This is a genomic window from Nocardiopsis deserti (assembly GCF_008638355.1).
In the GTDB taxonomy this organism is placed as follows: Bacteria; Actinomycetota; Actinomycetes; order Streptosporangiales; family Streptosporangiaceae; genus Nocardiopsis; species Nocardiopsis alborubida.
Genome location: NZ_ML703350.1, coordinates 148,586 through 206,098 on the forward strand (window position 1 = coordinate 148,586; position 57,513 = coordinate 206,098).

General features: G+C 72.9%; 46 protein-coding genes and 1 pseudogene (2 of these 47 only partly in view). 21 read left to right on the forward strand and 26 right to left on the reverse strand.

Features of this window, described 5'->3' with window-relative positions:
• A protein-coding gene (locus tag FYW99_RS07985; RefSeq protein ID WP_150251683.1) for an aminotransferase-like domain-containing protein crosses the window boundary here: on the forward strand, positions 1-1,202 show its 3' portion. Its footprint begins 31 nt before the window's first position; the window shows 1,202 of its 1,233 coding nt (coding positions 32-1,233); its start codon lies off the left edge, out of view; its stop codon occupies positions 1,200-1,202.
• A 52-nt stretch (positions 1,203-1,254) separates the two neighbouring features.
• Positions 1,255-2,205: a D-alanine--D-alanine ligase family protein gene (locus tag FYW99_RS07990; protein ID WP_150251333.1), complete on the forward strand. Its 951-nt coding sequence runs from the start codon at positions 1,255-1,257 to the stop codon at positions 2,203-2,205.
• A gap of 96 nt (positions 2,206-2,301) precedes the next feature.
• On the opposite strand, the gene FYW99_RS07995 is transcribed toward FYW99_RS07990, so the two are convergent.
• The 7 genes from FYW99_RS07995 to FYW99_RS08025 form a co-directional block, all read right to left on the reverse strand.
• Positions 2,302-3,291, reverse strand: a complete 990-nt coding sequence (locus tag FYW99_RS07995) for an FAD binding domain-containing protein (protein WP_150251334.1) — start codon at positions 3,289-3,291, stop codon at positions 2,302-2,304.
• Complete coding sequence (locus tag FYW99_RS08000) at positions 3,288-5,936, reverse strand: molybdopterin-dependent oxidoreductase (RefSeq protein ID WP_150251335.1); 2,649 nt, start codon at positions 5,934-5,936, stop codon at positions 3,288-3,290. Before FYW99_RS08000 ends, FYW99_RS07995 begins: the two co-directional genes overlap by 4 nt.
• Before the next feature lie 210 nt (positions 5,937-6,146).
• A complete protein-coding gene (locus tag FYW99_RS08005) occupies positions 6,147-7,589 on the reverse strand; it encodes an NCS2 family permease (RefSeq protein WP_150251336.1) in 1,443 nt (480 codons plus the stop codon).
• Between the two features lie 202 nt (positions 7,590-7,791).
• On the reverse strand, positions 7,792-10,224 hold the full coding sequence (locus FYW99_RS08010) for a molybdopterin cofactor-binding domain-containing protein (protein WP_150251337.1): 2,433 nt from the start codon (positions 10,222-10,224) through the stop codon (positions 7,792-7,794).
• Entirely contained in the window at positions 10,224-11,591 is a 1,368-nt protein-coding gene (locus FYW99_RS08015) for an 8-oxoguanine deaminase (RefSeq protein WP_150251338.1), read from the reverse strand. Before FYW99_RS08015 ends, FYW99_RS08010 begins: the two co-directional genes overlap by 1 nt.
• Positions 11,588-12,097 (reverse strand): (2Fe-2S)-binding protein, encoded by a 510-nt coding sequence (locus tag FYW99_RS08020; protein ID WP_150251339.1) that lies wholly within the window; start codon positions 12,095-12,097, stop codon positions 11,588-11,590. The genes FYW99_RS08015 and FYW99_RS08020 overlap by 4 nt, the downstream gene beginning before the upstream one ends.
• Positions 12,088-12,957, reverse strand: coding sequence for an FAD binding domain-containing protein (locus FYW99_RS08025; protein ID WP_061080865.1), 870 nt, complete (start codon positions 12,955-12,957; stop codon positions 12,088-12,090). Before FYW99_RS08025 ends, FYW99_RS08020 begins: the two co-directional genes overlap by 10 nt.
• A 266-nt stretch (positions 12,958-13,223) precedes the next feature.
• On the opposite strand from FYW99_RS08025, the gene FYW99_RS08030 reads away from it, so the two are divergent.
• Both FYW99_RS08030 and FYW99_RS08035 read left to right on the forward strand, forming a co-directional pair.
• Entirely contained in the window at positions 13,224-14,786 is a 1,563-nt protein-coding gene (locus FYW99_RS08030) for a PucR family transcriptional regulator (protein WP_150251340.1), read from the forward strand.
• Positions 14,787-14,888: 102 nt separating this feature from the next.
• Positions 14,889-15,590 carry a pentapeptide repeat-containing protein gene (locus FYW99_RS08035; RefSeq protein ID WP_150251341.1) on the forward strand — a complete coding sequence of 234 codons (702 nt, stop codon included), beginning with the start codon at positions 14,889-14,891 and terminating at the stop codon, positions 15,588-15,590.
• 133 nt (positions 15,591-15,723) lie between these two features.
• Here FYW99_RS08035 and FYW99_RS08040 read toward each other — a convergent pair whose 3' ends face one another.
• The 5 genes from FYW99_RS08040 to FYW99_RS08060 all read right to left on the reverse strand — a co-directional run bounded on the left by FYW99_RS08040 (position 15,724) and on the right by FYW99_RS08060 (position 21,397).
• Positions 15,724-16,692, reverse strand: coding sequence for a helix-turn-helix domain-containing protein (locus FYW99_RS08040; protein ID WP_150251342.1), 969 nt, complete (start codon positions 16,690-16,692; stop codon positions 15,724-15,726).
• Between the two features lie 19 nt (positions 16,693-16,711).
• A complete protein-coding gene (locus tag FYW99_RS08045; RefSeq protein WP_150251343.1) occupies positions 16,712-17,677 on the reverse strand; it encodes an alpha/beta hydrolase fold domain-containing protein in 966 nt (321 codons plus the stop codon).
• A gap of 186 nt (positions 17,678-17,863) precedes the next feature.
• Positions 17,864-18,787 (reverse strand): aminoglycoside phosphotransferase family protein, encoded by a 924-nt coding sequence (locus FYW99_RS08050; RefSeq protein ID WP_150251344.1) that lies wholly within the window; start codon positions 18,785-18,787, stop codon positions 17,864-17,866.
• A gap of 216 nt (positions 18,788-19,003) precedes the next feature.
• Complete coding sequence (locus FYW99_RS08055; protein ID WP_150251345.1) at positions 19,004-20,125, reverse strand: endo-1,4-beta-xylanase; 1,122 nt, start codon at positions 20,123-20,125, stop codon at positions 19,004-19,006.
• An 18-nt stretch (positions 20,126-20,143) separates the two neighbouring features.
• Positions 20,144-21,397 (reverse strand): cytochrome P450, encoded by a 1,254-nt coding sequence (locus FYW99_RS08060; protein WP_150251346.1) that lies wholly within the window; start codon positions 21,395-21,397, stop codon positions 20,144-20,146.
• A 344-nt stretch (positions 21,398-21,741) separates the two neighbouring features.
• Here FYW99_RS08060 and FYW99_RS08065 point away from each other — a divergent pair, with 344 nt between their 5' ends.
• On the forward strand, positions 21,742-23,604 hold the full coding sequence (locus FYW99_RS08065) for a serine/threonine protein kinase (protein ID WP_150251347.1): 1,863 nt from the start codon (positions 21,742-21,744) through the stop codon (positions 23,602-23,604).
• A 25-nt stretch (positions 23,605-23,629) separates the two neighbouring features.
• On the opposite strand, the gene FYW99_RS08070 is transcribed toward FYW99_RS08065, so the two are convergent.
• From FYW99_RS08070 to FYW99_RS08080, 3 genes are all read right to left on the reverse strand, one after another.
• The gene (locus tag FYW99_RS08070) at positions 23,630-24,565 is read right to left on the reverse strand and encodes a sucrase ferredoxin (protein ID WP_150251348.1); all 936 of its coding nucleotides are present in this window, start codon (positions 24,563-24,565) and stop codon (positions 23,630-23,632) included.
• 412 nt (positions 24,566-24,977) lie between these two features.
• Positions 24,978-25,757, reverse strand: coding sequence for an SDR family oxidoreductase (locus tag FYW99_RS08075; RefSeq protein ID WP_150251349.1), 780 nt, complete (start codon positions 25,755-25,757; stop codon positions 24,978-24,980).
• 74 nt (positions 25,758-25,831) lie between these two features.
• On the reverse strand, positions 25,832-26,902 hold the full coding sequence (locus FYW99_RS08080) for a LysR family transcriptional regulator (RefSeq protein ID WP_150251350.1): 1,071 nt from the start codon (positions 26,900-26,902) through the stop codon (positions 25,832-25,834).
• Between the two features lie 70 nt (positions 26,903-26,972).
• Here FYW99_RS08080 and FYW99_RS08085 point away from each other — a divergent pair, with 70 nt between their 5' ends.
• From FYW99_RS08085 to FYW99_RS08110, 6 genes are all read left to right on the forward strand, one after another.
• Complete coding sequence (locus FYW99_RS08085) at positions 26,973-28,238, forward strand: MFS transporter (RefSeq protein ID WP_150251351.1); 1,266 nt, start codon at positions 26,973-26,975, stop codon at positions 28,236-28,238.
• A gap of 191 nt (positions 28,239-28,429) precedes the next feature.
• Positions 28,430-29,380: a ring-cleaving dioxygenase gene (locus FYW99_RS08090; RefSeq protein WP_150251352.1), complete on the forward strand. Its 951-nt coding sequence runs from the start codon at positions 28,430-28,432 to the stop codon at positions 29,378-29,380.
• Entirely contained in the window at positions 29,377-30,009 is a 633-nt protein-coding gene (locus FYW99_RS08095) for an alpha/beta hydrolase (RefSeq protein ID WP_150251353.1), read from the forward strand. Before FYW99_RS08090 ends, FYW99_RS08095 begins: the two co-directional genes overlap by 4 nt.
• A 175-nt stretch (positions 30,010-30,184) precedes the next feature.
• Complete coding sequence (locus FYW99_RS08100; protein ID WP_223838859.1) at positions 30,185-30,361, forward strand: hypothetical protein; 177 nt, start codon at positions 30,185-30,187, stop codon at positions 30,359-30,361.
• Positions 30,362-30,682: 321 nt separating this feature from the next.
• Entirely contained in the window at positions 30,683-31,450 is a 768-nt protein-coding gene (locus FYW99_RS08105) for a sulfite exporter TauE/SafE family protein (protein ID WP_150251355.1), read from the forward strand.
• A gap of 71 nt (positions 31,451-31,521) precedes the next feature.
• Positions 31,522-32,940 carry an amidase gene (locus FYW99_RS08110; RefSeq protein WP_150251356.1) on the forward strand — a complete coding sequence of 473 codons (1,419 nt, stop codon included), beginning with the start codon at positions 31,522-31,524 and terminating at the stop codon, positions 32,938-32,940.
• 23 nt (positions 32,941-32,963) lie between these two features.
• Here the strand turns inward: FYW99_RS08110 and FYW99_RS08115 are convergent, their stop codons facing one another.
• On the reverse strand, positions 32,964-33,971 hold the full coding sequence (locus FYW99_RS08115) for an ABC transporter substrate-binding protein (RefSeq protein ID WP_150251357.1): 1,008 nt from the start codon (positions 33,969-33,971) through the stop codon (positions 32,964-32,966).
• Positions 33,972-34,113: 142 nt separating this feature from the next.
• On the opposite strand from FYW99_RS08115, the gene FYW99_RS08120 reads away from it, so the two are divergent.
• Genes FYW99_RS08120 through FYW99_RS08130 form a run of 3 tightly spaced genes read left to right on the forward strand, consistent with a single transcriptional unit; the run spans position 34,114 to position 37,071 of the window.
• Positions 34,114-35,148, forward strand: coding sequence for a FecCD family ABC transporter permease (locus tag FYW99_RS08120; protein WP_150251358.1), 1,035 nt, complete (start codon positions 34,114-34,116; stop codon positions 35,146-35,148).
• Positions 35,145-36,236 (forward strand): FecCD family ABC transporter permease, encoded by a 1,092-nt coding sequence (locus FYW99_RS08125; protein ID WP_150251359.1) that lies wholly within the window; start codon positions 35,145-35,147, stop codon positions 36,234-36,236. The genes FYW99_RS08120 and FYW99_RS08125 overlap by 4 nt, the downstream gene beginning before the upstream one ends.
• A gap of 19 nt (positions 36,237-36,255) precedes the next feature.
• Positions 36,256-37,071 carry an ABC transporter ATP-binding protein gene (locus FYW99_RS08130; RefSeq protein WP_150251360.1) on the forward strand — a complete coding sequence of 272 codons (816 nt, stop codon included), beginning with the start codon at positions 36,256-36,258 and terminating at the stop codon, positions 37,069-37,071.
• Positions 37,072-37,266: 195 nt separating this feature from the next.
• Here the strand turns inward: FYW99_RS08130 and FYW99_RS08135 are convergent, their stop codons facing one another.
• From FYW99_RS08135 to FYW99_RS08150, 4 genes are read right to left on the reverse strand one after another with little or no spacing between them, the layout of a single operon-like run.
• Positions 37,267-37,842 (reverse strand): GTP-binding protein, encoded by a 576-nt coding sequence (locus FYW99_RS08135; RefSeq protein WP_036552209.1) that lies wholly within the window; start codon positions 37,840-37,842, stop codon positions 37,267-37,269.
• 45 nt (positions 37,843-37,887) lie between these two features.
• Positions 37,888-38,268 carry a DUF742 domain-containing protein gene (locus FYW99_RS08140; protein WP_190394589.1) on the reverse strand — a complete coding sequence of 127 codons (381 nt, stop codon included), beginning with the start codon at positions 38,266-38,268 and terminating at the stop codon, positions 37,888-37,890.
• A 4-nt stretch (positions 38,269-38,272) separates the two neighbouring features.
• Positions 38,273-38,731, reverse strand: coding sequence for a roadblock/LC7 domain-containing protein (locus tag FYW99_RS08145; protein ID WP_150251361.1), 459 nt, complete (start codon positions 38,729-38,731; stop codon positions 38,273-38,275).
• On the reverse strand, positions 38,731-41,028 hold the full coding sequence (locus FYW99_RS08150; RefSeq protein WP_150251362.1) for a sensor histidine kinase: 2,298 nt from the start codon (positions 41,026-41,028) through the stop codon (positions 38,731-38,733). The genes FYW99_RS08145 and FYW99_RS08150 overlap by 1 nt, the downstream gene beginning before the upstream one ends.
• A 422-nt stretch (positions 41,029-41,450) precedes the next feature.
• Here FYW99_RS08150 and FYW99_RS08155 point away from each other — a divergent pair, with 422 nt between their 5' ends.
• Entirely contained in the window at positions 41,451-41,735 is a 285-nt protein-coding gene (locus FYW99_RS08155; RefSeq protein ID WP_150251363.1) for a 4a-hydroxytetrahydrobiopterin dehydratase, read from the forward strand.
• A 109-nt stretch (positions 41,736-41,844) separates the two neighbouring features.
• On the opposite strand, the gene FYW99_RS08160 is transcribed toward FYW99_RS08155, so the two are convergent.
• Positions 41,845-43,464 carry an AMP-binding protein gene (locus FYW99_RS08160; protein WP_150251364.1) on the reverse strand — a complete coding sequence of 540 codons (1,620 nt, stop codon included), beginning with the start codon at positions 43,462-43,464 and terminating at the stop codon, positions 41,845-41,847.
• Positions 43,465-43,582: 118 nt separating this feature from the next.
• Here FYW99_RS08160 and FYW99_RS08165 point away from each other — a divergent pair, with 118 nt between their 5' ends.
• The 4 genes from FYW99_RS08165 (at position 43,583) to FYW99_RS08180 (ending at position 48,491) form a co-directional block, all read left to right on the forward strand.
• Positions 43,583-44,611 carry an acyltransferase domain-containing protein gene (locus FYW99_RS08165; protein WP_150251365.1) on the forward strand — a complete coding sequence of 343 codons (1,029 nt, stop codon included), beginning with the start codon at positions 43,583-43,585 and terminating at the stop codon, positions 44,609-44,611.
• Between the two features lie 1,287 nt (positions 44,612-45,898).
• The gene (locus tag FYW99_RS08170; protein ID WP_150251366.1) at positions 45,899-46,888 is read left to right on the forward strand and encodes a tyrosine-type recombinase/integrase; all 990 of its coding nucleotides are present in this window, start codon (positions 45,899-45,901) and stop codon (positions 46,886-46,888) included.
• Between the two features lie 25 nt (positions 46,889-46,913).
• On the forward strand, positions 46,914-47,732 hold the full coding sequence (locus FYW99_RS08175; RefSeq protein WP_150251685.1) for an exodeoxyribonuclease III: 819 nt from the start codon (positions 46,914-46,916) through the stop codon (positions 47,730-47,732).
• Positions 47,733-47,744: 12 nt separating this feature from the next.
• A complete protein-coding gene (locus FYW99_RS08180) occupies positions 47,745-48,491 on the forward strand; it encodes an alpha/beta fold hydrolase (protein WP_061080470.1) in 747 nt (248 codons plus the stop codon).
• Positions 48,492-48,549: 58 nt separating this feature from the next.
• Here the strand turns inward: FYW99_RS08180 and FYW99_RS08185 are convergent, their stop codons facing one another.
• From FYW99_RS08185 to FYW99_RS08195, 3 genes are all read right to left on the reverse strand, one after another.
• On the reverse strand, positions 48,550-49,260 hold the full coding sequence (locus FYW99_RS08185; RefSeq protein WP_150251367.1) for a class I SAM-dependent methyltransferase: 711 nt from the start codon (positions 49,258-49,260) through the stop codon (positions 48,550-48,552).
• Positions 49,261-49,364: 104 nt separating this feature from the next.
• Positions 49,365-50,021, reverse strand: a complete 657-nt coding sequence (locus FYW99_RS08190; RefSeq protein WP_150251370.1) for a response regulator — start codon at positions 50,019-50,021, stop codon at positions 49,365-49,367.
• Positions 50,018-51,277, reverse strand: a complete 1,260-nt coding sequence (locus tag FYW99_RS08195; RefSeq protein WP_150251372.1) for a sensor histidine kinase — start codon at positions 51,275-51,277, stop codon at positions 50,018-50,020. The genes FYW99_RS08190 and FYW99_RS08195 overlap by 4 nt, the downstream gene beginning before the upstream one ends.
• Before the next feature lie 409 nt (positions 51,278-51,686).
• Here FYW99_RS08195 and FYW99_RS08200 point away from each other — a divergent pair, with 409 nt between their 5' ends.
• On the forward strand, positions 51,687-53,072 hold the full coding sequence (locus FYW99_RS08200; RefSeq protein WP_150251686.1) for an amino acid permease: 1,386 nt from the start codon (positions 51,687-51,689) through the stop codon (positions 53,070-53,072).
• A 108-nt stretch (positions 53,073-53,180) separates the two neighbouring features.
• Positions 53,181-53,696: a hypothetical protein gene (locus tag FYW99_RS08205; protein WP_150251374.1), complete on the forward strand. Its 516-nt coding sequence runs from the start codon at positions 53,181-53,183 to the stop codon at positions 53,694-53,696.
• 42 nt (positions 53,697-53,738) lie between these two features.
• Here FYW99_RS08205 and FYW99_RS32240 read toward each other — a convergent pair whose 3' ends face one another.
• Together FYW99_RS32240 and FYW99_RS32245 are read right to left on the reverse strand one after the other, a co-directional pair.
• On the reverse strand, positions 53,739-56,507 hold the full coding sequence (locus FYW99_RS32240; protein WP_223838860.1) for a molybdopterin cofactor-binding domain-containing protein: 2,769 nt from the start codon (positions 56,505-56,507) through the stop codon (positions 53,739-53,741).
• Positions 56,508-56,644: 137 nt separating this feature from the next.
• Positions 56,645-57,513, reverse strand: a pseudogene (locus FYW99_RS32245) (2Fe-2S iron-sulfur cluster-binding protein) (its annotated part continues 841 nt past the right edge of the window); the annotation flags it as partial.

Genomic DNA, 57,513 nt, shown 5'->3' on the forward strand with positions numbered 1-57,513 from the left:
CCGTCGCGTCGCGTCCCGAGGTGGTCTCCCTCGCCGGGGGCATGCCCAACGTCGCGGCACTGCCCCTGGAGCAGATCGGCGAGCTGGTCAAGGACGTCGTCTCCGAGGAGGGCACGGCCGCCCTCCAGTACGGCTCCGCCCAGGGCGACCCCGTGCTGCGCGAGCAGCTCTGCGACTACATGTCGCTGGAGGGCATCACCGCCAGCCCCGACGACGTCATCGTCACCGTCGGCTCCCAGCAGGCCCTGGACCTGATCACCCGCGTCTTCGTCGATCCGGGCGACATCGTGCTGACCGAGGCCCCCACCTACGTCACCGCGATCAACACCTTCGCCGCCTTCCAGGCCGACATCCGCCACGTGGGCATGGACGAGCAGGGCGTGATCCCCGAGGAGCTGGAGGAGGCGCTCGTCCGCGCCGAGCTGGACGGGCGGCCGGTGAAGTTCTTCTACACCATCCCCAACTTCCAGAACCCCGCCGGGATCACCATGACGGCCGAGCGGCGCGCGCGGGTGACCGAGACCTGCGAGCGCCACGACGTGCTCATCGTCGAGGACAACCCCTACGGTCTGCTGCGCTACGACGGCGACCCCGAGCCCACCCTCTACTCCCAGAGCGAGGGCAACGTCGTCTACCTGGGGTCGCTGTCCAAGACCTTCTCGCCCGGCCTGCGCATCGGCTGGGCGCTGGCCCCCGCCGCGGTGCGCGCCAAGCTCGTCCTGGCCGCCGAGTCGGCGATGCTCAGCCACTCCACCTTCAACCAGCTGGTGGTACGCCGCTACCTCCACACCTTCCCCTGGCGCGAGCAGATCAAGTCGTTCAACACCATGTACGGCGAACGCCGCGACGCGATGCTCAACGCGCTGACCGCGATGATGCCCGCGGGCTGCACCTGGACCCGCCCCCAGGGCGGATTCTTCGTCTGGGCCACCCTGCCCGAGGGCATCGACTCCAAGGCCATGCTTCCCCGGGCCGTCACCGAACGGGTCGCCTACGTGCCCGGCACCGGCTTCTACGCCGACGGCCGCGGCCGGGCCAACATGCGCCTGAGCTTCTGCTACCCCACACCCGAGCAGATCCGCGAGGGCGTGCGCCGTCTTGTCGGAGCCATCGAGGGTGAGATCGACCTGCGTGATACGTTCGGCACCACCCTGGCCCCGAGCACCGAGGGCGTACAGGCCCCCGCTCCGGACCTGCCCTGACACCCCATGAGGGCACCCCATCATGACAGCAGCACAGAAGGAGGTCCGCGCCGTGGCAGACCTTGACCGGGTCCTCGTCCTGGCCGGGGGCCTGTCCCCCGAACACGAGGTGAGCGTCCACTCCGGGCGCGGCGTCGCCGAGGCGCTGCGCCGACTGGGCGTGGAGGTCCAGGTCGCCGACGTGGACTCCACCCTGTTGGACCGCCTCGTCCAGGATCCGCCGCAGGTGGTCTTCCCCGTCCTGCACGGGGCCGCGGGGGAGGACGGCGCCATCCGGGAGGTCCTGGAACTGGTCGGGGTGCCCTACGTGGGCGCCCGGCCGGGGGGCTGCCGTCTGGCCTACTCCAAGCCCGCAGCCAAGGCGCTGCTGGCCGCCAGGGGCGTGCGGGTGCCGCGCGGCGCCGCCCTGCCCAAGTCGACCTTCCACGACCTGGGCGCTCCGGCGCTGATGGAGCGGCTCGCCGACCGGCTGGGCCTGCCGCTGTTCGTCAAGCCCGACCGCGGCGGCTCCGCCTTCGGCGCGGCCCCGGTCGGCTCGGTGCAGGAGCTGTCGGCCGCCCTGGTGTCCTGCTTCGCCTACAGCGACTCGGCCCTGGTCGAGGAGCAGGTGCAGGGCACCGAGCTGGCCGTGGGCGTCCTCGACACCGGCGACGGGCCGGTGGCGCTGCCGCCGGTGGAGATCGTGCCCGACGGCGGGGTGTACGACTACGCCGCCCGCTACACCGCCGGGCGCACCGAGTTCTTCTGCCCGGCGCGCCTGGACCCCGCCACCGTCGCCGAGGCCACGGAGGTGGCGCTGACCGCGCACCGCGTCCTGGGGCTGCGGGACCTGTCCCGCACCGACGTCATCGTGGGGGCCGACGGCCGTGTCACCTTCCTGGAGACCAACGTGGCCCCGGGCCTGACCGAGACCTCCACCTTCCCGATGGGGGCGGCCGCCGCCGGGCTGGACTTCGGGGTCGCGTGCCGGGAGCTGGCCCACCAGGCGCTGCTGCGCGGCTGACCTTTCCGACGGGCCCAGGCCGCGGGCCGGGACCGCCGATCCCGGCGGCCCCGGCCCGCGGCCTGTCTCTGGGGCGCCCGTGCGGCCCGCGTCGCCTCAGTCGCCCGGGGCGTCCAGGGCCCGCTCCAGGACGTCGCGCACGGTGGCGCTCAGCAGCTCCACCTTGTACCCGGTCGCGGGCAGCGGGGAACACAGATCGGCCAGGCCCTCCAGGGCCCCGGCCACGCCCTCGTCCAGTGCCCGGCCCGCACGCGCGCCCACCAGAGCGGCCTCCACCTCGGGCAGCCGCAGCGGAGTGCGGGCCACCCCGCCCACGGCCACAGCCGCCGAGGTCACCGGCCCCGAACCCCCGTCCGCCAGGGCCAGGCGCACCACCGCCTCCACCAGCGGCCACTCCGCGCGGGAGCGCCCGGTGGCACGGCGGTAGGCGGACCGCTCACCCGGAACCGGGACCGGCAGCGCCACCGACACCAGCACCCGGTCCGGCTCCAGCACGTGGTCGCGGGTCGGGTCGGCGGCGTCGTAGAGGTCGGCCACCGCCATCTCGGTCCGCCCGTCGCCCGCCACCAGCACCGACGCGTCGTGGGCCAGCAGCGCCACCGCCAGCGAGGACGGGTGCGGAGCCGCACACGGGCCCTGGTCCACGACCACCCCGTACAGGTGGTCGCCCCCGCGCGCAGGGCAGGAGTCCCCGCCCGTCTGGAAGCAGTCGAAGGCCGGGTTGCGCAGGTACCAGCACCGGTTGCGCTGGAGCAGGTTGCCGCCCAGCGTCGCGGCGTTGCGTACCTGCGGCGTGGCCAGCGCCCGCGCCGTGGCCGCCAGCGCCGGATAGGCCGCGGCCAGCGCGGGGTCCGCGGACAGCTCGGCGACGCCGGTCAGCGCGCCCACCCGGGCCGAGCCGTCGGGGCGCCACTCCACCCCGCGCAGCTCCTCCACCCCGGTCAGGTCGACCACGGGCGCCGGTTCCAGGACCCCCGAGGCCAGGCACGCCGTCAGGTCGGTGCCCCCGGCGCGCGGGCGGGCGCCCGTGCCCTCCAGCCCGGTCAGGGCCTCCTCCAGCCCCGTGGGGCGTGTGGTCACGGTCATCGCAGTCCCTCCAGCAGTCGGTCCGGGCGGATGGGCAGGTCCAGGGGACGCCAGCCGGTGGCGTCGTGCACGGCGTTGGCCACGGACGCGGCCACGCCCACCAGCGAGATCTCGCCCAGGCCGACCCCCGCGCCCGCGGCGTGCTCGAAGCCCTCCTGGTGGAAGTGCACCTCGGTCTCGGGGACGTCGCCCAGCCCCGGGAGCCGGTAGTCCTCCAGGTTGTCGGTGAGCACCACCCCGGTGGCCGGGTCGTGGCGGCGCTCCTCGAAGAGCGCGTACCCCACGCCCTGCACCACGGCCCCCTCGGCCTGGTTGCGGGCCAGCCGCTCGGCGTACACGCGGCCCACGGCCAGCCCCGCCCAGCAGCGGGTGGGACGCACCCGGCCCAGCAGGGTGTCCACCTCCACCTCCATCACGTGCACGGCGCCGCTCATGCCCCGGCCCACGGCCAGGTCGTCCATGTTCGGGGTGAGCGCGCCCCGGCGGTCCCGGCCGCGCTCACCGACCACCCGCACCCCCTCGGCCGCGGTCAGCGCGTCCTTGAGGGTGTGCTCGGGGACCGGCCCCGTGGCGGGGACCCGCGGCTCGCGCTCGCGCAGCTCGGCGCGCAGCCGGTCGGCGGCGTCGGCCGCGGCGGGCCCCATCGAGGTGGTGGTGCGGCTGCCGAAGGAACCCGTGCCGTGCACCGAGGAGCTGTCACCGATCTCCACGCGCACGTCGGCGGCGGACATCCCCAGCCGCTCGGCGACCACCTCGCCCAGGACCGTGCGGATACCGGTGCCGATGTCCTGGGTGGCCGAGCGCACGACCACCGCGCCGTCGCGGACCGACAGCTCGACCTTCGCGCTCGGGCCCATGAGGTAGAGCCAGTTGGAGGCGGCGACGCCGACCCCGCGCCGGAACCGGCCGGTGCGGGGCCCGCGCGGGCGCTCGCGCCACAGTTCCAGGGCGGCGGCCCGCTCGTACAGGGCCCGGCGCTTGGGGTTGCCGTCCCAGCGGCGGCGCAGGGTCAGGGGGTCCTCGCCCAGACGGTGGGCCATCGTGTCCACGGCCTGCTCCACGGCCCAGGACATCGGGGCGCCGCCGGGGGCGCGCATGGGCAGGCCCGGCGGGCGGTGGGTGACCACGTCGAAGTCGCGGGCCCGGCGCGGTGAGCGCCCGTACATCAGCAGTCCGAAGACGGCCGTGGTGGAGCCCACCGAGACGCCGCCGTCGCCGTGGGAGTCCACGGTCATCGCCGCCAGGTCTCCGGAGTCGTCGGCGAGCAGCGCCACCCGGGTGCGGGTTCCGGGGCGGTTCCCGGCGTCGGTGAGCTCCTCGGCGCGGTCGAAGGACACACGCACCGGGGCGTGGGCGAGCCGGGACAGCTCGACCGCGGCGACCATGTCGACCGACAGCTTGGCCTTGGCGCCGAAGCCGCCGCCGACGTACTCGCTGAGCACGTGCACCTTCTCCGGTGGCAGCTCCCAGCGCTCGGCGGCCTTCCGGGCGACCTTGGCCACCGCCTGGGTGGACGTCCGCAGGGTCAGCGAGCCGTCGCGGTCCCAGGAGGCCACGCACACGTGCGGCTCCAGCGGGCTGTGCATCTGCACGGCGGTGGTGTACTCCTGGGCCACCAGGCGCGGGTCCCGCCGTTCGGCGGCCGCGCGCAGGCGCCGCACCGCGGTGGCGCCGCGCCAGCCGACGCTGGAGGGGCCGCGCGTGTTGCCGTCCCAACGGGCAGGGAGGCCGGGGCCCTCTCCGTAGGAGGGGGCGGCCTGCCGTTCGGCGCGCGTGGTGTACACCTGCGGGGTGTCCTTCGCGCGCGCCTCCTCGACATCGAGCACGGCGGGCAGGGGGTCGTAGTCCACCCGCACGGCCCGGGCGGCGGCGCGGGCCAGGGCCGCGGTGGGCGCGGACACCGCGGCGACGGGCTGGCCGACGTAGCGCACCGTGCGCTCCTCGCCCAGCAGGTCGACGAACACCGGGTGCGTGTCCACGGGCTGTCCGGGCCCCGGGCGGCGGGCGGCCGCGCTCCGCGCCCCGCCGGGGTCGACGGCGCGCACCCGCGCGTGGGCGTGGGAGGAGCGCACGATCACCCCCTCCCAGGTGCCCTCGGGGGCCAGGTCGGCGCTGAAGCGGGCCCGGCCGGTGACCTTGGCCAGGGCGTCCGCGCGCGGCGGCGCCTGCTCGGGCTCGGTGTCGAACTCGCCCGCGCAGGCGGCGTCCACGGCGGCGAAGATCCCCTCGTAGGCGCCGCAGCGGCACAGGTGCCCGGCCAGGGCGTCGGCCACGCGGTCGCGGCCGGGGCGGACGTCGCCGTGCTCGGCGCGCCAGGAGTCGACGAAGGCGGAGGCCTCCACCACGAACCCGGGCGTGCAGTAGCCGCACTGGAGCCCGTCGTGGGCGGCGAAGGCGCGCTGGACGGGGTGGTCGCCGCCCAGGCCCTCCACGGTGGTGACCTCGCGGTCTTCCAACAGGTCGGCGGGCAGCAGGCACGAGGCGGTGGGCGCTCCCTCCACCAGGACGGTGCAGGCGCCGCAGACCCCGGTGCCGCAGGCGATCTTGGTGCCGGTCAGGCCGAGACGGTCGCGGATGTGCTCGGCCGCCGTGGTGTCGGGGGAGTCGGGGGCGGGGGAGGAGACGCCGTTGACTCGAACGTTCATGGGGTGGCTTCCCTCGATACGAAGTTGACAATGTCAACTTATGGGCGTCGCCGACCGCTGTCAACGAGGTATCGCGTCCCGTGCGGCCGCGCCCTCCGCCACGGAGGGCTCCGCCGCTGCTCCGGGGACGCGCGGCCCCGAGCGGGCCACGGGAAAAAGGGAGGCCGGGCCGCCTCCTCGGCGGTCCGGCCTCCCCTCGGCGGTTCCGGCTCAAAACCCCAGCGCGTGCATGGAGAAGTGGAACGCGAACACGGCCGAGAGCACCCACATCAGCCAGCCCACGTCGCGCACGCGCCCCTGGGCCGACCTGACCAGCGTGTAGGAGATGATCCCGATGCCGATACCGCTGGCGATGTCGAAGGTGAACGGCATCATCGCGATGGTCAGGAAGGCCGGGATCGCCACGGCGATGTCCGACCAGTCGATCTCCCTGATGTGCATCATCATCATGGCGCCCACCAGCACCATCGCCACGGCCGCGGCCTGAGCCGGGACCATGCCGAACACCGGGGCCAGGAAGATCGCCGCGAGGAAGAGCAGCCCCGTGACCACGCTCGCCAGACCGGTCCGGGCGCCCTCGCTCACCCCCGCCGTGGACTCCACGAACACCAGCGTCGCGGAGGAGCTGGTCAGGCCCCCGGTCACGGCGCCCGCGCCGTCGGTCACCAGAATCTGGTTGACCCGGGGCATGTGCCCGCTGGCGTCGGCGATGTCGGCCTTGGTGCCGATGGCCAGGATGGTGCCCAGCGCGTCGAAGAACCCGGCCAGCACCAGGGTGAACAGGATGACGCCCGCGGTGGTCGCACCGGCCGAGACCCAGGCGCCGAACATGTCCACCTGGAGCAGCAGGCCGAAGTCGGGCGCCGCGAACGGGTTCCCGGGCAGTTCGGGGCTGGCCCCGCCCCAGGCCTGCGCGTCCAGGCCCGCCGCGTAGTGCACGACGATCGCCAGGACCGTGGCGCCGACGATGCCGTAGAAGATCGCGCCGGGCACCCCGCGCACCAGCAGGACGCTGGCCAGCACCAGGCCGCACACGAAGACCAGGATCGGCCACCCGTCGAGGTGGCCGCCACCCCCGGCCGCGCCGATCTGGAGCAGGCCGCCGCCCTCCCCGGCACTGACGAAGCCCGCGTTGTCCAGCCCGATGAGGGACACGAACAGGCCGATGCCCACGCCGATGGCCATCTTGAGGTTGTGCGGCAGCGCGTTCATCACCGCGGTCCGCACACCGGTCACGACCATGAGGATGATGGCGACGCCCTGCCACACGACCAGGCCCATCACCTCGGGCCAGGCCATCACGGGCGCGGCCTGGTAGGCCACGACCGCCATCACCCCCAGGGCGGCGGCGCAGGCGATCGGCGCCCGGCCGACCACCCCCATCATGATGGTGACCAGCCCGGCGGACAGGGCGGTCATGGTGGTCAGCTGGCCCGCGGACAGCACGTCGCCGTTCACGTCGGAGACGCCGCTGAGGATGATCGGGTTCAGGACGATGATGTAGGCCATCGCCATGAAGGTGGTCAGTCCGCCGCGGACCTCGCGCCCGAAGGTGGAGCCGCGCTCGCTGACGAAGAAGAAGCGGTCGAGCCAGGATCGAGCCGTGGGCTTCCGGGCCCCCGAGTGCGGGCCGGAGTCCTTGAGTCGGGTCATGTCCCCTCCTGGAAGGAGATGAGCATGGCAGACATCGCCATGTGTAGGGGGGTGGCTGCTCTCGGTGTTCACGTGAGGGTGTGCAGGACGACGCTGTCCTGCCGGTGTGCACCCGCCCCGGTGCCGGGGCGCCGACGAACCCGGGGCGGGCGGTTCATGGGGGGCGGCGCGGCGGGGGACTCCGCCGCGCCGCCCGTCGCGGCTACAGCTCGATGCCCACGATGTCCTCCGGGCGCACCGGCGCGTGGGTCAGGGCCCTGCCCGTGGCCGCGCGCACCGCGGCAACGACGGCCGGGGTCGAGGACAGCGTCGGCGGCTCACCCGCGCCGCGCAGTCCGTAGGGCGCGTGCGGGTCCGGGCGCTCCAGCACGTCGATCCGCATCGGCGGCGTGTCCAGGATGGTGGGGATGAGGTAGTCGGTGAACGAGGGGTTGCGGATCTCCCCGTCCTTGACCTGCACCTCCTCCATCAGCGCCAGGCCCAGACCCTGCGTGGAGCCGCCCTGGATCTGCCCGGCCAGCTGCTGGGGGTGCAGTACCCGGCCCACGTCCTGCACCGCGTCGAGCGTGATCACCTTCACCAGGCCCAGCTCCACGTCCACGTCCACCACGGCCCGGTGCACGCACATCCCGAACTGGGTGTGCGAGGAGCCCTGGCCCAGCCTGGGGTCGAGCATCTCGGTGGGCCGGTGGTGGTACTCGCGGGTGTGCTCGACCACCGTGCCGCCGCGCGTCGACTCCCCCAGCAGGTCCGCCAGGGACACCAGCGCGCCGACCGTGGCCGACACCAGCTTGCCGCCGTCCAGGGACAGGTCGGTGTCGGGCAGCGCCTCGGGCACGATCCCGCGCTCGCGGGCCAGCGCGAACACCTCGGCGCGCACCGACGCGCACGCGGTCATGACCGCGCCGCCGGTCATGTACGACTGCCGCGAGGCCGAGGAGGAGCCCGCCGAGCCGACCCGGGTGTCGGCGGGGGCGATGACCACCTTCTCCACGCCCAGCTCGGTCCGGGCGATCTGCCCCTTGACCGTCACCAGGCCCTGACCCACCTCGGCCGCCGCCGTGTGCACCAGCACCACCGGCTCGCCGCCCACGACCTCCAGCCGCACCCGCGCGGTGGAGTAGTCGTCGAACCCCTCCGAGAAGCACAGGTTCTTCAGCCCCAGGCCGTAGCCCACACCGCGCACCACGCCCTCGCCGCGCGTGGTGCCCGCCACCCCGCCAGGCAGGGTGCGCTGGTCGGCGGGGTCGGCCAGCGCGTCGCGCTCGGGCGGCATCGGCAGGTCGCGGCAGCGCTCCAGCATCTCCGCCATCGGCAGCGGCATGTCGATCTCCTGGCCCGTGATGATCCGCGAGCCCTGGGACATGGCGTTCCTGATCCGCAGGTCCACCGGGTGCATCCCCAGCTCCTCGGCGAGCCGGTCCATCTGCGACTCGTAGGCGAAGCAGGCCTGCACCGCGCCGAACCCGCGCATCGCGCCGCACGGAGGGTTGTTGGTGTACACCCCGTAGGCGTCCACCAGCACGTTCTCCACCTCGTAGGGGCCGATGCCCAGGGAGGAGGCCACGCCCACCACCGCCGGGGTCGCCGACGCGTACGCGCCGCCGTCCACGATGATCTCCGCCGTGGCGTAGAGCAGCGTGCCGTCCGCGCGCGCCCCGTGCTCGTAGCGCATCCTGGCCGGGTGCCGGTGCACGTGCCCGTAGAAGGACTCCTCGCGGTTGTACACGAACTTGACCGGTCTGCCGGTGCGCAGCGCCAGCAGGGCCGCGTGGATCTGCATCGACAGGTCCTCGCGGGCGCCGAAGGCACCGCCCACCCCGGCCAGGGTCAGCCGCACCTTCTCCTCGGGCAGCCCCAGCGCCGGGGCGATCTGGCGCTGGTCCACGTGCAGCCACTGCGTGGCCACGTACAGGTCCACCCCGCCGTCCTCGGCCGGGACGGCCATGCCCGACTCCGGGCCCAGGAAGGCCTGGTCCTGCATACCGACCTCGTACTCGGAGGACACCACCGCGTGGGCCTCGGCGCGCAGCCGCTCCAGCACCTCGCCCTCGCGCCCGGCCGAGCCCGCCGCGGCGGCGAACGCACCCGTGCGCACCGGCTGGTAGCGCAGCCGGTTGCCGCGCGGGTTGTACTCGGGGTGGTCGGGGACCGTGCCCGGCTCGTGCACCGGCGGGCAGTCGGGGTCCAGCGCGGCCCGCCGGGAGTCGCTGACCGGCTCCAGCACCGCGTAGTCCACCCGGACGCGCTCCATCGCCCGCCGGGCGGTCTCGGGGTGGTCGGCGGCCACGATCGCCACCGCCTCGCCCTTGTAGCGCACCTTGCCGAAGGCCAGCACCGGCTGGTCCTGGTACTCCAGCCCGTAGCGCTTGTGCCCGGGCACGTCCTCGTGGGTGAGCACCGCGTGCACCCCGGGCACCTTCAGCGCCTCGGTGACGTCGATGCCGCGGATCTCGGCGTGCGGGTGGGGGCTGCGCAGGGTCGCCCCCCACAGCATGTCCTCCATCCACATGTCCGAGGAGTAGGCGAACTCGCCGGTGACCTTCAGGGTCCCGTCGGGGCGGCGCGGGCTGGAGCCCACCCCGTCCCTGGTCGTGCTCGTCAGGTCCGTCACGGTACGGGTCGTCGCCGCCATCAGCGGCTCACCTCCTGCGTCAGGGCGCGGTGCGCCGCACGGCCGCGCGCGGCGGCGGTCTCGGCGGACAGGGTGCGCAGCTCACCGCGGTCGACGACGGTGCTCCCGCCGACCCAGAGCCGCTCCAGGGGCGGGGTGGGGCCGAAGACCGCCGCCACCACCGGGTCCCCGATCACGTCGTAGCCGAACCCGTCCACCCGCCACAGGGCGATGTCGGCCAGCTTGCCCACCGCCAGGGAGCCCAGTTCGGCGTCGCGGCCCAGCACCCGGGCGCCGCCCAGGGTGGCCATCTCCAGCGCCTGGCGGGCGCTGAGCGCCGTGGGGCCCCTGCGGGCGCGGGCCATCAACAGCGCCTGGTGCATCTCCCCGGCCAGCGGCGTCAGCTCGCTGGAGGCCGGGCCGTCCACGCCCAGCCCCACCGGCACGCCCGCCTCCAGCAGTTCGGGGACCCGGCAGATCCCCGCGCCCAGGCGGGCGTTGGAGGTGGGGCAGTGCGCCACCCCGGTGCCCGTGGACGCGATCCGCTTGATCGCCGCGTCCGACAGGTGCACGGCGTGCGCGAACCACACGTCCGGGCCCAGCCAGCCGAGCTTCTCGGCGTACTCCACGGGGGTGCACCCGAACTCCTCCAGGCACTGCTGCTCCTCGTCGAGCGTCTCGGCCAGGTGGGTGTGCAGCCGCACCCCCCGGTCCCGGGCCAGCGCCGCGCTCTCCACCATCAGCCCGCGCGAGACCGAGAACGGCGAGCACGGGGCCACCGCCACCCGCGTCATCGCCTCGGGCGCGGTGTCGTGGTGGGCGTCGATGGCCTCGGCGGTGCCCGCCAGGGCCCGCTCCAGCGACTCCACCACGGCGTCCGGCGGCAGCCCGCCCTGGCTCTGTCCCCGGTCCATCGACCCGCGGGCCAGGTCCAGGCGCACGCCCACCTCGCGGGCCGCCTCCACCTCGGCGGCCACGATGTCGCCGCGGCCCGAGGGGTGGACGTAGTGGTGGTCGGAGGCGGTCGTGCACCCCGACAGCGCCAGGTGCGCCAGACCGGCCGAGGTCGTCCCCGACACCACGTCGGCGTCCAGGCGGCCCCAGATCTCGTAGGAGCCCACCAGCCACTCGAAGAGCGTGCCGTCGGCGAACAGCCCCTGCGTCGCCCACTGGTAGAGGTGGTTGTGCGTGTTGACCAGGCCCGGCGTGACCAGGCACCCGCGCCCGTCCACGCGTTCGAGGCCCTCGGCCCCGGGGGCCGGCCCCGTGCCCACCGCGGCGATGCGCCCTTCGCGCACCACCACGTGGCCGTCGGCGTACTCCGCGCCGTCCACGGTCACCACGTGGGCGCCCTCGACGACGAACCCGTTCCCGTCCACCGCGCTCACGAGCCGCTCCCGACCCGCCGCGAGGCGGCCAGGCGCACCGCGTCGAGGATCTTCTCGTACCCGGTGCACCGGCACAGGTTGCCCGCCAGCGCCTCACGGATCTCGGCGTCCTCCGGCGCGGGCAGCCCCGCGCCCACCGTGCGCTCCAGCAGGTCGTCGGTCTGCACCAGCAGGCCCGGCGTGCAGAAACCGCACTGGACCGCGCCCGCCTCCACGAAGGCCTCCTGCACCGTGCCCAGCTCGCGCTCGGAGCCCTCGCCCCCGCCCTCGGTCAGGCCCTCCACGGTGCGCACCTCGCGCCCCTGCGCCTGACCGGCGGCGATCATGCACGAACACGCCGTCACGCCGTCGAAGTAGACCGTGCACGAGCCGCACTCGCCCTGCTCGCAGGCGTTCTTGCTGCCCGGCAGCCCCAGCCGCTCGCGCAGCACGTACAGCAGGCTCTCGCCCGCCCACACGTCGTCGGCGGTGACGTCCTCGCCGTTGACCCTGAAACTCACGCGCATCGCGTGGCTCCCTTCCGGTAGTCGGTGACCGACCAGCTCAGTGCGCGGCGCGCCATCACCGAGAGCGCGTGCCTGCGGTACTCGGCGCTGCCCCGCTGGTCGTCGATGGGGCGTGCGGCCGCGGCCACCAGTTCGCCGAACCTGCGCACGACCGGCTCCGCGAGCGGGCGGCCGTCCTCCCAGTCGAACTCCGCCGCCAGGAACTCCTCGGCGGCCTCCGCGCGCAGCGGTGTGGGACCGGCCGAGCCCACGCCCGTCCCCACGGCCCGGCGCCCGGTGTCCAGGGCCAGCGAGAAGGAGGTCACCGCGATGACCATCGCGTTGCGCGTGCCGATCTTGGCGAACTGCTGGGGGCCCGTCGGCTCGGGCAGCAGCACCGCCGTGATCAGCTCGTCGGCCTGGCGCGCGGTCGTGCGCAGCGACAGGTAGAACTCGCGGGCGGGCACCCGGCGCCTACCCCGCACCGACGCCAGCTCGACCACCGCGTCGGTGGCCAGCAGCGGCGGGTGGGACTCCCCGGCGGGCGAGGCGCCGCCCAGGTTGCCGCCCACGGTGCCGCGGTTGCGGATCTGCGGCGAGGCCACCGAACGCGAGGCCCTGGCCAGGGCCGGGGCCCGCTCCGACAGGTGCTCGATCACCGTGGTGTAGGGCACGCCCGCGCCCAGGCGGGTGTGCTCCCCGTCCGGCCCGAACTCGGCCAGTTCGGGGATCCGGGTCAGGTCGATCAGGGCGGGCGGCCGCCTCTTGTCGAAGTTGAGCTCCACCATCACGTCGGTGCCGCCCATGATGGGTACCGCCTCGGGCAGGGCGCTCTTCGCCTCAAGGGCCTCCTCCAGTGTGGAGGGGCTCAGGAACTCCATGCTCGGTCCTCTTGTCGCCATGGTCGTGCCGCCGCTCACTCGCGGCCCGGCGCGGTCTGTCGGTCGTGTCGTCCCTGGTGGGTCTCGTCGATGTTGTGAAGTACACCACTGGGGGTGCGGTCGCTACCAGCAAGTGATGACATGAAGTGTTCGCGGAACGAACGGTTATCGTTGGGCGTTTCCTACAAGTGGCGTCACCGGAGTAAGGTTCGCCGCCGTACCACCCGGGGGCGCCCGCCGCCCACACGAGCGACAGAGGGACGTTCATGCGGATCAGCGAGCTGCTCGCGGTCACACGGCTGCACCTGAGATTCCTGTCGGGGGCCGAGCACGCGCACCGCACCCTGCGGTGGGCCTACACCACCGACCTGCTCGAACCCGCCCGCTACCTGCGCGGCGGCGAGTTCGTCCTCACCGGCATGATGTGGCGTACCCGCCCCGAGGACTCGCGCACCTTCGTGGCCTCCGTCGCCGGGGCAGGGGCGGTCGCCGTCGGCGCCGGGACCGCCCTGGGCGAGGTCCCCGCCGACCTGGTGGAGGCCTGCCGCGCCCACGACCTGCCCCTGGTGGAGGTGCCCCCGGAGACCTCCTTCGGCGCGGTCACCGAGGAGGTGCTGCGTTCCCTGACCCAGCACCGCTTCACCACCATCGCCGAGACCCGGGACCGCCACCGCCGCCTCATGGCCGACGTCGCCGCCGGGGCCGACTTCCCCCGGGCCTTCGCCGAGGCCGCCTCGCAGACCGGGCGGGCCGCTTGGGCCTTGTCCTGCACGGGCCGCCACATCGCCGCCTCCGGAGGGCCCCTGCCCGAGGACGAGCGCGAGTGGATCGCCACCCGCGCCCTGACCGGCCTCACCCTGCCGCACACCGTCCGCACGCCCCAACGGGAGGACCGCGCCCTCACGCTCCTGCCCGTCCAGGCCCGCGAGTCCCACCCCCTGGCCACCTGGCTGGTGGTCTGCGAGGGCGACCACGGCTCCTGGACCGAGGAGGAGCACGAGTCGGTGGCCGAACTCGTCTCCATCGCCGGGCTCGCCCGCAGCCGGGCCGAGGAGCGAGCCCTGACCGACGCCCGCCACCTGGAGGGGCTGCCCCGGTTGCTGGCCGCCCAGCGCTTCGACGAGGTCACCGAACTCCTGCGCGGCACCGACCCGGCCAGCGGCCAGGGCAGCCACGTCGTGGTCAGCGCCGTCCTGCTGCCCGAGCCCCGGGTGCCCGACCTGGCCCGGCGCGTGCTCGCCGAACTGGTCGCCGACCGCCCCGGTGCCGTCGTCACCGGCGACGAGGACGCCCTGGCCGTCGTCCCGGTGGCCGGGACCGACGCCCGCGCCAGCGCCGAGGACGTCCGCGCCGCGCTGCTGCGCCGTGCCCGCGTCCTGGAGGGCGGCCTGCTCGACCACCGGCTCGCCATCGGCCTCAGCTCGGCCGTGCGGGGCGTGCCCGACCTGCGCGGCGCCGCCGTGGAGGCCCGCCACGCCCGCCGCCTGGCCGAGTTGCGCGGCGGCCGGTCCCGGGTGATCGCCGGGGCCGAGATCGACTCCCACGAGCTGCTGCTGGCCTCGGTTCCCGAGGAGGTGCAGTCCTCCTACCGCGAGCGGCTCCTGGGCCCGCTGTTGGCCTATGACCGCGACCACCGCTCGGAGCTGGTGCAGACCCTGGAGCAGTTCCTGGCCCACTCGGGTTCCTGGCAGCGCTGCGCCGCCACCATGCACGTGCACGTCAACACGCTGCGGTACCGGATCGGCCGGGTGGAGGAGCTGACCGGACGGGACCTGAGCAGCCTGGAGCACCGGGTGGACCTGTTCCTGGCGCTCAAGCTCCGGGACTGAGGTCCCTCCGGGGGAGGGGAGCGGCCCCGCACCGGGTGGTCCGCGTCAGGGAGTGGGCGCGCCGGAGCGCGCGTGTCACAGGCCGGCGCTAGGGTGCTCGCGATGAGTACCGACCTCCTTCTCCCCGAGACCACCGGCGCCGACCTCTCCGGCGCCGACCTGCGCGACCTGCTGGCCCGGCCCCTGGACGCGCCGCGCGTGTTCACCCGCTGCGACCTGACCGAGGCGGACCTGCGCGACGCCGACCTGGTCGACGCCGTCTTCCGCGACTGCCGCCTGGACGGGGCCCGCCTGGAGCGGGCCGTCCTGGAGGGCGCGGTCTTCACCGGCGGCAGCGCCTCGGGGGCGGTGTTCTCGCACGCCGAGTGCACCGAGACCAGGTTCGAGCGGGTGGACCTGGCCAACACCCGCTGGCAGGGCGCCCTGCTCACCGACACCGCCTTCAGCGGCTGCCGGATGACCGGGGCCGGGCTGAACTCGCTGCGCGGGATCGGTTACACCTTCGCGCACTGCAACCTCATGCTGGCCCGCTGCAAGGGTCTGGTGTTGCGCGGGCAGACCCTGGAGGGGATGCGCATGGACGAGGCGGACCTGGCCAGCGCGGATCTGCGCGAGACGGTGTGGACGGAGTCGCGGCTGCGCGGCGCCAACCTGGTCAACGTCAAGCTGACGGGGGCCGACCTGCGCGGCGCCGACCTGGGGGAGCCCACCCTGGAGCAGGCCGGGTACCTGCGGGGGGCCAGCATCAGCCCCGCGCAGGCGGGCACCATCCTGGCCGCCCTGGGCATCACCGTCGTGGACTAGGAACGTTCGTCAGCGGGTGCTGACCGAAAGCGTGGCTGGTGCGACACAAGAGCTCTGATTTTTGAATCTACGTCGTAAAGGTGCCAGCTCTTCACCCTCACCCTGATCAGGGGAGTAAAAACAGAGACGACAATCAAAGATTGCGGTACAGCCGACGCAGGGCCAGCGCCACCTGCAGGCGCAGCCGTCCCGACACCTCGCGCACCGACCAGCCCAGCAGGCGTTCGGCACGTCCGACGCTCTCCTGGAGGGTGGAGTGGTGCTGGCCTCCCACCCGGGCCGCGGCCCGCAGGCTCGGGGAGGAGGCCACCGCGTCCAGGGCCGCCAGCAGCGGCGCGGCCTCGCGTGCCACCCGCTCCAGGGCCACGACGTCCGGCACCGGTTCGCTCCCGGGCCGCACGGTGTCGGCCAGGAGCAGCAGCCCGCCCAGCTCCTCGGCGAACACCACGCGCGGGCCCGGGTCGGCGCCGGCGCCCCGGGCGGTGAAGCGCAGCGCCCGGCGGGCGTCGTGCCAGGAGGAGGGCAGGGCCAGCGCCTCCACGGCCGGCCCCACCCCCGCCCGCCGGTCGCCGGGGGGCTCGGCGGCGGCCAGAACGCGCACGCCGCCGCCGTGGTCGGCCACCGCGCGGGCCGGAGAACCCGGAGTGAGCCCGAAGCGGCGGACGGCCCGGGCGCGCTGCTCCTCGGACAGATCGGGATCGACCAGGACCCGGGCCAGGGCGGCGCGTCCGCCCGCCGCGGGCGGGGTGCGTTCGAGCCGGGCACGGACGGCGGCGGCCGCGCGTTCGAGGACCATCGCCTCCACCGGGCCGGGGTGAGCGGTGGCGCGCTCCAGCCACAGCACGCCGCCGCCGACCCGGACCGAACACCAGGAGGGGTCGGGGCCGGCGGCGGTGCGCCGGACCTCTCCGGCGGGGTCGGCCCGTAGTGCGAGGCCGCGTCCGGGGTGGGTGAACCCGGCGGGGACGCCGGTCAGGACGGCGGCGCCGCGGACGACGGGTTCGATTCCGGCTCCGGTGAGTTCGTCGAAGTAGGCGATCACCTTGACGGCGGCGCCCGCTTCGGGGTCCAGTGCCGAGATCCTGCCCAGGAGCTCTCTCATACCTCCATGGTGCCCGGGTTCAGGCCCCGGTGATGCGGCGGAGCCAGGGCAGGCGCGGGGCGTTGGCGCTGCGGCTGAGGGCGGCCTGGGGGGCCAGGATGTCGAAGCCGTGGAAGCCGCCGGGCCACACGTGGAGTTCGGCTGATCCGCCCGCCTGCCAGATGCGGGAGGCGTAGTCGACGACCTCGTCGCGGAAGGTCTCGGCGGAGCCCACGTCCAGGAAGGCGGGGGGCAGGCCGGACAGGTCGGTGGCGCGGGCGGGGGCGGCGTAGGGGGAGACGTCGGGGCCGCCCGCGGCCTGGCCGAGCAGGGCTCCCCATCCGGTGGCGTTGGAGGTGCGGTCCCACATGCCCACCCCGGCCATCTGGTGGGAGGAGGCGGAGTCGTTGCGGTCGTCGAGCATGGGGCACAGGAGCAGTTGCCCCCGGAGGGCGGGGCCGCCGCGGTCGCGGGCGAGCAGGGTGGTGGCGGCGGCTAGTCCGCCGCCCGCGCTGCCTCCGCCGATGACGATGCGGGTGGGGTCCAGGTCGAGGTCGGCGGCGTTGTCGGTGATCCAGGTCAGGCCCGCGTAGCAGTCCTCGACGGGGGCGGGGTGGGGGTGTTCGGGGGCGAGGCGGTAGTCGACCGAGATGAGGGCGAGGCCGAGTTCGTGGGCGGTTTCGAGGAGGCCGGGGATCTCGGGGCCGCGGTGGGTGCCCGCGATCATGCCGCCGCCGTGGATCCAGTAGAGGGCGCCGACGGGTGTGGTGGCGTGGGTGGGGTGCCAGTGGAGGAGGGGGACGGGGGTGTGGTCGTGGCCGGGGGCGTGGTGTGCGGTTTCGGTGTAGGCGGAGTGGAGGGTGGTGTCGGCGGGGAGGCGTTGGGCTTGCCGTTGGCGTAGGGCGGGGATCATGTCGGGGGTGATGGAGGGGGTGATCTGGTCGCCGAGAAGGGTCAGGGCGGCGGCGAGTTCGGGGTCGAGTGCGGGTCGGGGCGGTGTGGTCACGGTGGCCTCCGTCAGTGGTGTGTCGTGCGTCACCATTGTCGGGGTCGGGTGCGTGTGCGGGGCAGTGCCGTGCGGCGGGTGTGTGCCGCCACATGGCGGGGTGCGCTCTGGTGGTGGTTCCGACCGCCCCGGCCGTGCCCGGGTGTGAGGGCTTCGCGTCGCCGGGGACGGCCGGGGCGGTGGCGGTTATGCGCCCAGGGCCTCGGCGATGGTCGCCGGTACCCGGGGCAGGGTGTGGTCGCCGTCCTCGATCGCCCAGACGCATTCCTGGAGGACGCGGACGAGGGTCCAGGCCCGTGCGCGGTCGCGGGGGATGCGGGCGGCCTCGGCGACCAGGTCCAGGCGGCGGCGGGTCTCCTTGCGGGGGTCGCCGGTGGCGAGGGCTTCGTCCCAGCGGTTGTGCAGGGTGGGGAAGAGGTCGAAGCCGGGGTCTCCGGCGAGGGGTTTGGGGTCGATGGCGAGCCAGGGTTCGCGGTCGGTGCCGGGCAGTGGGGCGAGCACGTTCTGGAAGTGCAGGTCCCAGTGCAGGAGCCGGTCTCCGGCTTCGGGGGCCATCTCGTGGGCGCGGGCGGTGAGCGCGCTGATGCGGTCGCGTTCGTGTGCGGTGCGCAGGCGGGGAGTCAGGAGGTGGGCCTGGGCGACCATGGCGCGGGTGGTGTCGGCCAGGGTGCGCATGCCCTGTGGTGCCCGGTGGGAGGTGAGGCGGGCCAGGAGGGTGCCGATGGTGGTGAGGGCCTCGTCGATGGGGACGGGGTCGAGTGTGCGTGTGGGGTCGAGGGGTTCGAGGAGCATGGCGCCGGTGTCGGGGTCGTGTTGGAGGAGGCGTACGGCGCCGTCGCCGGCCCAGGTGCGCAGGGCGTGGGGTTCGCCTTCGCTCTCGGCGTCCACGGGTTGGATCTTGAGCATGGCGGGGGTGGCGTCGGGGCGTCGTACGGGGACGACGAGGGCGACCATGCCGTGCATGGGTGTTCCGGTGGGCTGGAGGTCCCATCGCCTGAGCTGGCGTTGGGTGAGTTCGGGCAGCCCTTGGGTCCACCGGGGTCCGAAGAAGCGGTCCAGGAGGGGTGCGAGGGCCTCGGGGACGCGGATCGGGGGAGTGTCGTCGTGCATGTGGGGTGTCCTTCGTCGTTGTGGGTTGGCCGGTGACGAAGGGCACCTGGGGGACCGCGGGTCTAACGCATACCGAACACCTCGTCGTTGTGGGTCTGGGGTTCGACGGTAGCGGATGTGCGGGTGTGGTGCGTCTGGTGTGGGGTGTGTCGCCGGGCGGTCGTTGGCCGCGACGCCGTCCGGGGTGGTCGGGTTGTTCGTGCCGGTCTCGTGTTCCTACCGTGCCGGGGGTCGTGAGGGTCTGTGGGAGAGGGCCTGGACCATGGCGTTGAGTGCCGGTTTGGGCGTGTAGGAGTCGTCGAAGGGCAGTGCGGCGGTGTAGCCGGGGAACCACTCGGGGATCCAGGAGTGCTCGTCGCTGACTCCCCACACGGACACGCGTACGCAGCGGGGTACGTCCAGGCAGGCTTCGATGACCTGTTCGTACTCGCGGGCCTGGTTGTGGAGGGCGCCCTCGGGGACGGGTTCGGGGATGCGCACGTCCAGTTCGCTGATGCTGACCTCCAGGCCCAGGTCGGTGAAGCGGCGCATCTGTTCGGCGAGGTCGTCGGGGACGTGGCCGTGGATGAAGTGGCTCTGGAAGCCGATGCCGTGCAGGGGGACGCCGCGTTCCAGCAGGGTGGTGGCCAGTTGGTACAGGGCGTCGGTCTTGGGGCCGCCGCCCTCGATGCCGAACTCGTTGATGTAGAGGCGGGCCTGGGGGTCGATCTCGTGGGCCATGGTGAGGGCTTCCGCGATGTAGTCCTCGCCCAGGACCTGGTACCACAGGTTCTGCCGTAGGCGGGGTCCGCTGTCCTCGAAGGGTTCGTTGATGATGTCCCAGGAGGTGACGCGTCCTTGGTAGCGGCCCATGAGGGCCTGCATGTGCTCGTGTATGACCTGGCGGAGTTCGTCGGGGGTCCAGGTGCCCTGGGCGAGCCAGGCGGGTTGTTGGTTGTGCCAGAGCAGGGTGTGGCCGTGGACGGTGAGGCCGTTGCGTTCGGCGAAGCCGACGACGGTGTCGGGGCCGCTCCAGTCGAAGGTGTGGCGCTGGGGTTGGACGTACTCCCATTTCATGGTGTTCTCGGCGGTGAGGGAGGTGTAGTGCCCGGTGACCACTGACCGGTACTCGCGGTCGTGTACGAGGGGGTTGACGGCTACGGCGACGCCCAGGTCGATGTCGCTCTGGCGGGCCAGTTGGGGGAGTTGGCTCGCGCTGTCGGACTCTGGTTGGGCGGGCAGGGTGAGGGTCAGGATCGCGGTGACCAGGAGGATGACCGTGCACAGGGCGGCTGCGGTCAGCAGGGCTCCGCGTCCGCGGGTGAGCGAGCGCCATGGGGAGGAGGCCGTGCTGCGCATCTGGTCGGTTCCCACCTTCTACCGGGTGCCCGTGGTGACGGGGAAGGCCGACAGGGAGCGTACGACGGTGGTGGGGCGGCGGGTGGGGTGGGCGGTGGGTCGCAGGTGCGGGAGGCGTTCGGCCAGGGCGCGCAGGGCGATGCGGGCTTCCAGGCGGGCCAGGGGTGCGCCCAGGCAGTAGTGGACGCCGCTGGAGAAGGACAGGTGGTCGGCGGCGTCGGGGCGGGTGATGTCGAAGCGGTCGGGGTCGGTGAAGCGTGCGGGGTCGCGGTTGGCGGATCCGATCAGGCACATGGCGTAGCCGCCGCGGTGCAGGGGTTGGTCCTGGACGGTGGTGTCGGTGTGGATCCAGCGGCTGGTCATCTGTACGGGTGAGTCGAAGCGCAGGATCTCCTCCACGGCGCCTGGGGCCAGGGCGGGGTCGGCGACCAGGCGTTCCCACTGTTGGCGGTGGCGCAGCAGGGCCATCACCCCGTTCCCGATCAGGTTCACGGTGGTCTCGAATCCGGCGATCAGTAGCAGGCGGCACATCGTGCGCAGTTCGGTCGCGGTGAGGTGGCCGTCGTCGGCCTGGGTGAGCAGGGTGGAGACGACGTCATCGCGGGGGTCGGCGCGGCGCTGTTGCATGAGCCGGGTGAACAGCAGGTCCAATTGTGCCGTGGCCTGGTGGATGCTGCGCAGGTGACTCGCCGAGCGGGCGCCGTCCAGGGCGCTGCCGATGGCTTGGCCGATGCGGACGAACTCGGCGTCTTCGGAGGCGGGGACGCCGAGTAGGCGGCTGATGACGGCGATGGGCAGGGGTTGGGCGAAGTCGCGCATGAGGTCGAAGTGGCCTTTGGCGGTGGCCCTGTCCAGGAGTTCGTGGGTGATCTTGGTGATCTCGGTTTCGTACTCGCTCATGCGGCGGGGGCTGAAGGCGGGGCGGGCGAGTTGGCGCAGGCGGGTGTGTTCGGGTGGGTCCTGCATGAGGAAGGACAGGTCCAGGACGTCGAACTGTTGGGGTGGGGTGGTGCCGTCGGGGGGTTGGACGCCGAACTCGCGTCCGCGCAGCAGGGCGCTGACGGCTTGGTAGGTGTTGGCGGTGCGAAAGCCGAGTTTGCTGGTGGAGAAGGGGCCTTGGGCGCGCAGGCGTTGGTAGTTGGGGTAGGGGTTGTCGCGCCAGGGGTAGTGCAGGAGTCTGCTGGGGTGGTCGCCGGTCTGGGCGGCGGCCCAGGAGGTCGCGTGGGCCAGGCGCAGTTGGGCGTCGGTGCGCAGGGCGTCGGGGATCTGCATGGTGTGTTCTCCTGTCGCGTTCTTTTTCGACCCTAGGCGGGTGGGGGGTGGCTGGTCATGCGGGTTGGTGACTTGGCCGTGTGCGGTCAGGGGGGAACTTTGCGGTGTGGTTCGTCGTTGGGGTGCGGCGTTGGTGTGTGCCAGGTCAGGGCCGGGTCCCGGGGGGTTGGTGGGGTGTGGGGGCTGGCGGGGGCACACGCCGGGGTTTGTGGGGGGAGGCTGGGGGGTGTGCCCGCCGATAGGTTGGGGGCAGGCGTCTTTCCGGCGGGTGCGCGGGCACCGGGGGAGGCGGTGGTCATCCTCTGGCACCCGGGGGTGGCGGAACGTCGTGTGTGGAGGCTGTAGTGTCCCTTAGGCTCGATCCCAGTGACCCGGAACGTATCGGCCGGTATCGGCTGATCGGCCGTTTGGGCTCTGGCGGCATGGGCCAGGTGTTCTTCGGCCGTTCGGCCGGGGGGCGGGCCGTGGCCGTCAAGCGCATCCATCCGCACATGGCCGCTGACGCCTCCTTCCGGGAGCGTTTCGCCCGTGAGGTCAATGCCGCCCGTCAGGTCAGTGGTGCGTTCACGGCGCCGGTGATCGACGCGGGCCCCGATGACGAGGTGCCCTGGCTGGTCACCTCCTATGTGCCCTCTCTGCCGTTGGATACGGCGGTGCACGACCACGGTCGGTTGCCGGAGGAGAGTGTGCGGGTGTTGGCGGCGGGTCTGGCCGAGGCGTTGGCCGACATCCACCGGGTGGGTTTGATCCACCGTGACCTCAAGCCCGGGAACGTGTTGTTGGCCGAGGACGGGCCGCGGGTGATCGACTTCGGTATCGCTCGTGCCACCGACGGTACGGCGGCGACGCAGTCGGTGATCGGTACGCCGGGGTTCATGAGTCCGGAGCAGGTGCAGGGGGAGCCGTTGACTCCGGCCAGTGACCTGTTCGCCTACGGTGCGGTGCTGGCCTATGCCGCGGCGGGCACGGGTCCCTTCGGTGAGGGCAGTATGCCCACCATGGTCATGCGCATCATCAGTCGTGAGCCGGATCTGTCGGGTGTGCCCGAGTCCCTGCGCCATCTGGTGGCCGCGTGTTTGTCCAAGGATCCTCGTGGTCGTCCGGGTCCGGGGGAGATCCTGGACTATCTGGGTGATGTGGCCACGGGTCCGACCTGGTTGCCCGCGTCGGTGATGCGGGGGGTGCAGGAGCAGGTGGCCAAGGTCAACGGGGCGTTGGCGGCCGCGGCCGGGGACGCGCGTGCCACCGGTCAGCACCAGCGCACGGAGGTGTTGGGTCAGGGTGGTGCCGCCGCTGTGGGTGGTGCGGCGGGGGCTGCGGCCGGGGCGGGTGTGTTCGGTGATGAGGCGGCCACCCGGGTCACGCCGCAGGTGCCGGGGCACGAGGGTGGTGCGACCTCGGTGTTGGGTGAGCAGCAGCAGGGGTATGGGGCCACGGCTCGTTTCCCGGGGGCGCAGCAGGTTCCGCCGACCGCCCAGTACGGTCAGGGCGCCACGGCCTACGGTCAGGAGGGGGCCGCCCACGGTCAGGGCGGCGCTGCTTACGGGCGGGAGGAGACCTCGGGTTACCGGCAGCCGGACCGGCCCAGCCAGGAGGACGCCTACGCTGACCTGTACGGCGGTCGGCGTGAGCCGGCCGCGGACGTGCGGCGCCAGCAGGAGCAGTTGCGTCAGCAGGAGGAGCAGCGCCAGCGCCGGATGGAGGAGCAGCGCCAGCAGGAGGAGCAGCGCAGGCGGGTGGAGGAGCAGCAGCGCCAGCAGCAGGAGCAGCGGCTGGAGCACCGTCGCCGTCAGGAGGCCGAGCGCGCCCACCGTGAGCGTGTGCGGGCCGAGCAGGAGGCCGCGCGCCGTGCCCAGAGCCAGGCGCGCCACGCCGACCAGCCGGGCCTGTGGGGTTTCGTCAAGCTGTTGCCGTTGCTGGTCATTCCGCTGATCCAGGTTCCGTTGGGGTACGGGGCGGCGTTGGCGTGGGCGTGGTTCACCACCGAGACGCAGGTGTGGACGGGTGCGTCCTACGTCTTCGAGCCGTTGCGGTGGGAGTCCTTCTGGCACGCGATGATGCTGGGGTACTTCATCCTCAACAACCTGGTGTCGTTGGAGTATCTGGTGAGGTCGTTGCGTACGTCCTTCGTCACCGGTGCGGTGTTGGCGTTGGGGGCGATCGCGGCGACCAACGGTCTGCTGTACAGCTTCGGTTTTTGGGGCTGAGTCCTGTCGGGGTGCGGGTGTGGTCTCAGGTGGGTGAGGGGGCCGGGGCGTGGCGGATCTCGGTCACCCGGTGGTGTACGGGGCGGCTGGGGGCGGGTGCGGAGCAGGTGGCCGGGCACTCGGGTCCCTGTTCGGTGGTCACCGAGACCGTGTACAGGCCGCCGTCGTGGCCCAGGGTGACGCGGACCCCCTCTGGGCTGTGCTGTTCGTCCAGGTGGGTGATCGCGTCCACGCCTGTCGCGCCCAGGCGGGTGCGCAGTGCGGCCTCGGCGGCCTGGACGGCGCTGGAGTCGCTGCACCGGCCCCGGTAGTTGTGGGGCAGGACGAGGCCGCGTTCGAAGGCGTCGACGGTGCGTACGGCCGATGCGGGGTCCAGGCGGCCGAAGTAGGCGCCGTGGGGGAGTGCGACCAGGTTGGCGGCGAAGCGGTCGCCGCCCACGTGCGTGGTCTCCCACACCTGGGCTCGGCCGCCGGTGAGGGCGGCGGCCACGGGGCGGCCCAGGACCGCGCAGCAGGGGTCCTTCTTGGCGTGGGTGCACACCAGGTACAGGGTGTGGTCGACGGGGGTGCCGAAGGCGGGTGGGTGGGGGCGTTCGGCGGCGGTGAGGTCGTATGCCAGCAGTTGGGCCGGGTCGGTGATGTCGATGCGGCGGACCCAGGGGTGGGTGCGGCTGACGTGGGCGAGGTAGGCCCGTCGGGTGGTGGGCTGGGTGCGTGTGTGGTTGCCGGGGCGTTTGATGAGTTGGGGTTTGATGTCGTGGCCCGTGATGCGTTGGGCCAGGCGTGAGACGGTGGCGGGGTCCAGGCCGGGGCTGGTGAAGGCGGGGTTGCGCCAGGGGCCGTTGTGTTCGATGAGTAGCCAGCCGGTGGTGCGTCCGGCTGTTCCGGCGATCTGTTCTTTGGTGTAGCGGGCCAGGGCCGAGCAGCCCCGGCTGCCGTCGGGGGCGGTGGGAAGCCGCACGGGTGGTGTCCAATCGGGGTGGGTGGCGGGTACGCGAGGGGGCGCGGACCCGGGTGGGTCGCGCGCCGAGGGTGTCGCGAAGGTTAGGTTAGCCTATCCATCCCGTGGGTGTGTGTCCCGTGTGGGCGGTGTCGGGCGGGGGCTGGTGACCGCGTTCGTTTCAACTCTCAACTGTTGACAGTCGGACGAGGCCTGTCCCAGGATGAGGCGCCGAGGGCGGGTCCCGCGGTCCGGGTTCCGTCCTGATCCGGACCGCGGGCCCGTCCTCGGCCCGCGTGGTCGGTGCTCTGCACCTGGGGCGGGTCGGCGGGTTTGAGCCCCTCCCCAGCACACCGGTCGCGGTTGCGGCCAGGCTGCGAGGTGTCCGCGGGCGCGGGGAACAGGGCCCCCGCGCCCGCGCGCGACCGGGGGGTCAGGCGGAGATGCCGCCGTCGCTCGTCAGCAGTTGGCCGTTGACCCACCGCCCCCGGGGCGAGCACAGGAACTCCACCAGGTCCGCGGTGTCCTGGGGTGTGCCCAGGCGCCCCAGCGGGGTGTGCCGGACGCACTCGTCCTTGGTCCGCTCCGACATCCAGCCGGTGTCGACGGGGCCGGGGTTGACGACGTTGGCGCTCACCCCCAGGTGGGCCAGCTCGCGCGCGCAGGAGAGCACGATGCGGTCCAGGGCGCCCTTGCTCGCGCCGTAGGGCAGGTTTCCCACGGTGTCGTCGCTGGTCATGGCCACGATCCGGCCGGTGCCGTGTGCGCCCGTGAAACGCAGGCCGAACTCGCGGGCCAGCTGCCAGGTGGCGCGCGCGTTGACCGCGAAGTGCCGGTCGAAGCTGTCCACCGTGGTCTCCAACAGCCCGGAGTCGACCGACTCGCAGTGGCACATGATGAGTGCGCTCACCGGGCCCAACCGCTCCTGGGCGGTGTCGAAGACGTGTGCGGCGGTGGCGGTGTCGGCCAGGTCCGCCTCGATCGCCACGGCGCGGGCGCCGTGCCCGGCCAGGGCGTCCAGGGTGGAGCGGGCCGCGTCCGGTTCGGCGCCCCAGCTCATGCGGGCGTCGTAGGCGCTCCAGTGGGTGAAGGCCACGTCCCATCCCGAGGCGGCCAGGCGGCGGGTGACGGCGGAGCCGATGCCGACGGTGCGGCCCACCCCGGTGACCAGGGCGACGGGGCGCGGTGAGCCGTGGGGTGGTGCGTGCGTCATGGGGGCCATGATCGTGCAGCCTTCGCGCGGGGCGCCAGTGGTTTTCCCCGCAGGGGTCGGGCGCGGGTGCGTGCTCACCCGGTCAGGTCGGGGATCACGCGTGGGCCCTCCCGCCGTACGTGGTCGCGAAAGAGCGCCACCGCCGGGGGTTCGTAGCCGCCGCCCGAACCCTGTTGGGGCCAGACCACCCCGATGGGGCGGCGGGCGTCCACGCCCTGGATCCCCAGTTCCACCGTTCCGTTCAGCGGTCCCTTGGGGCGCGCCGGGAGCACCGACACCCCCAGCCCCGCCGCCACGAGCCCGCGCGCGGTGGCGATGTCGTCGGCCTCGAAGGCCACCCGGGGGGTGAACCCCGCCCGCTCCACGATGCGGTCGGTGAGGTGGCGCACGCCCCGCCCCGGTTTGAGCAGGATGAACTCCTCGTGCGCCGCCGCGGTCACCGCCACCCCCGGCGGCGTCGCGGCCCCCTCCTCGCCCGCTGCCCCCTCTTCCGCCCCGCCGTTCGGCCTTGGCCGGGTGCCTGTGCGCTTCGCCCGCGCTGTCTCGCCCGCAGCCTGGCGTTCCTGATGTTCCTGTGCCAGCGTGTGCCCCTCGGGCACCACCAGGCGCAGCACCTGGGTGTGCAGTGTCGCCGCCGCCAACCCCTGCCCCGAGGGCAGGGGCGAGGTCAGTGCCAGGTCCGCGCCGCCCGTGGTGAGCCTGTGCAGCGACTGCGACCACGGTTCCTGGGTGAGGGAGAAGCGCACCCCCGGGTGCTGGGCGCGAAAGCCCCGCAGCAGCGCCGGGACCACCTCCACCCCCAGCGTGGGCAGGAACGTCAGCGCCACCCGTCCCTCCTCCGCTCCGGTCAGTTCCGCCAGGCCCTGGCGCAGGTCCGCCAGGGCCCGCTCCACGTGCGGCAGCAGCAGCCTTCCGGCGCGGGTCAGCCGCACCCCGCGCCCGGTGCGCTCCACCAGTGCCATCCCCAGCTCCTCCTGCGCCCGGGCCAGCGCCCGGCTCAGGGTCGGCTGGGGCATGCCCAGCGCCTCGGCGGCCTGGGTGATGTGCTCGGTCGCGGCGACGGCCGCCACCATCCGCAACCGGGGTGCCAGTACCTGTGCCAGGGCGTCCGCGTCGAGGCCGTGGCCGTGCTCGGTCCGTTCCATGCGTTCCAGTATGGATCAACGGCAAAGCATGCATTGGACGTATGAAACCGGTCTTTCTAGCGTGGACGGTATGACCCTGACCAGCGCCTCACCGCCCGATCACGACACCCGCCCCCGTGCGGGCTCCGGTGCCTACTGGCGCACGGTCATCGCGCTGGTGGCCGCCGCGGTGGCGACCTTCGCCCAGTTGTGGTCGGTCCAGCCGATCCTGCCCGCGATCGCCGACGGTTTCGGCGCCTCGGCCTCCCAGGCCGCGCTCGCGGTCTCGCTGGCCACCGGTGGCCTGGCCGGGTTCACCCTCGTCTGGAGCGGGGCGGCCGACCGTTTCGGGCGCGCTCGCGTCATCGGCGTCTCCCTGCTGGCCGCGACCCTGTTGGGCTGTGTGATTCCCTTCGCCGCCGACCTGTGGCCGCTGCTGGTGTTGCGCGCGCTCCAGGGCGCGGCCCTGGGCGGGGTGCCCGCCGCGGCTGTGGCCTACCTGTCGGAGGAGATCCACCCCGCCGACGCCCCGCGCGCCACGGGGCTGTACATCGCGGGCAATCCGCTGGGCGGGATGGGCGGGCGCCTGCTGGCCGGGTTCGCCGCGGACCTGGGCGGCTGGCAGTGGGGGATCGCCGCCAACACCCTGCTGGCCCTGGTGGCGCTGGCCGTGTTCGCGCTGGTCCTGCCCCGTGGGCCGCGCGCCCCCCGGCCCGCCGCGGCGGGGGCCGCCCCGGGCGGGGCCGACACCGCGGAGTCCCCGTCGGGCGGCCCGGACGGGGCCGGGATGGGCGCCCGCCTGCGCGCCGCGGTGGCCACGCCCGGCCTGGTCGCCCTCTACACCCAGGCGCTGTTGCTCATGGGTGCCTTCATGACGGTCTACAACCTGTTGGGTTTTCGCCTGATGGCCGAACCCTTCGGGCTCTCCCAGGCCGCCGCCTCGCTGCTCTTCCTGTCCTACACCGCCGGGATGCTGGGTTCGGCGGTGGCGGGGGGCGCCACCGCGCGCTGGGGCGGGTACGCGGTGCTCACCACCGCCACCGCGGCGATGGCCGCCGGGTTGGGCGGGATGTTCGCCACGGCTCTGCCGGGTCTGCTGGCCGCCCTGCTGGTGATGACCTTCGGTTTCTTCTGCGCGCACGCCACCGCCTCGGCCTGGGTGGGCACCCGCGCGGTGCGGGGTCGGGCCCAGGCCATGGCGGTCTACACCCTGGCCTACTACCTGGGGTCGAGCCTGTTCGGCTGGTTGGGCGGCCTGGTCTACGACACCGTGGGCTGGGGCGGCGCGGTGGTCTTCGCGCTGGGGTTGTGTGCGGCGGCCGCTGTGGCGGGTCTGCGCCTGCGTCGCCTGCGGTAGGGCTTGGGGACGTGGCCTCCCCGCCGGTGCCGCGCGCCGACGCCGTGCGCGACACGGGCGGCGTCGGCGGGCGGTGTGCTTGTCCCCGGGCGAGCCCGGGGAGAGGGTGGGGGGAGGAACGGGCCGCCATGGTAGTTTAAATTTAAACTACATTGGCAGGCACCCGGCGAACTCGACGGAGGGTGAGGGACATGGACGTGCGCCCCGCGGGAATCCACCACGTGACCGCGATCGCCAGCGATCCGCAGGCCAACGCCGACTTCTACCTGCGCGCCCTGGGCATGCGCATGGTCAAGCGCACGGTCAACTTCGACTCGCCCCAGACCTACCACCTCTACTACGGCGACCGCGCGGGCAACCCCGGCACCATCATGACCTTCTTCCCCTGGCCCGGTGCGCCCCGCGGGCGGGTGGGCGCGGGCCAGGCCACCACCACGACCTTCTCCGTCCCCGAGGGTTCCCTGGGCTGGTGGGCCCGGCACCTGGCCGCCCTGGGCGTGGAGGCCACCCGCCCCGCCGAGCGCGGCGAGGAGGACGTGTTGAGCCTGCGCGACCCCGACGGCCTGGTCATCGAACTGGCCGCCAGCGCCGACCACCACGACACCGACCCCTGGGACGGGGCGGCGGTGCCGCCCGAGCACGCCATCCGCGGCATCCGCGCCGTCACCCTCACCGAGCAGGACGTGGAGGGCACCGTCCAGATGCTGGGCGACCAGCTCGGCTTCCACCTGGCCGGTGAGAGCGGGGACCGCACGCGCTTTCACACCAACGCCTCCGGCCGGGGGGTGGGCACCATCGTCGACGTGGTGGCCGCCCCCCGTGCGGCGCGCGGCCTGGTCGCCGCCGGAACCGTGCACCACGTGGCCTACCGGGCCCCCGACGGCCCCGTCCAGGAGGCCTGGCGCCAGAGGCTGGAGGAGGACGGCGTGGGCGTGACCGAGGTCCGCGACCGCTGCTACTTCACCTCCATCTACTTCCGTGAGCCCGGCGGCGTGCTGCTGGAGATCGCCACCGACGGCCCCGGGTTCGACTACGACGAGCCGCTGCTGGAACTGGGCCGCTCGCTCAGGCTCCCGCCGTGGCTGGAGCCCGACCGCGAGCAGATCGCCGCCCACCTGCCCGCCCTGGAGGTCGGACGGTGAGCGGCGTCGACGACTTCGTCCACGTCTTCACTCCCGCCACCGCGCCGGGCGCGCCCACCCTGGTGCTGCTGCACGGCACCGGCGCCGACGAGCACGACCTGCTGCCGCTGGGGCGGGCCCTGGCCCCGGGCGCGGCCCTGCTCTCACCGCGCGGCAAGGTGGATGAGAACGGGATGAACCGCTGGTTCCGCCGTCTGCGCGAGGGTGTCTTCGACGTCGAGGACCTCATCGAGCGCACCGCCGAACTCGCCGCCTTCGTCACCGAGGCCGTCCGCGCCTACGACCTGGACCCCGAGCGGATCGTGGTCAGCGGGTTCTCCAACGGGGCCAACACCGGCGCCGCCCTGCTGCTGCTCCACCCGCACCTGGTGCGGGGCGCCGCCCTGTTCGCGGCCGGGGCGCCGCTCCAGGGGCGCGAACCCGACCCGGTGGACCTGTCGGGGGTGCGGGTGTTCCTGGGCTCGGGCGCGGCTGATCCCATCACCACCGTGGACCAGGCGCGCCTGCTGGCCGACCAGCTCCGCGAGCGCGGGGCGCGGGTGCGGTCCGAGGAGCACCCCGGGGGTCACCAGGTGGCGCCCCGTGTGCTGGAGCAGGCCCGCGCCTGGTTCGAGCACGCCCGGTTCTGACCCGGGCCCGTAAGGCCGCGGCGGCGTTCCCTGACCCCGGGCGCCGCCGCTTCGCATGTCATGGGCCGTGTGCTCCTGCATGAGGTGAAAAACAGAGCGCGACACTCACCGACATGGATACCATCGGCGATGAAATGCGCACCCAAAGTGACATGGAGTGGTTTTCGTGTGCTTGATGCAACGTGCCCTGGCCGGTACCGCCGCCGGTGTCGTCCTTGCCGCCGTCCTGCTGGCCAGCGCCGCCCCGGCCTCGGCGGACTCCGTGGCCTCCGGATTCTCCCGTCCCCTGCACTTCCTCAGTGACGAGGGCTTCCTCGACGACATCATCGACAACATCACCATCACCGTCTGAGCAGCGGCCCCGCAGGCCCTGTCGCGGCCTTCGCCGGACGTCCACGACGTCGCCCTTCCCCCGGGTGGGCGACCCGGGGCGGGTCGCGGGGGCCGGGCGGGCACGGTGACGCACGGCGGGTTCACCCTTCCTCGTGAACCCGCCCCTGGCGTCCGCGCCCGCCGTGGCGGTGCGCGCCGGCGCACGGCCACCGGCGGTCCCGACGGTGAAGGACACCCTGGGACAAAACACACCACGGGGTGCAGAGTAGGCTGCGTGCGTCAACCATCCCCGCCACGAAAAGAACCCATGATCACCTCTTCCCTCGTGTGGGCGCGGTAGATGGACCCCGAGATCCTCGGCCTGCTCCTGCTGGTCGGCGTCGCAGCGGGCTGGGTCGACGCCGTCGTCGGCGGAGGCGGCCTCCTGCTGCTGCCCGCCCTGCTGGTCGCCGCGCCCACCACACCCCTGGCCACCCTGCTGGGCACCAACAAGCTCGGCGCCGTCTTCGGCACCACCTCCGCCGCCCTGGCCTACGCCCGCAAGGTCAGGGTCGACCGCCGCGTGGTCGTGCCCACCGCGGCCCTGGCCCTGCTGGGCTCGGGACTGGGCGCGGCCATGGCCGCCGCGCTCACCGCCGACGTGCTCAAACCCGTCATCATGGTGGTCCTGGCCGGGGTCGCCCTCATGGTCTACTTCCGCCCCGCCATGGGAGTGGAGTCCGACCAGCGCCTGCGGACCCGCAACCGCGCCCTGGCGGTCGTGGCCATCGCGGGTCTGGCCGTGAGCTTCTACGACGGCCTCATCGGCCCCGGCACCGGCGTCTTCCTCATCATCGCCTTCACCGCCGTGGTCGGCATGGACTTCGTCGAGGCCTCGGCCTCGGCCAAGATCGTCAACGTGTGCACCAACCTGGGGGCGCTGGTCGTCTTCGGCCTGGGCGGCCACATCGACTGGCTGCTGGGCCTGGGGTTGGCGGTGTGCACCATCATCGGCGCCCAGATCGGCGCGCGCATGGCCCTGCGGCGGGGCTCGGGGTTCGTGCGCGCGGTCCTGCTCGTGGTCGTCATCGCCCTGCTCGTGCGCATGGGCTGGGACATCTTCACCTAGTCCCCGGGGCGGAAAAACCACCTGCCCGCCGCAGCGTTCGCCGGTAGAGTCCGGGGCGTCCGAGGAGGAAGGTGGGAGCGCTGCGGATCCACGAGTACGCCGAGCTGGACGCCGTCGCCCTGGCCGACCTGGTCCGCGCCGGTGAGGTCAGCGCCGCCGAGGTCGAGCAGACCGCGCGTGCGGCGCTGGAGCGCGCCCACGGCGACCTCAACGCCCTCACCGGCCCCCTGTTCGACCCTGTGCCCGCCTACGCCCCCGGCGGGCCGCTGTCAGGGGTTCCCCTGGTGGTCAAGGACAGTGGCCCCTTCGTCCAGGGAAGGGCGTTCTGCCTGGGCAGCCGGGCGCTGGTGGGGGCCGTGGCCGACACCGACCACACCCTCATGAGGCGCCTGCGCGCCGCCGGACTCGCCGTGCTGGGGCAGAGCACCGTCCCGGAACTGGCGCTGAGCCTGGCCACCGAGTCCCGACGCTACGGCATCACCCGCAACCCGTGGGACCCCGAGCGCGGTGTCGGCGGCTCCAGCGGGGGAGCGGCCGCCCTCGTGGCCGCCGGGGCGGTTCCGCTGGCCCACGGCACCGACGGGGGAGGGTCGCTACGCGTGCCCGCCTCCGCCTGCGGGGTGGTCGGTCTCAAGCCCAGCCGCGGCCGCGTCCCCTGCGGTCCGCTCACCGGCGAGGCGGGGTTCGGCATGGTCAGCGAGTTCGCGCTCACCCGTACCGTCCGCGACGCGGCCCACCTGCTCGACGCGGTCAGCGCCCCGGCGGTGGGGGAGAAGTACGCGCTGCCCCCGCCCCGGAGTCCCTACGCCCAGGCGGTGCGCGCCGACCCCGGTCGTTTGCGCGTGGCCTTCACCACCACCCCCTGGGCTCCCACCACCGTGGACGCCCAGGTCCGCGAGGCGGTCCTGACCAGTGCGCACCTGCTGGAGTGGATCGGCCACACCGTCCAGGAGGCCGGTCCGGACCTGGACCACGGGGACGTGGTCGAGGCGATGACGCTGCTGACGGTGTCCACGGGTGCGGCCCTGCTCTCGGGTGCGCGTCCGCCCGACCCCGGCGCCCTCCAGGCCCTCTCGCGCCAGGTTCTGTCCGAGACCCGGCGGCACAGCGCGATGGAGGTCATGGCGGGCATGCAGGCCCAGCACCGCCTGACCCGCGCCCTGGGGGTCTTCCTGGAGGGGTACGACGTGCTCGTGACCCCCACCCTGGGGCGGTTGCCCGCACCCCACGGCACGCTGGACGCTGACGACGAGAACCACACCCTGCGCTCCTGGTTGGAGCAGGCCGCGCGGTACGCGCCCTTCAGCGCACCGGCCAACGCCGCGGGGCTGCCCGCGCTGAGTCTGCCCCTGGCCCAGAGCCGTGAGGGGCTGCCCATCGGGGTGCAGTTCACGGCCGCCCCGGGGCGCGAGGACGTGCTGCTGTGCCTGGGGGCCCAACTCGAACAGGCCGCCCCCTGGAAGGAGCGGCGACCCCCCTGGCACGTGTGAGGGTGTGCGCGGCCCGGTGAAGCTCACACCGCGGGCTTGGTCTGTCCGGTCAGCGCGTCCGTCACGTCCTGGACGATGCGGTGCGCGGCGTGGTGGTTGGCCGCGCCCCACACGTCGTGGTCCATCCGGTACACCCGTGCGTCCCGCACCGCCTGGAGGTTGGACCACACCCCCTGGGAGAAGGTGCGGGGCGCGTCGGGGTAGCCCGATCCGGCCAGGACGAACACCGCGTCGCCGTCGGCGCGCTCCAGGTGCTCATAGCCCAGGGCGATGAAGTCGGTCTCGCCCCGGGCCCGGCGCTGGCCCTGGGGGCGGGCCAGGTCCAGGTCCTGGACGACCTGTCCGGGGAAGGAGGCGGGCGTCTCCAGGCGTATCTCGCTCTGGTTCTGCAACCGCACCAGCGACACCTCGGTGGCGGCCGGGTCCACCCCGGCCGCGGTGATCTGCTCGCGCGCCCCTGCCAGGGCCTCCTCGTACTCGGTCATAGCCTGCTCGGCCTGTTCGGAGGCGTCCAGCACGGCGGCGACCTGGTGCAGGTGACCCTGCCAGGAGCCGGTGCCCTCCCACTCCAGCAGCACCGTCGGCGCGATGCGCTCCAGGCTCGGGAGCATCTGCGCCTGGGCGCCGGACTGGGTGTGGACGCCGATGATCAGGTCCGGTGCGGCGTTGGCCAGCGCTTCGATGTTGACATCGTCCTCGGCGGGGGAGTTGGTCACCAGCGTCAGCGCGTCGCCGTCGGCGCCCGGGGGCAGGAAGGGGGCCAGGCCCTGCTCGGGTGCGCCGGGGGCGCCCATGGTCGCGGCCACGTCGTGTCCCAGCAGGGTCGCGGCGGCCAGGGTCGGTCGCCACAGGACGGCGACGCGCCGGGGTGTGGCGGGGATCTCCACCTGCCCGTTGGCGGCCTGCACGGTGCGCGTCGGGCCGTCCTGGCGCGGCTGGGATGAGGGTGGCGCGGCGCAGCCGGACAGGGTCAGTGCCGCCAGGGCGGTTAGTGTGGCCAGGGCACGCGCAGGACGCGACAACTCGGGCATAACAGGCACCCTTCCGTGCGAACGGGATGAAGGTAAGGCTAACCTGTCCGGGGCGGCACGCGGTTCACCGGTGCCCCCCACAAGGCTGCACCCCACCAGGTCAGCCCCGCCCACCACCCACGCGACAACGAACGGGGAAGCCGTGACCCTGCGCGCCCCCACCCTCACGCGCCCCACTCTCACCAGGCGCATCATCCGCCCCATCGGGTTGGTCACCGCCCTGGGCCTGCTCACCCTGTGCGCCCTGCTCAGCGTCACCGTCGGCACCAAACCCATCCCCGCCGCCGACGTGTGGGCCGCACTGACCGCCTACGACGGCTCCTACGACCACGACGTCATCCGCAGCCTGCGCGTGCCCCGCACCATCATCGGCGTCTTCGTCGGCGCCGCCCTGGGCCTGGCCGGAGCCCTCATGCAGGCCCTGACCCGCAACCCACTGGCCGAACCCGGCATCCTCGGCGTCAACTCCGGCGCCGCCGCGGCCGTGGTCATCGCCGTCATCGCCTTCGGCGCCACCGGCACCGGCTACGTCTGGCCCGCCTTCGTCGGCGCCGCCCTGGCCGCCGTCGCCGTCTACGCCCTGGGTTCACGCGGCCGCTCCAGCGCCACCCCCGTACGCCTGGCCCTGGCCGGAACCGCCGTCGCCGTCGTCCTCCAGGGCCTCATCCACGGCGTGTTCGTCCTCAACGAGTTCGTCTTCGACCGCATCCGCTTCTGGCAGGTCGGCTCCCTGGTCGGACGCGACCTCGACGTCTTCTGGCAGGTCGCGCCCTTCCTCGTCGCGGGCATCGTCCTCACCCTGTGCCTGGGCCCCTCCCTCAACGCCGTCGCCCTGGGCGACGACCTCGCCGCCACCCTGGGCGCCAACATCCCCCTCATCCGCGCCGCCACCGCCGTGGGCGTCATCCTGCTGTGCGGCGCCGCCACCGCCGCCGCGGGCCCCATCTGGTTCGTCGGCCTGATCATTCCCCACGCCGCACGCCTGGTCACCGGACCCGACCAGCGCTGGCTGCTGCCCTACTCCGCGGTCCTGGGCGCCGTCCTGCTCACCGCCGCCGACACCCTGGGCCGCGTCATCGTGCCAGGCGCCGAACTGGAGGTCGGCATCATCACCGCCTTCGTCGGCGCCCCCCTGTTCATCGCCCTGGTCCGCAGCACGAGAATGGCCCACCTGTGAGCCGCACCCTGACACCGCGCCGCCCCCGGACGGCACCCCGCACCACACCCCGCGGCTCCTTCGCCCTGCGCCTGTTCGGCGAACGCCTGTCCCTGCTGGTGCGCCCGCGCACCCTCGTGGTCGCCGCGGTCCTGACCGTGTTGAGCATCGCCACCCTGGTCGTCTCGGTGGCCGTGGGCGACTACGAGATCCCGCTCGGCGCCGTGCCCGCCGCGATTTTGGGATACGGCGAACGCCTGGACGTGTTCTTCGTCCAGGGCGTGCGCCTGCCCCGCGCCCTGACCGCCATCGGGGTGGGCGCCGCACTGGGCATCGCCGGAGCCGTCTTCCAGAGCCTGTCGCGCAACGCCCTGGGCAGCCCCGACATCATCGGTTTCACCGGCGGAGCCGCCACCGGGGCCGTCGCCGTCATCCTGCTCTTCGGCGCCGGACGCCTGGGGGTGTCCCTGGGCGCCATCGCCGGGGGCATGCTCACCGCCGCCGCCGTCTACCTGCTCTCCACCAAGAACGGCGTCCAGGGCTACCGGCTGGTCCTGGTCGGCATCGGCATGGCCGCCATGCTCGGCGCCGTCCGCGACTACCTGCTCACCCGCGCCGAACTCACCGAGGCCCTCAGCGCCCAGATCTGGATGATCGGCAGCCTCAACGGCCGCGGCTGGGCCGAGGTCGCGGCCGTGTGGATCTGCCTGGCCCTGCTGGGACCGGTCCTGCTCGCCCTGGGCCAGCGCCTGCGCTTCATGGAACTGGGCGATGACACCGCGCGCGGCCTGGGCGTGCCCGTGCGCTCCACCCAGCTGACCGCCCTGGCCGCCGCCAGCGCCCTGACCGGCGCCGCCATCGCGGTCTCGGGCCCCATCGGCTTCGTCGCCCTGGCCGCACCCCAGCTGGCCCGGCGCCTGACGCGCACCGGCGGCACCACCCTGGCCGGATCCGCGCTCATGGGCGCCGCCCTGCTGGTGGTGGCCGACCTGGTCGCGCTGCGCGCCCTGGCCCCCACCCAGCTGCCCGTCGGCGTGGTCACCGCCGTCATCGGCGGCAGCTACCTGATCTGGCTGCTCTACACCGAATGGCGCGGCGGACGTGCCTGACCGAGACCGAGGAAGAACGATGCCCAGCCCCGACCACTCCGCCTCCCGCCTCAACGGGCGCGACCTCACCCTGGCCTACGACCAGCGCGTCATCTCCCAGGACCTGGCCGTCACCATCCCCGACAACTCCTTCACGGTGATCGTGGGACCCAACGCCTGCGGCAAGTCCACCCTGCTGCGGGCCCTGTCGCGCACCCTCAAGCCCGCCCACGGCCACGTGCACCTGGACGGCAAGGCCATCAGCTCCTACCCCGCCAAGGAGGTCGCCCGCCGCCTGGGGCTGCTGCCGCAGACCTCCATCGCCCCCGACGGCATCGGCGTGGCCGACCTGGTGGCCCGCGGCCGCTTCCCCCACCAGGGGTTCCTGCGCCAGTGGTCCAGGCAGGACGAGGCGGTCGTGGCCGAAGCGATGGCCTCCACCGGGGTGGCCGAACTGGCCGAGCGGTCGGTGGACGAGCTCTCGGGCGGGCAGCGCCAGCGCGTGTGGCTGGCCATGGTCCTGGCCCAGCAGACCCCCCTGCTGCTGCTGGACGAGCCCACCACCTACCTCGACATCGCCCACCAGATGGACATGCTCGACCTGTGCGCGCAGCTGCACGCCGAACGCGACTACACCCTGGTCGCGGTCCTGCACGACCTCAACCACGCCTGCCGCTACGCCACCCACCTGATCGTGATGAAGGAGGGCGCCATCGTCGCCGAGGGCGACCCCTCCACCGTGGTGACCGCCTCCCTGGTCGAGGAGGTCTTCGGCCTGCCCGTGCGCATCATCGCCGACCCCGAGACCGACACCCCGATGATCGTGCCCGTCGACCGCCGCGGCGCCACCCGCTGACCCCCGCGTCCCACCGCCAGCGGCCCGGCAGGGCGGCCGACGGCGCGCCCGAGGGGACCACGAACGGGGGGAGGGACGGGTCTCGCGCGCGGCACCGCCCCGACAGGGCGCACCCCGGCCCCTGGCACGCGGTTGGGGCCCGGCTCGCGTGTGTGACCCGGGCCGGGCCCCCTCCCCACCTGGAGCGCCCCCCTCTCAGGCCCCCGACAGCTCCAGGCGCAACACCAGAGCCACCAGCTCCACCAACACCTCCTTGACCGACTCCCGGTCCCGGGCGTCGCACAACAGCAACGGCACCCGCTCCTCCAGGTCCAGCGCCACCCGCACGTCGTCCGCCCGGTGCGTGCGCTGCCCGTCGAAGCAGTTCACCGCCACCACGAACGGCACCCCGCGCGACTCGAAGAAGTCGATCGCGTCGAAGGAGTCCGCCAACCGCCGGGTGTCGGCCAGCACCACCGCCCCCAAGGCGCCCTCGGTCAGCTCCTCCCACATGAACGAGAACCGCCGCTGGCCCGGCGTTCCGAACAGGTACACCACCGTCGACCCGTCCAGCGTGATCCGGCCGAAGTCCAAAGCCACCGTCGTGGTCGCCTTGGCCTCCACCCCGTCCAGATCGTCCACGCCCACACTCTCGGAGGTCATGACCTCCTCGGTGTGCAGCGACTCCACCTCGCTCACCGCCGAGACCAGGGTGGTCTTACCCGCCCCGAAGCCTCCCGCGACCACGATCTTGAGGGTGTCGGGAACCGGTCCCGCACCCTCGGCGTCCATCACGACCAACGACTCATCCACTCCACCTCGACACCACCTTGCCCCTCACAGCTGACGGATGCGCTCCAGCACCGAGCGCAGCGTCCCGGCGTCGGGCCGGTGCCGCTCCCAGTCGGAGGTGCGCACCACCACACGGCCCTGGTCCAACAGGTCCGCCAGCAAGATCCGCGTCACCCCCAGCGGAAACCCCGACCGCGAGGCCACCTCGGCCACCGACACCGGCCCCGCGCACAGCGACAGGATCAGCTCCAGCTCCGGGTCCACCTCCCCGGCGGGAGCCGGGGCGACCGCGACCACCTGCGAGGTCATCGAAAAGTCCGTACGCGAGGGACGCGTGCGCCCACCCGTCAACGAGTACGGCCGGATCAGACTCGACTCGAACGACCACTCCCGTCCCGACTCCCGACCGGACGGCTCAGCGTCCACGCCCTCACCTCCTCGTGCTCCCGCGCCGCGGCAGCGCCGACAGGTGCGGACCCACCTGGCGCACCAGACGGTTCACCTCGAACGCCGCCTGGCCCATGTCGCACGTGGACTCGGCCACCAGTGCCAGCGACGCGCCCTGGCCCGCCGCCAGGACGAAGAAGAACACGTTGTCCATCTCCACCACCGTCTGACGCACCTCAGCCGCGCCCAGTTGCCCGCGCGCGCCCCGGGCCAGGCTCGCGAAACCGGACGCGATCGCGGCCAGCCGCTCACCCTGCTCGCGTTCCAGGTCGGCCGAGCACGACAGCAGCAACCCGTCCGCCGACAGCAACAGCGCGTGCCGCGCCCCCGCCACCCGCCGCACCAGGTCGCCCAACAGCCAGTCCAGCGTCCTGGCCGGGGACTGCTCCTCCACCGCGTCGGCCGTCCGGCCTCCCGCCGCAGCGTCCGCCGTCATCGACATCACCCTTCCGAGCTCTCATCGGGGCGCGCGTCGCGCACACCGTCTCCATCCCCGTCCAGGGGCTGCGCTCGCCCGCGCAGGCTCCCGGACTGGAAAGCACTCATCATCGACCGGATCTCGGTCAGCGGCCGCTCAGCCGCCGCCTCCCGGCCCCCGGGCGCACCGGGCGCGGCCGCCTCGGGCGCGCGGGAGGGCTGGAGGCTCTTGCGCCGCCGCCGGGGCAGACCCTTGTAGGTCTCGCCCGTGCCCTCGTCCACGGCCTCGGTCTCGGTCTCGACCAGGGGCTCCCGCTCCGCCTGCCGCTCCCGCTCGGGCGTTCGCGGCCCGGCCCCCCCTTGCGGAGCGGACGCCCCTCCCGCCAGGACCAGCCGCTGCGGCTGCGCGGCGTCCCCGTCCCCGGCCGCCAGCACGTCCCCGGGGACGGTCACGACCGCGCACGTCCCACGCCCCTCCCCGGCGCTCAGCGTCACCTCCAGGCCGTGGCGCGCGGCGATGGTGGCCACCACGAACAGCCCCAGCTGGGAGTCCTCGCGCATCTGGGCCAGGTCGAAGCGCGGCGGGTCGCGCAGCAGCGCGTTGGCCGCCTCCAACTGCTCCCGCGTCATCCCCAGCCCCCGGTCGCTCACCTCCAGCACGCACCCGCCCGCCTCTCCGGCCCGGCCGCGCACCGTCACCTCCGTGCCCGGGGGCGAGAACGACGTCGCGTTCTCCAGCAGCTCCGCCAGCAGGCGCACGGTGTCCGCGCCCACCTCGCCGCGCAGCGCCACCCCCGGCACCGCCAGCACCCGCACCCGCACGTAGTCCTCGATCTCGCTGGCCGCGGCCCGCACCGCCTCGTGCACACGCACCGGCGCCAGCCCCCGCCGCACCGGGGCGTCCCCGCTGAGCAGCATCAGGTTCTCGGCGTTGCGCCGCATCTGCGTGCTGAAGTGGTCGATGCGAAAGAGCGACTCCAACACCTTGGGATCGGTCTCGGCGCGCTCCAGCGCGTCCAACAGCCCCAGTTGCCGGTGCACCAGCGCCTGGGTGCGCCGGGCGATGTTGCGGAACATGTTGCGCACGCCCGCGCGCACCTGCGCCTCCTCCACCGCCGCCGCCACGGCCGCGCGCTGGGCGTCGTTGAAGGCCTCGGCCACCTGCCCGATCTCGTCGGTGCTCTCCACCCGCAGCCGCGGCACCTCGGCGTCCACGTCCACGCTGCCGCCCGCGCGCAGCCGGGCGGTGACCTCGGGCAGACGCACCCGGGCGTGCTCCAGGGTGACCGTGCGCAGGTCCTGTAGGCGCCTGCCCAGGCGCTGGGTGGCGCCCACCGCGACCGCGGAGGAGACCAGGGCGGCCACCAGGGCGGGCACGCTCACCAGCAGGACGCTGGTGCGCAGTTCGGCCGACTGGGAGCGGCTGAAGGCGATGACCCGGTCGATCTGGCCCTGTTCGACGTCGCGCATGCGCGCGTCCACGGCCTCGGCGGCGCCCTGCCAGGCGGTGGCGTTGACCGGGACGGTGGCCCCGCCCCGCACCGGCATGGAGATGATGCTCTCCTGGAGCTGGTAGATGCGCTGCAACTCGGTGTAGGACTCCAGCTCGATGTACTCCTGGCTGTCCTCCTCGCTCATCTCGACCACGACCCGGTCCCAGGTGTAGTGCTGGGCGCCGGCCGCGGCGGCGAACTGCGCGTGGGCCTGGACGGGGAAGGCGTTGGTGGCCACCGAGTGGGCCAGGACGGTGTCCTGCTGGTTGAGGAGCTCGCGGGTGCGCATCAGCGAGGTCAGGGAGCGCAGGTGCGGGGCCTGGGCGGGGTCGGCGCGCTCGACGTGGCCGTCCCACACGCGCAGGCCCTGTTCGATGACCTCGTCGTAGACGGTGGAGGTCTCCTCCAGGTCGATCTCGGTGGGGGAGGAGGCGTCCACCCGGGCGCGCAGGGTGTCGACGCGGTTGACGGCGGAGCGGAAGGCCAGGGCCTGTTCGGGCAGGTCCTGCGCGTCGAAGGCGTCCAGGCTCTGGCTGAGGGCGTCCACGGCCTCGTCGGTGCGCTGGCGCGAGTAGGTCAGGTACAGGGCGGTGCGCTCGGTGCCCCAGGCCGCGTCCATGGTGGCGCGGCGTTCGCGCTGGAGCGCGCCGATGGTCTCCTCGACGGGGACGCCGACCTGTTCGGTGAAGGTGGCGGTGGCGCGCAGCTCGCCGATGTCGCCGATGAGCAGGGCGGTGAAGGCGGCCCACAGGGCCAGCAGCACGGTGCTGGGGAACAGGACCAGCGTGATCATGCGGGCGCGAAGCGAACGGCGCTTGTTGTGGGGCATGGGCTCGCTTCCGGGGGGAGAGCGGCGGGCGTTGCCTGCGGGGGACGTCCACCGGGTGGGGGAGGGGCCGGAGTTCCCCAGAGTGAACCGCTCAACGGGGGATTGCGCAAGCCTGAGAGGGACACCGGGGCCCATACGGGCAGGATCGGCGCAGGTGGGGAGGCTGGCCTCAGCTTGGTAACGCGAACTACTAAGCTACTAAGTTGATTAAAATCTACGTCGTACAGTCGGGCCTTCTCTTCCTCAGATCTCCAAAAACCCACAAGGAGCGGCTCCGCCGCACCGACCACCACACAGCCCCACCTCGGGGGACACGCGCACCGGATGTGACCCCCGCCCCGCACACGGGTACGTAGCCCCCTGCGACCACCCACACGGGCACCGGACGCACCGACCACCACAACAGGGGGAGAGGACCCACCATGAAGCCCACCGAGGAGCAGATCCGCGACGGCCTGACCCGGCTCACCGACTGGGAACTGGACCCCGCCGTACCCGCCATCCGCCGCACCGTGCGCCTGCCCGACTTCCCGGCCGCCATCGCCCTGGTCAACGAGATCGCCCAGGCCGCCGAGCAGGTCGACCACCACCCCGACATCGACATCCGCTACGACACCCTGCACCTGGCGCTGAGCACCCACTCCGAGAAAGCCGTCACCGACAAGGACATGTCCCTGGCCGCCCGCGTGGACGAACTCGTCCCCTGACCCCGGCACGGGGGAGCACCAGGCAGCGCCGACGCGCGACACCCGACCCGGGCCCACCGACACACCGACGCACCCGCCCCGGACCACCGGGCAGGGCAGGGGAGAGGGGTCAGCGCAGACGCGCCCGACGCATCTTGCCCGAGGCCGTGCGCGGCAGCTCCTCCACGAAGTCCACCGCCCGCGGTGCGGCGTGCGCGGCGAAGCGCTCACCCACCCACCCCTTGAGCTCCTCGGCCAGCTCCGGCGTGGCCTCACGACCGGCGTGCAGAACCACCCGCGCACCGACCACCTGCCCCGCGAGCTCGTCGGGGATCGAGTACACCCCGCACTCCTCCACCGCGGGGTGGGCGTTGAGCACCGACTCCACCTCCGTCGGACCGATCCGGTACCCGTAGGTCAAGATGGCGCCGTCGTCACGGGTGGAGAAGAACAGCGAACCCTGACGGTCCTGGATACCGGTGTCCCCGGTCAGGTAGTAGGCGTGGTCGGGGGTGAACCTGACCTGCGAGGCCCCCTCGTGGCCGATGTAGCCGTCGAACCAGGCCAGCGGACTGTGCGCCAGGTCCACCGCCACACGCCCGTAGGCGCCCAGGGGAGCGGGGTCGTCGGAGATCGCCTCCAGGATCTGCACCCGCCATCCCGGCAGGGCGGGACCGATCGCCCCCGGCGGCAGAACGGCGGGCCCCTGACCGGTGTCGCCGTTGGCAACGCCCACGCACCAGCCCAGCTCGGTCTGCCCGTAGTGGTCGCGCACCGGGACGCCGAAGACGTCGGTGACCCAGTCGATGACGTCGGGGGCCAGGGGCTCGCCCGCGCTGGCCAGGCTCTGCACCATGACCTCGGGGGGCAGGGTCTTGGTGGCCGCGCGCAGCGTGCGGTAGGTGGTGGGGTCGGCCGCCAGGTTGGTGACCCCGTGCACGCCCAGCACGTCCAGGGTCAGCTCCGGATCGAAGAACCCGGCGCGCAGTGCCAGGGAGTTGTGCCCGGCCAGCAGCGGCGAGATGAGCCCGTGGTAGAGGCCGTAGGCGGAACCGGGGTCGGCGGTGTTCCAGTAGACGTCGTCGTCGTGCACGCCCAGGCCGTAGTGGTGGTAGGCGTGCATGGCGGCCAGGGCGCGCACCGGCACGCGCACGCCCCGGGGCGGACCGATGACGCCGGAGACGTAGACGACGGCCAGCAGCCCGGCCCCACCCACGGCGGCGTCGGGGGCGGGCGGTGCGGTGGCGGCGCGGGCGGCCAGGCCGGTGAGGGTGTGGTCGCCCTCGTGGGCGGGCTCGACGGCGGTGGTGGCGATGTACCAGGGGTGGTCGGCGCCGGGGTCGAGCTTGGCGCGGTACTCGGCGTCGCACACGACCAGGCGGGCACCGGAGCCGGTGAGGCGCTCGTTGATGGCCGAGGGGGCGAAGGAGGAGAGGAGGGGGACCAGGACGGCTCCCAGGCGCCACACGGCCAAGGCGGTGACGGTCAGGTCGGTGCCCTTGGGGATGAGGGTGGCGACGCGGTCTCCGGTGGTGATGCCCAGGTCGGCGAGTCCGGTGGCCAGGTCGCGGGAGCGCTGGGCGAGTTCGCCGAAGGTGAGGGTGGTGGCCTCCAGGGTGGGGCCGATCTCGGTGGTGGCGGTGGCGTGGGGGTCGTGGCGGTCGCAGAGGAGGTGGGCCACCGATGTGGTGGGGGTGTCGTATGTGGCGAGCCAGTCGCGGACGTGGTGCTCCGGGTCGGGCACGGGCATCGGTGGCGGTCCTCTTTTTCGGTTGGTGTGGGGCTTTCGCGGGTTACGTCAACACTATGCCCACCTGTGAGGCTGGCCTCACTCGCGCGCCGCCTGGGCGCTGGGACATGATGTGGGGATGGATAGCGTCGCGGTGGTGGAACGTTTCGGTCTGGGTGCGGATGTGCGCCTGTGGCTGGAGGAGGCGGAGCGGCTGCCGGAGCCGGTGAGGGCTCTGGAGGTTCCGGTGGGTGCTGAGGCGGAGCGGGTGTTGGACCTGTTCGCGCTGGAGGCGGTGGACCGGGCCGAGGTGGAGGCGCTCTGGCCGGGTTCGGGTTCGGAGGCGGGGGAGTGGCCGCCGGAGCTGTGGTATCTGGTGGGGTGCATGTACCGGCGTCTGTGCGCGGACGCGGACCTGGCGTTGGGGGAGTGGCAGGACTGGCCGTCGTTGGTGGGGGCCGAGGACGCGCGGGTGCGTGCGGCGTCGTTGTGGGCGTTCGCGGCGCGGGTTCCGGCGCAGTTCGAGGCGCACGCGGAGTTGGGCGTGGACCCCGCGGTGACGGCGGCGACGCTGGCCGACGTGGGTGTGCAGGTGGCGCGGTCGCGGCGGATGTTCGGCCGGTTGGGTGTGGAGACGGCGTCGTGGGTGGCTGCGCAGTTCCGGGGGCGCCTGTACTGGGTGGGCGGGCTGCAGCTGGAGCCGGGGATGCTGACCGACCAGGGCGGTGTGGAGTGGTACGCCCAGGAGGAGGCGGCGCGGTTGGGTCCGGGGATGGGCCGCGGGGACCTGGCGCTGCGGTTGCACATCCCGTCGGGGGGACTGGACCCGGCAGCGGTGGATGACGCGTTGGGTCGGGCGCGGGGGTTCGCGCGCTCGCACCTGGGGTTCGACCCGGTGGTGGCCACGTGTACGTCGTGGTTGCTGGACCCGCAGTGGGAGGAGGTGTTGGGGGAGGGCTCCAACATCGTGGGGTTCCAGCGGAGGTTCACGTTGGTCGGGCACGGGCAGCCAGGGGAGTCGGACGTGTTCCGGTTCGTGTTCGGGATGCCGGTGGTGGACGTGGCGGCGGCCGGGCGGCGCACACGGTTGGAGCGCGCGGTGGTGGAGCGGCTGGAGTCGGGGGGTGCGTGGCAGGTGCGTACGGGATGGTTGCGGTTGCCCGAGTAGGGCTCGCGTGCGCGTTCCCCGGGGCCGGGTGGTGCGGGTCCCGGGGAACGCGGGCTGACGGGGCGGGCCGGGAGAGGGGCCGTCGGGCTCGGGGGATATCAGCGGTGGGGGGTAAGCCTTTTACCTGGCATAAGCCCTACCTGGCATAAGCACTACTTGACATAATGTGCATTATCGGCGATACGGGATGGCCTGCGGGGAAGGGGTTCTCGGCCCTGGGGGCCGTGCGTGGGTGCCCGGGTGCTGTGGTGCGTGGACGTCGGTGCGCCGGGCGCGGCTGGGCCGCTGGATGGCTGTGGACGCTGCGGTCGTGCGCGCACCGGCCGGATCCGGCGCCGAGAACGCCGTCGCAGCCGTCGCACAGGCGTGGGCTGGCCGTTACGGTCTGGTCGGATGTCTGGAGTCCGCGGCGGTGGTTGCGTCTGGGGCCTGGAGTCCGGGCCGGTCCACGGGTCGACCCCGGTGACGTGGCTCGCCGGACGCCCTGGCGTCCGAAGATCGCTCCAGCTCCTCGGCCGCGCAGGCTGGTTCACTCTGTCCGGTACTGGCCTCCCGGCGCCGAGTGTGTGCGCGGATACCCCGACGCCTCGTCGGCCCGTTTCTGGCCTGGGCGTCTTCCCCGCTGTGGCGCTACGTGGGTGCGCCCGACCCGGTGCCGCGGGTCGGTCTCGGGGTGAAGCTGCCGGTGGGCGGCGGGGTGTCCCCCTGAGGCCGCACCCCTCTCCCGATTCGTCCATGTTTCATGCATAAACCGTGTTATGCATGATTTTGTAGGGTTTTGTACTTCTATGCGCAGTTCCATGGCGGTCAGTTGGTCGACCACCGGCCTGCGCCGACCTGGCGGCCCGCTCGCCGTCCACGGCTTCCGCCTCCACCCCACCGCGGGCCCTGCCCCCGCCCGGCCCCCCGTACGCGACCGCCCCGCCCCGGCCTCTCCCCTCCTCCCCCCGCCAGCGCCCGACGCCACGGCGCCGCCCGCGGGGCGCCACCTCGCGTTTCCCCTCCCCCGCCCGGGCAGGCGACCCCGCGGCACGTCATCCGTGAACGGGCAGACGCGGAGGGTTACAACATCCGGATCGGGCGCGGACTCCCCCGGTCCGCGGAGCCGCTGTGGCGTGGTGGTCGGGCGTCCTCTCCCCCGCCGCTGCGATCCTGGGTCCATTCCGGTGCCGTGGCCCCCTCTCCCTCGCTGTCGGGTGTTGACCGCGTTCGGTCGTGTTCGACCGCGTTCGAAACCCGGTGGTTGCGGGCGGTGGAAGCGCCCGCGGAATCAGGGATGCTGGGGGTATGAGTGCTCAGACGGGGCCTGTGGCCGAGGCTGTGGAGCAGTACCTGGTGGCGCGTCGGGCGGCCAAGCCCTCCCCGCACACGGTGGCCGCCTACCGGCGTGATCTGCGCGGGGTGTTGGGGTGTGTGGCGCAGGTGGTGGGTGTGGAGCCCGATCTGGTGGGGTGGCAGGACCTGGAGGCGGGGGTGTTGCGGGCGGCGTTCGCGGAGTTCGCCGGGGAGCGGGCGGCTTCCAGTGTGTTGCGGGCGTGGTCGACGTGGAACGGGTTCTTCGCGTTCTGGGTGTCGGAGGGGGTGGTGGCGGGCAATCCGATGTCGGCGGTGCCGCGGCCGCGGGTGCGTCCCTCCGGGCCCAAGCCGTTGATGGGCGAGGACACGCCGGAGCGGTTGTTGGAGGCGTTGGCGCGGGGTGCGCGTAAGGCGCGTGATCCGTGGCCGGAGCGGGACCTGGCGGTGTTGGCGTTGGCGTTGCTGACGGGGATGCGGTCGGCGGAGATGTTGTCGCTCCGGGTGGAGTCGGTGGGTGGGCGTTCGGGTGAGCGCCGTATCCGGGTGGTGGGCAAGGGCGGGGGTGAGCGGGTCCTGCCGATCGAGGTGCCGTTGGAGGCGTTGTTGGAGGCCTATCTGGTCTCGCGGCGTGAGCGGTTCGGGGTGGTGCGGGGGTCGGATCCGTTGTTGGTGGACAACCGGGGTGAGGGGTTGCGCCGGGGTGGGCTGCAGTATCTGGTGCAGCAGTGTTACAAGCACGCGGGTGTGCACGACCGGGTGGCGCGGGGGACGTTGGTGCACGCGTTGCGGCACACCTTCGCGACGCGGTTGGCGGAGGACGGGGCGTCGGTGTCGGAGATCATGCATCTGCTGGGGCATGCGTCGGTGGCGTCGTCGCAGGCCTATATCGAGGTGACGGCGCGGGCGCAGCGGGAGGCGGCGTCGTCGAACCGTACGTACGGGGTGTTGCGGCGTCTGGTGGCCGAGGGCGGGGGCGGCTGATCCGGGGGGTGGCTAGGCTTTGCCTGTGGATACGACTTACTTGACTGTTTCGAGCGTCAACGTGAACGGGCTGCGGGCCGCGGCGAAGAAGGAGCCGGGGTTCGTGGGGTGGTTGGCGGGCACGGACGCCGACGTGGTGTGTCTTCAGGAGACGCGGGCCGAGGCCGAGCAGTTGCCGGCGGGGGTGGCGGCGCCTGAGGGGTGGCACGTGGTGTTGGCGCCGGCGGCGGCGCGGGGGCGTGCGGGGGTCGCGGTGTACTCGCGGCGTGAGCCCGATGAGGTGCGGGTGGGGTTCGGGCATGCCGAGTTCGAGGAGTCGGGCCGGTATGTGGAGGTGGACCTGGGTGAGGTGACGGTGGCGAGCCTGTACCTGCCCTCGGGTGAGGTGGGCACCGAGCGCCAGGAGGAGAAGGAGCGTTTCATGGAGGCGTTCCTGCCGTATCTGGTCAAGCGGCGTGCGCAGGTGGAGGAGCGCGGCCGTGAGCTGGTGGTGTGCGGGGACTGGAACATCGCCCATGCCGAGGTGGATCTGAAGAACTGGCGGGCCAACCGCAAGAAGGCGGGGTTCTTGCCGGAGGAGCGGGAGTGGTTGTCGCGGGTCCTGGGTGAGGCGGGGTTCGTGGACGTGGTGCGGTCGTTGCATCCCGATCAGGAGGGGCCCTACACGTGGTGGTCCTACCGTGGTCGTGCCTTTGACAACGACACGGGGTGGCGGATCGATCTTCATGTGGCCACGCCGGGGTTGGCGGGGTGTGCGGTGGAGGCGCGGGTGGAGCGTGCTTCCGAGCATGCTGGGCGTTGGTCTGATCATGCTCCGGTGACGGTGCGCTACCGGGTGCGGTAGGAGGAGGCGGTCATGGGTGTGCCGATCGTTCTGGTGCATGGGTTGCGGGTGTCGGGGAGTATGTGGCGTCCCCAGGTGGAGTTGTTGGAGAGCGAGGGGCGCACGGTGGTGGTCCCCGATCTTCCGGGGCACGGGTCGCGGCGGGGTGAGGAGTTCTCGCTGGGGCGTGCGGTGGACGCGGTGTTGGCTGCGGTCGACAGTGTGGGTGGTCGTGCGCTGGTGGTGGGGTTGAGTCTGGGCGGGTTCGTCTCGATCGCGACGGCGGCTGCCGCTCCGGGGCGGGTGGCGGGGCTGGTGGCGGCGGGTTGTACGGCCAAGCCCGCGCAGTTGTTGGCGCAGGTGTACCGGATTCCGGCGGTGTTGATGGATCGGCTGCCGGACAAGGGTGCGGCGGTCAACGAGCGGTTCCACCGGTTGACGTTGCGCGATGGTGCGGCGGATGCGGTGTTGGGGGGTGGTTTGGCGGTGGAGGCGGCCACGGCGGTGATCGACGCGGTCTCGGAGATGGACGTGTTGGCGGCGTTGGCCGCGTATGAGGGTCCGGTGTGGTTGATCAACGGGGCGCGGGACCACTTCCGGATCCATGAGAAGCGTTTCTTCGACGCGTGTGCGGATGGCCGGTTGGTGAACGTTCCGCGGGCGGGGCACATGGTGAGTTTGGATCAGCCGGTGAATTTTTCGCGGATTGTGGCGGATGCGGCTGATGTGGTGTCGGGGCGTGAGCGTGTGCGGCGTGCGGTGGAGGCCGGGGAGGGCTGAGCCGTGGTGGTCGCGGGGGTGGGGGTGGTGTGCCTCCACCCCCCTTTTTTTTGGCGTGTCAGGGGGTGGGCGCGGGCAGGCGGAAGTAGATGGCGGGGTTGTGGCGGCCGGGGTGCAGGGGTGTGGTCAGGCCGAGTTCTTCCTTGAGTTCGCGTAGGGCGCGGTGGGTGTGGGGTGCGCGGGCGGCGGAGGCGGTGAAGAAGCCGGTGGTGTGGGTGGTGAGCCAGGCCATGACGTGGGCGCCTTCGGTGAAGGGCGGGGTGGAGTGGCGGCGGAAGACGTCGTGGACGGTGACGGTGGTGTGCGGGGGCAGGGTGGGCAGCAGGTGGTGCAGGTACCAGCGGGCGAACCAGCCCTGGTGGGTGGCGTTGATGTGCAGGTGGTCGGTGCGTGGGGGCAGGTGGGCGGTGCTGGTGCGGATGTCGCCGTGGGTGAAGGTCCAGCGGGTGCGGGCCAGGTCGGTGGGGACGTGGCGGGGTGCGTGGTCGCGGGTGTCGAAGGAGTGCAGGTGGCCGGTGCCGTTGTCGCGTAGGGCGGACAGGATCCAGGTGGTGGACCAGCCGTGGTCGGTGCCGATCTGGACGGTGTGGGCGGGGGTGTTCTCGCGGAGGAGCAGGTAGGTGATCTCGGCTTCGATGTCGTCGGTGCAGGGGCGCAGGTGGGGGTTGGTGGTGTGGTGGTGGCGCATCTGGTCGCGGACGCGGGCCAGGTCGTCGCGGTGGGTGCGGTAGAGGTCGCGGATGTGGTCGAGGTCGATGGTGGTGGGCATGTGCTTTCCCCGGGTGCGGCGCGGACACGGTGTGGTTGCTGAAAGTAGCAGTGTTGTTGCCGTGTGTTCACCTGGGGGTGGGTGTGTCGTTGGGTGCGGGGTGCTCAGCGGCCGGTGTTGGGACGGATGAGACCGGAGTCGTAGGCGGCGATGACGGCCTGGGTGCGGTCGCGGACGCCGAGTTTGGTGAGGGTGTGGGAGACGTGGGTCTTGACGGTTTCGGTCCCCAGGAAGAGGCGGTCGGCGATCTCGGCGTTGGTGAGTCCCTGGGCCATGAGGGTGAGGGTCTGGGACTCGCGTTCGGTGAGGGTGGCCACGGCGCGGGCGGCGGGTGTGGGTGCGGTGGGCTGGGTGGCGGCCAGGTGGCGCAGGGCGGTGGGGAAGAGCAGGGTGTCGCCGCGGTGGGCGATGCGGATGGCGGCGAGGATGTCCTCGGGCGGGGTGCGTTTGAGGAGGAATCCGTGGGCGCCGGCGCGTAGGGCGCCCCAGACGTAGTCGTCGTTGTCGAAGGTGGTGACGACGATGACGCGGGGCGGGTCGGTCAGGGTGGCGTGCAGGGTGCGGGTGGCCTGGATGCCGTCCAGGTGGGGCATGCGTACGTCCATCAGGACCAGGTCGGGGCGGGTGCGGCGGACGAGGTCGGGGACGTCGGCGCCGTCGTCGGCCTGGCCGGTGACCCGCATGTCGTGCTCGGCGTTGATGAGGGCGGCCAGTCCGGCGCGGATGAGGGCTTCGTCGTCGACGAGGTTGATGCGGATCACGGTTGTTCTTTCCAGGTCAGGTGGCAGGTGAGGTGCCAGGTGCCGTGGTGGGGGCGGGCGGTGAGGGTGCCGCCGAGCAGGTGGGCGCGTTCTTGCATGCCGGTGATGCCGTGGTGGCCGCGTCGTCGTGGGGTGCGGTGGGCGCGGGTGGGTGGCAGGGGGTTGGTGAGGGTCAGGGTGAGGGTGGTGGGGGTGATGTCCAGGGTGAGGGTGAGGGGTTGGCCGGGGGCGTGGCGTAGGGCGTTGGTGAGGGCTTCTTGGCTGATGCGGTAGGTCTCGCGGGAGAGCAGGGCGGGTACGCGGGCGGGGTCGCCGTTCAGGTGCAGGGTCAGGTCGGTGCCGGTGTGTTGGGTGGCGTGGGCCAGGTGGGGCAGGTGGGTCAGGTCGGGGGGTGTGGTGCGTGGTGTGGGGGTGTTCTCGCGCAGGATGCCCAGGGCGTGGTCGAGGTCGGCGGTGGCGGTGCGGGCCTGGTCGGCGATGTGGGTCAGGGCCTGGCGGGCGAAGTCGGGGTCGGTGTCCAGCAGGCGTGCGGCGGTGGCGGCCTGGAGGGTGACCACGGACAGGGCGTGGCCCAGGGAGTCGTGGAGTTCGCGGGCCAGGCGGTTGCGTTCGGCGAGGGTGTGGGCGTGGGCCTGGGCGGCGGCCAGGCGTTCGGTGGGTGAGGGGCCCAGGAGGCGGGGGGCGGCCAGGGTGAGCAGGTGGCCGGTCAGGGCGGTGGTGTAGATCAGGGCGGTGAGCAGGGCGAGGCCGAGGAGGGGGCCCAGGGCGCGCTGGGTGGGGGTCAGGGTGGTCTGGCCCATGAAGGTCAGGGGGCCCTGGGCGATGGCGGTGGGGTCGCGGGTCAGGGGTGCGACGGCCAGGAGGGCGGCCTCGGTCAGGGCGGTCATGGTGAGCAGGCACACGGCCATGCCCGTGAGCATGTGCAGGCACAGCCACAGGCTGGTGCGGGCGTTGCTGCGCCAGGTGGGGTTGGGGCGGGGGGTGTGGGTGAGGGGGCCGCGGAGCAGGGCGCGGGCCAGGTGGGTCTGGGCGTTGCGGGTGCCGGGCAGGTAGGCGGTGGCGGCGACGGCGGCCAGGGCCGCGGTGAGGGTGAGGGCGAGGGTGGCGGGTGCGGGGGTGGGGTTGACGAGGGTGGCCAGGACGAGGGCGGCCATGGCGTAGGGCATCAGGAGTGCGCCGCCGATGACGAGGTAGGCCCAGCGCCGGTAGGTGTGGGCGCTGGTGAGCGGGTGCAGGAGCAGGGTGAGGTGGCGCACGTGGGTGATCGTGGCACAGGTGGGGGTGGTGGCGCCTCCCCCGTGGGGGTGAGGGTGGCGCGGGGCTCCCCCGGCCGGTGTGCGCGGTCGGTGCGCCCCTCCCCCGGGCGCTCCTCCCCCGTGGGCCCGTTGGCGGGACGCCCGGGGGTGAGGGGGTCGCGGCGTGCGGTGGTGTGGGTCCCCGGGGTGGGTGGTCTGGCTCATGTGTGCGGAGGTTGGCTGTTCTGGGGTGTTACATGTTTCACATGATGGGGTCATCCGCTGTTTTTGGTGGGGTCAGGGCCTGTCCGGGGAATGAGATGCTCCTAAGGTTGGCCAGGTGACAAGCAGTGCGACGCCGCCCGAGAGCGCGGCCAACCAAACGCAGACCCCCGGCGCCGGACTGGCCCACTCGCTCCGGCGCCGCCACATGGCGCTGATCGCGATCGGCGGTTCGGTGGGCGCCGGACTCTTCATCGGTTCCGGGTCGGTCATCCAGATGGCGGGCCCGGCGGCGGTGTTCTCCTACGTCCTGGCGGGGGCGCTGGTGTTCTTCACCCTGCGCGCCCTGGGCGAGATGGTGGTGGCGGTTCCGGCCGGGGGCTCCTTCTCCGACTACGCCCGGCTGGCCTTCGGTCCCCGCGCCGGTTTCACCATCGGGTGGGTGTACTGGTGGATGTACGCGGTGCTGGTGGCCGCCGAGTCGGTGGCCGGTGCGGCGATCCTGGGCCAGTGGGTGCCGGGTGTGCCCGGGTGGGCGCTGGCGCTGCTGGTGCTGTTGTCGATGACGGTGGCCAACCTGGTCTCGGTGCGGGTGTTCGCCGAGACGGAGTCGTTCTTCTCGATGGTCAAGGTGGCCACGATCGTGGCGTTCCTGTTGATCGGCGGTCTGTGGGCGCTGGGTCTGTGGAGCGGCGCGGGCGGCTCCAGCGTGGCCAACCTGTGGGAGCACGGCGGGGTGGCGCCCAACGGGTGGGTCGCGGTGCTGGCGGCCACGGTGGTGGTGCTGTTCGCCTTCGGCGGGGTGGAGATCATCACGGTGGCCGCGGGTGAGAGCGCCGAACCCGAGCGCGGTGTGGCCTCGGCGGTGACCAACGTGCTCTGGCGGATCGGTCTGTTCTACGTGGCCTCGATCGTGGTCGTGGTGATGGTGCTGCCGTGGAACAGCGTGGATCCGGGGCGCAGTCCGTTCGTGGCGGTGATGGAGCACGTGGGTGTGCCCGGGGCGGCGCTGATCATGGAGATCGTGGTCTTCGTCGCGGTGCTGAGCGTGTTGAACGCGGCGATGTACACCTCCTCGCGGATGTTGTTCACGCTGACCCGGCAGGGGGACGCTCCGCGGGTGCTGCGCGGGACCAACCGGCGGGGTGTGCCGGTGCGGGCGATCCTGTTGGGCACCGTGGTGGGGTACGGCGCGGCGGTGGCCGACTACCTGTGGCCCGACCGGGTGTTCCCGTTTCTGGTGGCCTCCATCGGCGCGATCCTGCTGGTGTTGTTCCTGACCATCTGCGCCTCGCAGTTGGTGGTGGGCGGGCGGGTGCGTCGGCGTGAGCCGGAGCGGCTGACCCTGCGGATGTGGGTGTTTCCGTACCTGACGTGGGCGGTGCTGGGGGGTCTGGTGACGATCTTCGTGGCGATGGTGGTCATCCCCGACCAGCGTCAGGCGCTGGTGGCCTCGGTGGGGTCGGTGGTGGTGGCGCTGGTGGCCTATGAGTTCCGGCGCCGGTGGGGGCGTACGCCGCCCAGTGACCGGGTGTTGGCGGTGCCGGAGCGGCCCGACGCGGACGCGCTGCGCCGTCGTCCGGGCGCCGACTAGCGCGGTGTGGGGTCCGCGCCCGCGACGGGTGTCCGTCTTGATGTGATGTGATGCCGTTTCTGGTTTTTGTCGCTAGGGTGCTGCGCAACCTCTGAGAGGAGCACCCCCGTGCGACACTTCGTCGGCTTCCTGTTCGGTCTGATCCTGGGTCCGCTGCTGGTCCTGGTGGCGGGGTGGGCGTTCACCCACCTGCGCGGCCTGCACGCGGCCGGTCTGGGCGCACTCCAGGGCTCGGGTCCCCTGGCGGTGGCCGGGTTGGTGGGTGTGGGGTTGTTGGTGGCGATGCTGGCGGTTCCGCCGCGGCTGACGCCGATGCTGCCTCTGGGTGCGGCGTTGGTGGTCGGGTCCCTGAGCGGCCTGGCGGTGTGGCGGATGTACCTGCTGGAGCGGTTGCCGCAGTTGCCCGGGACCGAGGGCGCCCTGGTGCTGTTGCCGTTGGGGGTGTTCGTGCCCTTGGTGGTGGTGCTGGTGGCCCCGATGTTCGTGGGGCAGCGCTGGCGCCGTGAGGAGGAGGGGCCCACCGAGGAGGAGTACTTCGAGGGCCTGTACGAGGACGGGCAGGATCCCCGGCGCACACGCAGCGCGACCGAGTCGGTCCCCCACGCCCCGCGCCACCGGGCCTGAGAGGGCGGCCCGGGGCCCCGGGCGGGGCCCCGGGCGCTGGGGTCAGGTCAGGGCGCAGGCGCGTCGGACCTCCTGCACGGTGGCGGGGGCGTCCATGCGAAAGAGGCCGCTCAGGCCGCGTTCCAGGCGTGAGGCGCGCACGGCGGCCTTGACGGCGAAGAAGACGGTGGCGGCCAGGATGAGCGGGGGCTCGCCCACCTCCTTGGCCGAGAGCAGGTCGTTCGGGTTGTCGGGGACGTCGCCGGCCAGGTCGCGGGGGAACAGGCGCGTGTTCATCGTCAGGGGGATGGTGGAGGCCGCCGGGGGCTTGTAGCGCCAGGTGTTGGTGCTGTTGAGCCGTCCGCGTTCGGCGCCGGTGCCCTGGTAGGCCAGGTGTTCGGTGAGCAGGTAGCCCACGCCCTGGACGAAGGCGCCCTCGATCTGGCCCACGTCCAGGGCGGGGTTGATGCTGCGGCCCATGTCGTAGACCAGGTCGGAGCTGAGGATCTTGACCTCGCCGGTGAGGATGTCGGTCTCCACCACCGAGCAGGCCGCGGAGTAGGTGAATCCGGTGAAGGAGGTCACTCCCCCGCCGGGGACGGCGGTGGGGTCGACCTCGATGCCCGGCGGCGGTGTCTGGCCGGGCTTTTTGTAGGTCAGGGCGGGGATGGGCGTCTCGCCGCCGGTGATGGGCGCGTTGAGGGAGGCCACGAGGCTGACGCGGTGGTTGAAGGCCAGGTCGACGAGGTTTTGCCACACGAGTTTGCGGCGGCCCCCGGCCTCGGTCTGGGCGGCCCACCCCTGGGCGCCGTGGTTCCAGTAGTCGATGCCGCGTTCGGCGCACCAGGTGTCGCCGTGTTCGCGCAGCATGCGGGTGCCGAAGTCGGCCAGGCGTCGGCGCAGCTGCTCGCAGACCTGTTTGACGGCCTCGCCGTTGTAGGAGGTGCCGGTGGAGGCGCCGGTGCTGGTGGGGTTGGGGATGACGCTGGTGCGCGGTCCCTCCACGCGCAGCAGGCTCATGGGGATGTTGAGGACGTGGGCGGCGATCTGTTCGACCTTGGTGATCAGGCCCTGGCCCATCTCCACGCCGCCCTGGTGGATGACGACGCTGCCGTCGGCGGTGTGGACGGCGGCGTGCGCGGCGGCCTGTTCGAGCATGACGGCGTTGTAGCCGGACCCGTACTTGACCGGGATCATGGCCAGGCCGCGTTTGCGCCAGGTGTTGTCCCGGTTGTACCTGGCCACGTCGGCGGCCTTGGCCTCGTAGCCGGCGGTCTCCTTGAGGTAGTCCCAGACCCGGCGGATGTAGCAGTAGCTCAGGGCCTGGCCGAAGGGGGTGACGTCGCCGCGCCGGTAGAGGTTGCGTTCGCGCACCTGTTCGGGGCTCATACCCAGGGCGAAGGCGGCGTCGTCGATGGCGTTCTCGGTGATGATCTTGCTCTGGAGGTCGCCGAAGCCGCGAAAGGCGGTGTTGGGGGCGGTGTTGGTGCGGCACACGTCGATGGTGTTCTCGAAGTGGGGTACGCGGTAGGCGTTGTCGGCGCGCAGCTGGATGCAGTTGGAGACGATGAAGGAGCAGTCGTAGTAGGCTCCGCCGTCGCCCCACATCAGGGTGCTCATGCCCCGGATCAGGCCCTTGGCGGCGGGGGTGGCGGCGCCGGTGTCCACCGCGATCTGGGCCTGGCCGTGGTAGGGGTGGCGTTTGCCGATCAGGGCGGTGTCCTGGTCGCGGGGTACCACCAGGCGCACGGGCCGGTTGAGGGCGTGGGCGGCGATGACGGCGGGGCCGGTGACGAACCGGGTGGGTTCGGTCTTGCCGCCGTAGCCGCCGCCGACCTCGTCCACGCGCACCTCCACGCGGTGGTGTTCCACGCCCAGGGCGTGGGCGGCGGTCTGGTGCATCTCCATGGGGCTCTGGGTGGACACGCGTATCGACCAGCGGTCGCCGTCGGCGGGTTCGACCAGGCAGGCCTGGGTCTCCATGTAGAAGTGGGCCTGGCCTCCGGTGGTCTGGGGGCTGTCCACGACCGTGCAGGTGTTGTTGTCGATGCTGGTGGTGCGTGTGGTGGGTTCGGTGGTGGCGTAGGGGGTGCTGGGGCGGGTCCAGGACAGGTCGCTGCCCGGGCGGGTGACCTTCCAGATGTGGGAGACGAAGGAGGCGTCCTTGGGGCAGTCGGGGAAGACGCTGCCGCGGGCCAGGGCGTCCTTGAGGGTCAGTACGGGGGTGTCCCAGGGAGCGGGCCAGTCGACGGGGGTGTAGGTGACGCAGTGGTCGGTGACGTAGGCGGCGATGCGCTGGGCCTGTTCGTCGTCGGTGGCCGCGACCAGGGCCAGGGTCTGGCCGACGTACATCACCCGCTGGTCGGCGAACAGGGGCTGGTCGGCGGCCATGCCGCTGCGGTTGGACCCGGCTGGGGGGACGTCGGCGCAGGTGACCAGGCCCAGGAAGGCGGGGTGGTGCTCGGCCAGGTGGCGGCGCAGCGCCTGGTGGCCGCTGTCCTTGGTGCCGGGGACGGTGAAGTCGAAGCGGGCCAGGGCCCGGCGGCTGGTGACCAGGGCGGCGTGGGCGGTGGTCTCGGGTACCGCGACGTCCTGGGTGTAGTGGACCTGGCCGGAGGCCTGGTACATGGACAGGTGTTTGACGTGGGGTTCGGAGACGGGTTCGCGGTCGTGGTCGGGGGTGTAGGTCTGCTGGCCGCCGCTGACCGGCCAGGCACCCCAGGGCTGGGTGCCCCAGGGCGCGATGGCGCCCGAGCGTTCGGTGGCCGGGACCAGGTCGGGTGAGCGCGAGAGCAGCAGGGACAGCAGGCTCTTGCGGGCGAAGGCGCACACCAGGTCGGTGCGGTAGGCGTCGGTGATGCCCTCGTCGGGGTGGTGGGCGCGGGCGGCGGCGGTGGCGGCCAGGGCTGGGTGGCCTCCTGGCGCAGGGTGTCCAGCAGGGCGGGGATGCGTGCGTGGGTGAGGGGGGTGCGCACCAGTTCCTGTTCGGTGCGCCTGGCGCGCCAGGGCGCGGAGGCGATGCCGGCGAAGACGAGGCGGGCCCCGTCCACCGGGACGCCGTCGCCGGTGGAGGCGCGGGTGCTCAGGCGGGTGGCGGCGTTGACCAGGGTGTGGGCGTTGACCTCGCGCAGGGCGGTCTTGTGCGCCGTGACGTGCTCGTGTCCGCCCGTCAGGGGCAGGTCGTAGGAGAGCAGGAGCAGGTCCTGGAGCAGGGCGGGGTCGGCGCTGACGCGGTCGAGCAGTTCCTGGGCGGTGTCGGTGTGCGTGGTGTCGGTGCTGGCGCGCCAGTAGGTGAGGGCGGTGTCGGTGGCGACCATCGTGGTGAACAGGTCGGAGGGGAAGGGTTCGCCCTGGGTGAGGTGGTGCAGGACCAGCATGGTGTTGCCGCCCAGGGTGGCGGTGTTGCGCACCAGGGTTCCGGCGGTGCGGCGGGCCATCAGGCGCAGGGCCTGGAGGGAGGCGGCGCCGGGGTGGGCCGTCAGGGCCTGGTCCAGGTGGGTGATCAGGTCGGTGTAGGTGGTGGCGGCGCCCACCCGCAGCCGGGCGTCGGTGAGGTCGTGCTGGTGCAGTTGGGGGATGTGGCGGATGTCGATCAGGCGCGCGGCGTCGTGGATCTCCTGGGGGTAGATGCCGTAGGAGGTGTTGGCGCAGACCAGGCGGGTGGTGCCGGGGGTGGACTGGGTGAGCAGGGCGCGCAGTTGTTCCAGGGTGTGCGCGGTCAGCCAGGTGGTGTGCGCGGCCTTGACGGTGATGTCGCCGGGGGCGGTCCTGGCGTCTTCGGGGTAGGGCAGGGCGGGGCGGGCCTTGGGGTCGGGCGGGCAGCACACGGGTTCGGGTA

Coding starts and splice junctions, on each gene's coding strand:
- FYW99_RS07995 (WP_150251334.1), bottom strand. CDS start 3,291: ATGACCGTGACCACACGCCCCACGGGGCTGGAGGAGGCCCTGACCGGG.
- FYW99_RS08000 (WP_150251335.1), bottom strand. CDS start 5,936: ATGAACGTTCGAGTCAACGGCGTCTCCTCCCCCGCCCCCGACTCCCCC.
- FYW99_RS08005 (WP_150251336.1), bottom strand. CDS start 7,589: ATGACCCGACTCAAGGACTCCGGCCCGCACTCGGGGGCCCGGAAGCCC.
- FYW99_RS08010 (WP_150251337.1), bottom strand. CDS start 10,224: ATGGCGGCGACGACCCGTACCGTGACGGACCTGACGAGCACGACCAGG.
- FYW99_RS08020 (WP_150251339.1), bottom strand. CDS start 12,097: ATGCGCGTGAGTTTCAGGGTCAACGGCGAGGACGTCACCGCCGACGAC.
- FYW99_RS08025 (WP_061080865.1), bottom strand. CDS start 12,957: ATGGAGTTCCTGAGCCCCTCCACACTGGAGGAGGCCCTTGAGGCGAAG.
- FYW99_RS08030 (WP_150251340.1), top strand. CDS start 13,224: ATGCGGATCAGCGAGCTGCTCGCGGTCACACGGCTGCACCTGAGATTC.
- FYW99_RS08035 (WP_150251341.1), top strand. CDS start 14,889: ATGAGTACCGACCTCCTTCTCCCCGAGACCACCGGCGCCGACCTCTCC.
- FYW99_RS08040 (WP_150251342.1), bottom strand. CDS start 16,692: ATGAGAGAGCTCCTGGGCAGGATCTCGGCACTGGACCCCGAAGCGGGC.
- FYW99_RS08050 (WP_150251344.1), bottom strand. CDS start 18,787: ATGCACGACGACACTCCCCCGATCCGCGTCCCCGAGGCCCTCGCACCC.
- FYW99_RS08055 (WP_150251345.1), bottom strand. CDS start 20,125: ATGCGCAGCACGGCCTCCTCCCCATGGCGCTCGCTCACCCGCGGACGC.
- FYW99_RS08060 (WP_150251346.1), bottom strand. CDS start 21,397: ATGCAGATCCCCGACGCCCTGCGCACCGACGCCCAACTGCGCCTGGCC.
- FYW99_RS08075 (WP_150251349.1), bottom strand. CDS start 25,757: ATGACGCACGCACCACCCCACGGCTCACCGCGCCCCGTCGCCCTGGTC.
- FYW99_RS08080 (WP_150251350.1), bottom strand. CDS start 26,902: ATGGAACGGACCGAGCACGGCCACGGCCTCGACGCGGACGCCCTGGCA.
- FYW99_RS08085 (WP_150251351.1), top strand. CDS start 26,973: ATGACCCTGACCAGCGCCTCACCGCCCGATCACGACACCCGCCCCCGT.
- FYW99_RS08090 (WP_150251352.1), top strand. CDS start 28,430: ATGGACGTGCGCCCCGCGGGAATCCACCACGTGACCGCGATCGCCAGC.
- FYW99_RS08100 (WP_223838859.1), top strand. CDS start 30,185: ATGCAACGTGCCCTGGCCGGTACCGCCGCCGGTGTCGTCCTTGCCGCC.
- FYW99_RS08105 (WP_150251355.1), top strand. CDS start 30,683: ATGGACCCCGAGATCCTCGGCCTGCTCCTGCTGGTCGGCGTCGCAGCG.
- FYW99_RS08115 (WP_150251357.1), bottom strand. CDS start 33,971: ATGCCCGAGTTGTCGCGTCCTGCGCGTGCCCTGGCCACACTAACCGCC.
- FYW99_RS08130 (WP_150251360.1), top strand. CDS start 36,256: ATGCCCAGCCCCGACCACTCCGCCTCCCGCCTCAACGGGCGCGACCTC.
- FYW99_RS08135 (WP_036552209.1), bottom strand. CDS start 37,842: ATGGACGCCGAGGGTGCGGGACCGGTTCCCGACACCCTCAAGATCGTG.
- FYW99_RS08145 (WP_150251361.1), bottom strand. CDS start 38,731: ATGTCGATGACGGCGGACGCTGCGGCGGGAGGCCGGACGGCCGACGCG.
- FYW99_RS08150 (WP_150251362.1), bottom strand. CDS start 41,028: ATGCCCCACAACAAGCGCCGTTCGCTTCGCGCCCGCATGATCACGCTG.
- FYW99_RS08155 (WP_150251363.1), top strand. CDS start 41,451: ATGAAGCCCACCGAGGAGCAGATCCGCGACGGCCTGACCCGGCTCACC.
- FYW99_RS08160 (WP_150251364.1), bottom strand. CDS start 43,464: ATGCCCGTGCCCGACCCGGAGCACCACGTCCGCGACTGGCTCGCCACA.
- FYW99_RS08165 (WP_150251365.1), top strand. CDS start 43,583: ATGGATAGCGTCGCGGTGGTGGAACGTTTCGGTCTGGGTGCGGATGTG.
- FYW99_RS08170 (WP_150251366.1), top strand. CDS start 45,899: ATGAGTGCTCAGACGGGGCCTGTGGCCGAGGCTGTGGAGCAGTACCTG.
- FYW99_RS08180 (WP_061080470.1), top strand. CDS start 47,745: ATGGGTGTGCCGATCGTTCTGGTGCATGGGTTGCGGGTGTCGGGGAGT.
- FYW99_RS08185 (WP_150251367.1), bottom strand. CDS start 49,260: ATGCCCACCACCATCGACCTCGACCACATCCGCGACCTCTACCGCACC.
- FYW99_RS08200 (WP_150251686.1), top strand. CDS start 51,687: ATGGCGCTGATCGCGATCGGCGGTTCGGTGGGCGCCGGACTCTTCATC.